Below are 57,671 nucleotides of genomic sequence, written 5' to 3'. Positions count from 1 at the left end.
CAAATATTTTGCGCTTCAGTAAAGTTACCTTTAAAAGCAATTTGATAAGCTAGTAGGTATTGAAACAAATCATCTTGTTCTTGGGTAAAGTTCTCTTTTTCAAGTTTTAATATTTCAATAAGTTCATTAAACTTTATTGCATCACTACTTCTAACTGCATCAGCTTGAGCTAAAACAGATTCCACATCAGTAACTTCATCAGCCCAAATTGGGCTAATGAAGAATAACTGTGAAATCAAAAACACTCTTACAAAAAAAATCATGCTAACAAGTAGCCTTTTAAGCCGCAATTTCAGTTTTGTCTTCTGCAGGTTTCTCTTCTGCTTCTTCTTCATCTGCAGGAAACAGTAAACAATATATATCTGGGCAAACATCTAACTGATTCACGATTGCCTGCACATCTTTATTGATTAATGCTTGTTTCAACTCATTGTTGATATCAGCTTTATTAATTGCTTTTTCAGAGCTTTCCTTTGAGTCTGTTAAAGTTGAGTCCTGTCCCATACGTTCTAACAGTTTTATAATACTTGACATCTTGTCTCCTTAAGGTTTATTTCTTGCCATCTTTATGGCTCTTTATTTACCATACAAAATAGTAATTATGCATACATAGTTTTTACGCTAACTCCTGCTGCGTAATCGCTTTTTCAACTTCAGCTAAACGAGCTAAAATTTTTTCATTCGGTTTCATTTCTTGACTGGGTGGAATAACTAAAGTGGTATGCATGTGAATTTCAGCGTCTTTCAATTCTGATATTGATAACCACTCCTCCCGAACACTATCAATTGGCAGTACTGCAGCCTCATATAAAATAACTTGATGCTCCAAAGGATATTTTTCTGCCAGCAATTCAATTAAGACCTGACGATGCGCAGCGCCTGTTGAGAATTTAGCCAATGACTTATCACCGGCTAACCCTATTTGCCATAAAATCAGGTAGCAAGATGGATCATATTCGCGCTTATAAAACATAAACTGACTGGCTTCAAACTGCTGACAACCGAAACGACCGGGATCAACCCCTAAATCAGCAATTAAACAATCTTCTGCTGAAATACCAGGGATCATACGAGCTTGATAGCCTTCAGCTTTCGCCATAGCAATTGACTTATGCGACGCTTGGGCAAATACCCCAGGGTGACCATAAAAAGCACCGACTACCTTTTGGCCTGCTCTAACCTCGGTCATCATCGCATCCACCATTTCTCGATAAGTAATTTGGCGATTTTTACCTTCTTGGTAATACTGCTGTAAACTGCGCACATCCGGATGCATTTCTTGTAACCAAAGTTCAGTGATACCATGAGATACAGCTGAAAACACAACATCAGCCTGTTCTATATAGCTCTTACTCAAAGGACAGATGTGCGCCCCTAACGTCATACCAATACCAACACAAGCCAAACTACCCGACATTTAATAGCTCTTTTTATAATTTAATAATCAACTGATTTGTTGCAAATAAGATAGCAGTTATTAATTTGTAATGGAATTGTACAAATCAAGTTTCAAGGTAAAATTCAATCTCAGTCTATCTTGCTGATTCTACTTTAAAACTTAATTTATCTTCAGCTATATCGAATTCTGTAAAACCCGCTTTAACTACAACACGTTTACTTGCTCTATTTTTCTGAGACGCATATGCAAAAATGGTTTTTAATCCTAGTTTTGTAAAACCATATTCAATCATCCCTGTTAATGCTTCTTCAGGATAAAATCGCCCTTGAACATTCCTAGCCAATATTAAACCAGCTTCGGCACTTCTTTTATCTTCATAGTGCATGGATAAATTTTGAATCCCACATGCTTCATTTGAACTTTTATCAACAATTGCCCATATAACTTGTTTGAATGGTGCTTCATTATTTAGCTTTATCGCGGTAAAGAATGATGACTTCGCTTTACTTTCCGTTAACGGTTCAGCAATAAAACGCATAATTTTAGGGTCTGTATATAAACTCACATATAAATCGATATCCTTTTCCTCAAGAAGTCTGATGCTTAACCTTTCTGTCTCAAAGTTATGAATGTTATCAGCCATAATTAAGAGTCACTTTGCTCAGCAAACCGAATCACGCCTGTTTCATGGGCAGAGCGATCAAAAATCACATAATAATCATTAAGCAGCGGTGTGCCTAATAAGCATTGATTTGGCCAGCGAGGTAGCTGACTCAATATTTTAAAACACGCTTTACCAGGACTTGGCGAGTTCAGCTGCCAGTAGTGCTCAGGCTTACAACTGATGGTAATCGCTTTATCGATGACTTCATTTTCTTTATCTGGACATTCGTTGGTGATTTCACCATCAAAAGTGAAATGCAGTGTTGGCCAATGGCTCAAATCATTGGGGTGATGACCCGTCATATCACGGCCTTTAAATAGCTCAGTCATATCAATCCCCTCTTCTTGCAAGCGGATATCTTTAAACGGGGTGACTAACTCCACAAACGCTTCTGATACATTGCTAAAGCCTTGTAACATAGCTTCATACAATAAGTTGGTTAGCAAAATTCCTGACACCCCAGTATCAATAATGGCGTTACTTTTATGGGAAGGAATGTATTTTTCTTGCAAAGCTGGGGCTGCGACAGGCGCTTGGTCGCCGACACTCATGGAGTACAATTTGACGTTGTAATAGCGATTATGAATAACATCAATGGTTTTAAACTTTCCCTGATATAACTCGGTATGCTCTTTGCCACCGCCTAGAATCAACCAGCCTTTGTTCAGTGGATCGGCTGCGATTTGCTCTTGGGTATAGTCATCTTTAGCAATATGAATACTTGAGCGCTTTGAATGAAAAGCAAAACGATTGTTGGTTAAACCGCTATTGTTAAGGCGGGTAAAATACGGCACAACGGTCTGTTGTGGCTGTTTTTTAAGAAACTTTCGAAAGCGTTTTAAATCTTCGCCGCTAAAGCGTTCTTGCTCGTCAGATCCATCACAACTCTTCGCGTCATGATCACTATGTGCAGGGCACACTGAGTTAGGTTCTAAAAATGGCCATGGGAATGTCGATGCAGGCTTAATTTCATGCTCTTCAATATAGGCAGATAAATCATAACTTTTGTTTAAGCCATAATAAGCAAGACCCAGTATTCCATCGGCATCGGCAAAGGTTTTTTGATGTTCTAATGAGGGCACAATTGCTACAGGGCATCCTTCTAAATCAAGCGGCTCATGAGCGAGGTTAAGATGCGGCACATGGGTTGTCGTATTTTTATCTAGTGAATCTTGCGCTAATAAATCATGTTTAAGCCCATCTTGGCTGACACTCACCTTGGTATGTACTAATGGTCCATCCCAGCCGCCTGCACCATAAATCACTTGCTGAGCAAATGGGCCAGATTGCAGTAGCTGATCATCGTGCGGTCTATAGACCTGCTTTTTAACCACTAAAGTACTGCTGCCTGTATCAACGATTAGATTTGCTGGACGACCTTCACTTCCAAGGTGCATTTGCACACAGTAGCCGCCTTTGGCAAACACATTAACTAGAGGTAATTTTACTGTACGTGTTTGAGAGCTAACGGTATCAATTACAGCATCTGAATCTGTAGCAGTATCAGTCGCATGAGCAACTTCAGCTTTAAGTGCTGAATTAACTGTAGAAGCTAGATTCTGTTTTGCATCTTCAAGATGCTGCTGCATTTGATTATGGTGATGACAGTGGCCTAATAGGTGTTGGTGGTGATCGTCTTCAGATGCTTGAATAGCGGCTTGTTGATTGAGCGCTTGCTCTTCTAAGATTGCCTTTTCTTCGGCTAGCGGGGCGCCGTTATTGCCTTGCTCACTCATTAAGCTTTTGCTTCCTTGCTATTGATACATTTTCTGCAGTATCGATAGATTCATAGCCATATTAAAATTTACGGCATGTAATTCATTAAGTTATGCCTTTTACTTTAAATTAACATGGTTACAGTTGTCACGAAATAGTTCTGTAAACTATGATTTTTTATCTGTGATTTTTACCTGTCTGCTGTAAATGTATCGAGCCAAATAAACTGAACCAAATAAACTGAAAACTGCCAAGAGTTAACATTCAGGCATAAAAAAAGCCTTAACAATAAGGCTTATTGGGGGGATTCGCGGGCATATACAAGCGAAAATTTAACGGTGTGTATTCATAGACCAGTACTAAATTGAATTCTGTTTTTTTTCCATATCGAGAAACTCGAAGCCGCGCTTTAAGAATTTGAATTCTTCTTTTTCAGGTAATAGTGTTATCAATGATGTTAACTCAGCAAAAATATGCTCAAGTGCTAATCGGTCTTTGTCTTTTAAATGATTAAAAATCAGCGGTCTTAATACCATACTGAAAATCATTGCAAAGTCTTCAAAACGTTGCTCATTAATGGCTGTGATATTCATTTGAACTTCTTCGATACACAGCGCGGCTAAAATTTCATTTTTATCACGGAAATTTTGGTAACAACAGGCTCTAGATAACCCACAAGCCTTAGGGACATCTGACATTGAAAAGTTAATCACCCCATGCTGTTTGATTAATTCTTTTGCTGCATTCAGGAGTCGTTGCTCTGTTGTCATAGTGGTCTCTGTAACACTTATATTTGTACAGTATATAACAACTGACTTTGCACTTGTATAGCCGCTAGTCTAGTCACTTAAACAGTCCTCTAGAGAACTTGAATTTTATCATATTCAGGTCCTACTAAAAACTAGACTTATCAATATCTAAAGCATACTTGGGAAATTGTGATGAGGTTAAATGTGGCTGAAAATACTGATGTGAAACTTCATTACGCTTAGCAGAATACATCGCAATATCGGCATTTTTCATCAGCGACTTTCTATCCTGCCCATCCTTGGGAAATTGGGCAATCCCAATGCTAGCACCAATAACAATCATGTGCCCAGAGCATGGAATATCAACGAGTAGAGCTTGTTCGATTTGTTTGGCTATTATTGAGATATTGCGATCCTGAGCATCAGGAATAATAATGGCAATCTCATCACCGCCAATTCTTGCAGCAAGTGCGTCTGCTGGTAACACGCTGTCTATACGTTCAGCCACAATCTGTAAAACTCTGTCCCCTTCTGAATGACCAAAAGTATCATTAATCATTTTGAAATTATTAATGTCTAACATCATGCAATAAAACGTCTCAGGTTCTTTTGCAATGAATTGATCAATACTTCGATAATACTGTTGACGGTTAGGTAGCCCTGTAAGCAAATCATGATTAGCTTGATGGTTTTTTTCTTGCAGTAAATTATCCATATTCTCGATTGTTTGCTTGCTCAAACGTGTCACCAAATAAACAAACCAACCTCCGGCAAAAAAGATCCCTGCTACAACCAATTGAATAAAATTAACGGTTTCCTGAGCCTTCAATAATAATGATAAATAACTAAAATAACTCACAATAAACAATGCGATTAGCATCAGCAGGGTTAGCCAACCTTTGCTGCTAAATTGAGAGTAAGCACAAATTTGATATGCAGGCTTTAAGGATAAACTCAGTCCAATTAACCCTAAAAGTACTAATATTGACGCGCTTAACCCCATAACCTCTCCACTTGCCTTTGCTTAATACTGCTTCTCAACTTTTTGTCTAAATCTTTTTTGTTTACACTTTTTGCCTAAACATCATGATTTAAATCAGAATACCGTTATTGTACTTAAATAGTCACTCGCTTGAATATTACACCAGTAACACTAGTAGCAAGTCGTTTAAGACATTTCTAGTGTAGCAGTTATCACGTTAGTTGCTTGCCATTCACCTGCTTAATGAATCTGTCGATTACGCATTAACATGTTTATTTCACTCTCGTTTTTCCACAAAAAAACAGTTAACATAAAATCAACAACAAAAATTAAATATTGTTCAATAGCTAAAAGACAAAACAATAAGAACATGGAACGAATTAGCACATGATAAATACCTACAAAAAGCTGCTTATCACTTGTATCTGTTTAGTCAGTTTCCCCGCGCTCAGCCAGAGTCAATTGATCAGTAACATTCATGGATATACTGTTCAAGATGGCAACCTCATCGAATTTAGAGCCTTGCAATTTGATGGTGACACCATCGAAAAAATATATACCGAACAAGACAACTTACCCTATAAAACCGAAGCTAATATCAATCATATTGATGGTAAAGGGCGCACTCTATTACCGGGCTTAATTGATGCTCACGGGCATGTATTGAGTTACGGTTTGAGCTTGATGCGAGCCCAACTTCGAGACAGTGAATCTGAGCAAGATGCTGTGAGTATCGTTGACAAATTTAGACAGCAACAATCATCACTAAACTGGGTACAAGGCAGAGGTTGGAACCAAGTATTATGGCCAAGCAAGCAATTTCCTACAGCCGCCTCTCTCGATAAGATATTTCCTGACACGCCTGTATGGTTAGTACGAATTGATGGGCACGCTGGCTGGGCAAATTCAGCAGCAATGGCAGTTGCTGGAGTCGATATCAATTCAATCAGTCCAGCAGGCGGCGAGATCCTTCGCCATAAAAATGGTCAGCCTACTGGCGTATTTATTGATAATGCCATGAGCTTAATTACCAACAATATCCCTAAACTGTCGATTGAAGAGCAACAAGCAGTGCTAGAAACAGCTTTAACCTCATTAGCAGAATTAGGGTTAACCAGTGTACATGACGCTGGGATTCAGTCTGATACCATTGCGGCTTATCAAGCTTTGGACTTACGCAGTAAAATGCCTATTCGCGTTTACGGCATGATTGACGCTGAAGATCCTGAATTTGATCAATTAATGGCTGCAGGACCATACCGTATCGATACCGATAAATTCCGTGTTAGCAGTGTTAAAATTTCTGCTGACGGCGCATTAGGCAGTCGCGGCGCTGCGTTAATTGAAGATTATAGTGACTTAAAAGGCCACAAGGGGTTATTGCTATATTCGCCACAAGCCTTAGGCGATAAGATTGAAAAAGCCATGAAAGCAGGGTTTCAGGTTAATACCCACGCAATTGGTGATAATGCCAATCAAATTGTTTTAGATCATTACCAATCATTAATTGCCAACAGTAACAGTCGCCATTTACGTCACCGTATTGAACATGCACAAGTATTGCAGCTCAGTGATATTTCTCGATTTGTTGAGCTCAATGTGATTGCTTCTATGCAGGCAACACATGCCACCAGCGATAAGAATATGGCAGAAGATAGAGTAGGCAACTCGCGAATAAAGGGCGCTTACGCTTGGCGAAAATTAATCAATGCGGGCGCTGTTATTGCAGCAGGTTCTGACTTTCCCATTGAGTCCCCTAACCCTTTTTATGGCCTTCATGCCTCTGTGACCAGACAAGACCATGACAATCAGCCGGTTGATGGTTGGTACCGTAGAGAAAGCATGACACTCACTGAAGCGCTCGCCAGCTTTACCACTAATGCCGCTTTTGCTGGTCATCAAGAAAAAGAGATTGGTCAGCTAAAACCAGGATTGAAAGCAGACTTTATCTTAATCGAAACCGATATATTCTCAGCCCCGGTTGAAGACATTTGGAAAACCAAAGTCAGCGAAACCTGGGTTAATGGACAACGAGTACATTGATACTCCTATGCTCGACTTGTTCAAGTCGTTACATCTAATTGAAATGCTAAGGGCAGATAAACCTTTATCTGTCCTTGTTTTCAACCTCTGTTGTTTCAGTCAATTCAGTGAACCTTTCATAAAGCTAGCAACCTGTTAGCCACCACAATCCATTCAACGTTCTAACAATATTTTTTAAAAAAATAACCCTTTTCTATATTGTCTGCGTTTATAGCAATAACAACGAATTTACTTTCTATTATTGCTGGAGCAATTATGACTCAATTAATCAATGTGAACACACTAAGAAAAACCTTGTTAAGTACATTAATCGCATCTGGGCTCGTTTACGGTTTAACAACCAATACCGCAATAGCCGCTAACTATGATTTCCCTCACTTAGAAACCGTTGGCACCAGCCAAGTTAAAGTAGCCCCTGATATGGCAGAGATTTCAGTACAAGTAAGCTTAACCAAAGATAACGCTAAAGAAGCTAAAACAGCGGTTGATGAAGCGGTCGTTAAGTTTATCAAACGCCTTAAACAGGCTGGTGTCAGTAAACAGGACATTCAAAGTGCAAACTTGCACATTCAACCGCAATATCATTACCCATCAAACCAACCTAAAGAATTAACCGGTTATAGTGCTAGCAGACAGTTGACGGTTAGCGTTAAAGAGTTAGCTAAGTTAAACGACATTCTGGATTCAGCTCTAGAAGAAGGCATTAATCGAGTGCAAAATATTGCTTTAAAATCATCCGATGAAACCCAAGCTATTGAGCAAGCAAGACAAGCAGCCATTAAAGATGCAAAGCAAAAAGCGCACTCTCTAGCGCAAGGTTTTGACCGTGAACTCGATGGCGTATGGGAAATACGTTACTTAACACAGCACCCAGTGCAACCCGTAATGATGAGAATGAGCGCAATGCAAAGTGATATGGCAGAAAGCTATCAATATGGTGAGGTGAGCGTTGAAGAACGTGTAGAAGTTATTTATCGCTTAAAATAACCCCTCATGAACTGGTGACCTAGCCGCTGCAGGTCACTTTGAGTTTCTTGTTTGTTTGCTCTAGTTAACACTATTACAAATTTATTGTCTCTTTTGCTTTTTTCTTGTTTCTAATCAATGTCTATATTGTCTTGCTGAATAAACTATGGCGCAATTTGGCGGTGAATAATTTAAAACCTTTCAAAAACCTTAATCACCTCAAAGCGGTCGTATTGTTTTATCCATACTAATTCAGTCAAGAGGACGCTTCATGAACATCGATTTATCCACTCAAATTGCTGGAACACAGCTAGACAGTTATTTGATGAATGCCTCTGGCCCTAAATGTACCACTTGGGATGAGTTGCACACCATTGCACTATCCAACTCTGCAGCCGTGGTAACCAAGTCTTGTACGATTGAATCGCGCGAAGGAAACCCTGAACCTAGATATCAAAACCTGCCATTAGGATCTATCCAGTCTATGGGGCTCCCCAACCTTGGATACAAAGCGTATTTAGAAATGGTGCCGCAATTAAAAGCCTTGGGGAAACCTGTCATTGTCAGTGTTTCGGGCTTTAGCGTTGAAGATAATATTGAAATGGTCACCGCGTTTCAAAACAGTGACGTCGATTTAATTGAAGTAAACTTTTCTTGCCCTAATATCCCTGGTAAAGCTCAAGTCGCTTATGACTTTGAACAGACAGACCAAGCACTTGCCGCGATTACCGCCTTAGGCAATAAACCTATTGGGATTAAATTAGCGCCGTATTTTGATATGTCACACTTTATTGCAGTGGCCAATATCATCAAGAAATACCCAGTAAAGTTCATTACCTGCATTAACTCTATCGGCAATACCTTAGTGATTGATCCACACACAGAGCAACCTATCATTAAACCTAAAGGCGGCTTTGGCGGTTTATGTGGAGATTACATTAAGCCTATTGGCCTTGCCAATGTGCGCGCATTTCGTGAACTGTTAGATGATGATGTTCAAATCATCGGGGTTGGCGGCATTAAAACCGGTATCGATGCGTTTGAATATTTATTAGCAGGCGCGGACGCGGTACAAATTGCTACTTGTTTTGAAAAAGAAGGCGAAGCTTGTTTCGAACGTATTGAGTCTGAGCTTGCTGAGTTTATGCAATCTAAAAACTATCAATGTATTGCTGATGCAAAAGGCAAACTAAAGCCACTATAAAACCCCTTAGCAAATCCATTTACATCGAATAGCCAGTTCATTTGTTCTGGCTATTTTTATGGCCATAACTAAAGTTAGAGCCAATAGCTATCACCAACATCCCCCAATTTCTCGCCAATTTATTAGCATTTACTAACCTATTTTATCGCTAAAATTTATTCGTTAAAGTCTGACTATTGATTAATAAGACTGTTAATATTGATTTAAATTAACAGCTTCACCACTTAAAACCTGACAATTGATAAACTTTCAGTAACCTACTATGCAATAAATAAAGCGCTTAATGAGCCTTAAGACTCAAACGTCGCAGGCATAACATAATAAATGGATACGACACGTGGTTAAAAAATTACTTTCAATGACCAGTTCAACACAAATGCTGATTGCCATGTTTGTCGGTTTTGCTGTTGGTATTTTCTTTGGCGAATCCGTTGGCTGGCTAAGTACCATAGGTAATGGTGTCATCTTATTAATGCAGATGACGGTTTTACCCTACATTGTTGTATCGCTGATTGGCGGTATTGGGAAACTGCAAAAAAGTACTGCTATCTTAATTTTTAGTCGCGCGGGACTTATCATGTTGCTGTTGTGGTTGGTCGGATTGGTGCTTACTGCATTAATGCCATTGTCATTCCCATTTGTAGAATCCGCCTCCTTTTTCAGTACCAGCATTATTGAACCTGTAGAACCGATTAATTACTTCAAGCTTTACATACCATCAAACCCATTTGAATCCATGGCTGCAGGTTATGTACCTGCTATGGTGGTATTTAGTATTGCGATGGGCTTGGCACTCATCGGCATGGAAGGTGATAATAAAAACCAAGTGCTTTCTTTCATGCACACCATTACCGAAACGTTCTCACGCATTACTCAAGGCTTAGTTAAAGTATTACCTATTGGTATTTTCGCTATGTCCGCAGCGGCTGCAGGAACGATGGGGGTCGATGAATTTGCCAGTATGCAGGTGTATTTAATCAGCTACTTTGTCTTGTGCTTATTGCTCACCTTTGTGATTTTACCTTGGATTGTTTGCTCACTAACACCGATTACATATATGCAAACTGTCAGCATTACTAAGGCAAGCCTAGTAACCGCGTTTGCTACTGGTAATATCTTTATTGTCATTCCCGTGATTATTGAAGAATGTAAGCAGATCATGCGTGAGCATAATAACCTTAGTGAAGACGGCTTAACCCTAATTGAAATTCTTGTACCTATTGCCTTTACCTTCCCAAATATCGGTAAACTCACGGTTATTTTGTTTGTTTATTTTGCTGGCTGGTTTAATGGTACCCCTGTTGATATCAGTGCTATTCCTTCCTTATCGATTAGTGGCCTGTTATCACTATTTGGCAGCGTTTATGTTGCAATCCCCTTTATGCTCGACTTAGTGCATTTACCTTCTGATTTATTCCAATTATTTGTTATGTCAGGCTTTATAACGGGTAAATTTAACTCTATTGCTGCGGTAATGAATTTATTCGCATTAACCTTACTGACAGTTTGTTTATTCCAAGGTTGTCTTAAAATTCGTGCGCCGCAATTAATTAAAATGTCTGGTGGTCTAGTGGCCAGTACCATAGTCACCATATTAGTGTGTCGAATTGGGATGGGGGTATTTATTACTAGCCCTGAAATCACTAGTGGCGTGATTGCCAATATGAAAGTAGCTGACAAAGTGCCTACTAAAGTCACCCGACAGTTCCCTGAAGTTGGCAAAACACCCTCTCAGCCAATAGTCGATGTACAAACGATCAGAAAGCGTGGCGTGCTAAGAGTCGGTTATATTCCAAGTAATGTGCCCTTTAGTTATTACAATAACTCAGGGCAATTGGTGGGCTTTGATTCTGCGATGGCCACTAAACTAGCCGAAGATTTACATGTTGATATCGAATTCATTCCTTTTCATAAAGATAAGCTTGCTGTGTCATTGCAAGCAGGCTTTTTTGATGTGGCTATGTCAGGGCTTGCCATGGATATCAAACAAATGGATCGCTTAAGTTACAGCGATCCAGTATTAGAACTCAATATCGCCATTGCCACTAAAGACCACCGCGTCAATAGCTTTAAAACCAATGAGTCGATTATGGCCATGGAAGATGTCACCGTGGCTTATGTTGAACATGATGACAAAATCAAAGAAGCCAAAAAGCAGTTGCCCCATCTTAAATTTGTCAAAATTGAAGGTTACAAAGATTTCTTCAGGCAGAAAAAAGACAAGTACGATGCTGTGGTTATCAGCGCAGAGGCAGGATCGGCCTGGACCTTATTCTTCCCTGGTTACGGCATTGCCATTTTAGAAGATAAAAACCGTTACCCTGTGGCTTATGCGGTGGCTCAATCGAACCAGTCATTACTGAACTATATTAATAATTGGCAAAAACTGCGTAAGGTCGATGGTCATCAACAAGAGTTTTATGACTATTGGATGTTAGGTAAAGGTGCCACTACACCTCAGCCTCGCTGGTCTATTATTCGAGACGTTTTACATTGGGTTGATTAACTTCTCAATCAACATTTGAACCCAAATAGTTTGCCTTAAAGCCTAATGTAACAATATACATTAGGCTTTTTAGTCTCTTAAAAGTGCTTATTTTCCCTTACCTTAAATTGTCATATTGTCGAATTACAGTATAAAGCGAAGGTTTTTTATTTATGCATAGTGCATTGTCATTATCTCGCTGAACAGATGCCCCATACAGTTAGATAGAAAAATATTGCAATATTCAAAAAGTTAACCTAAAAATAACATTACGATTATTATTCATAATTGCCATTTCATTGCGCTGAGCACGCTAGTAAGGATACGAGTGAAAAATGATGAATAAGTTACGCATAGGTATTGTCTGTCACCCAAGCATTGGTGGTTCTGGGTTAGTGGCCACTCAGTTGGGTATTGGCTTAGCAAAATTAGGTCATGAAGTGCATTTTATTGCCCATAAACGACCATTTAAGCTTATCCAAAATTATAGTAATGTTTACTTTCATGAAGTAGACGAAGTAAATTATCCTTTATTTGAAGGTCCACTACATACCTATTCGTTAACCGCCAAAATTGTCGAAGTCGTCGAACAATATCAATTACATTTGATCCACGCTCATTATTCTATTCCTCACTCTTTATGTGCATTTCTAGCCAGTAATATCTGCCAATATTCATTCCCGATTGTTACCACTATTCACGGAACTGATGTCACGATTGTCGGTCAAGATAATGCGATAAAGCGTTTAAATACCTTCAGCATGAATCAAAGTACCTTATTAACGACAGTATCCAATTTCCAGCGCCAATATATTCAGCAAGAGTTTGAAATAAACCAACCCATTAATGTGGTGCATAACTTTATTGATGCCAACGATTTTACCCCAGAGTTAGTTGACCAAAACCTAAGACGAACATTGGCAAATGATGACGAAAAAATCTTAATGCACGTTTCAAATTTCAGGCCGCTAAAAAACACCCAAACCGTCGTTAATGCTTTTAGTCAATTACACTGCGATGAAAAAGTCAGGCTAGTGCTGGTTGGTAGCGGTCCGGATATCGAAAAAATTAAACAGCAATGTAGTCAACTCAACATCTTAGATAGAGTCCGTTTTACTGGTTCAGTGAACAAGGTAGAACGCTATATTGCTAATGCAGACTGTTTAATTCAGCCAAGTTACCGCGAGTCTTTCTGTATGGTTATTCTAGAGGCAATGTCCTGTGGGGTGCCAACGGTTAGTAGCAATGTTGATGGCATTCCTGAGGTCGTCGAAGAAGGTGTAACTGGCTTTATGCATCCACCTGAAGATGCGCAAAGTATGGCTAGCACCATTAGCAAGATTTTTGCTGATAACCAGTACCAACAGCAACTTGGAAAAGCTGGGCGTGCAAGAGCGATTCAGCACTTTAATACTGAAATTAAAGTTAATCAGTATGTCGATTGCTACCACCAAACACTCGCGATTCATGGCCAAGCGCAACAGCTTGTTAGTTGCAGCTAACTCATTCAGTTAGTGTATTAGTCGCAAGCAATAGCAATATCACCATTCGCGAAATAGAGCATATAAAAGGATTCATATGGCAACGGCCACACCAGACAATGATAAAACAGATCCCACTAATAATACTGCACAAAGCCCAGAGCAAACACAGGCGGTTTCGCCCGCCACTAAAGAACCTAAAAAGAACAAACTCAGCATGTCGAGCTGGGTGTTACTCTCCTTTGCTGGCGGCATCATTGCAGGGCTATTTTTTGGCGAAATGCTCGCGTGGATGTCTGTAATTGGTGATGCTTTTATCAAGCTTCTACAAATGACCATCATCCCTTATATTATCGTGTCGCTTATTTCGAGTTTAGGCAGTTTAACCTTAGAGCAAGCAAAATCTCTGGGCGTTAAAGTGGGTAAATTGATGCTAGTCATTTGGCTATTGGGTTTGCTCAGTATGTATTTGATCAAATACACATTTCCTGAGTGGCAAGCGGGAGAGTTCTTTAGCTTAACTGCGCTCCAAGACCCTAATTCAGTCAATTTATTAGACTTATATATCCCATCTAACCCATTTTTTTCATTATCGAATAGTTACATCCCAGCCATTGTATTATTTTGTGTCGCCACAGGCATCGCGCTTATTTCGATTAAAGACAAAGAGTCTTTGATGCGTCCTTTGCAATTATTAGGTGAGTCTTTTAATAAGGTCACACAAAGCATTGTGATGCTCATGCCCATTGGCATTTTCGCCATGACAGCGGCCACCGCTGGCACCATGGATTTTGACGAGTTTCAAAAATTGCAGGTGTACTTTGTCGCTCATGTGGTAATGACGGTGATTTTGACCTATTGGGTGTTGCCGGCAATCATTATGGTGATCACCCCATTTTCCTACCGAGACATTACAGGTATTGCTAAAGACGCGATGATCACTGCATTTGCGGCAGGTAATATTTTCATTATTTTACCTTTACTCATTCAACGCACTAAAGAGCTATTCCATAAGTACAATATCGGTGATGAGCAAACCGATGATTACGCCAATATCATTATCCCTGTGGTCTTTAGCTTTCCTAATTTAGGTAAGCTCCTCACCATTGTATTTGTGTTATTTGCTGCTTGGTTTTCAGGTAAAGAACTCGATTTCCTCAGTTATTTTCCTATGTCTGTTAACGGGCTGATTAGCTTATTTGGTAGTGTCTATCTGACTATTCCGATGCTTCTTGACTCATTAGAATTATCATCTGACCTATTCCAGCTTTATATGGTGTCTAGTTTGTTCACCAGTCGATTTACTTCGCTATTAGCCGCAATGAATATATTTATTCTCGCCATCGGTGGCACAGCCATGCTGGCAGGTATTGCTAAAATCAGCATGAAGCGACTCATTCTTTGTAGTGCCATTACCCCAGTTGTTTTCGGAATCACGCTGCTAGGCACCAGTTGGGTATTGAGTAGTATCGTTGATACTGAATACAACATGGATGAAGTTGTTGCTCAAATGAGCTCTGCTGCAGAAGTGCCTGAAGAAATCACGGCTTTTAACTGGTCAGAAGAACTTGAAGTGAATGGCCCACGAACCATAGAGCAAATAAAACAAAGCGGGCTATTACGCGTTGGCTATAACCCTGTTCAAGTGCCTTTTTCCTACTACAATGCTGGTCAGGATCTTGTGGGGTTTGATATTGAAATGATGCGAAAACTTGCCGCTGAACTTGAAATTAAAGTGGCATTCATTCCTTATAACTCAGCCAATGTGCTGGATGGGATCAACAGTGGCTTATTTGATGTCACCATTTCGGGGCTACAAATGACCACCTTCCGTATTGGCTTTGTCGATTTCACTAATCCCGTACTCGATTTACACTACGCCTTTGTCGTGAAGGATTACCGAGCTGATGAATTTAAAACTGATCAATTAATCCATGAAGCTGAAAAGGTGAGAGTGGCCTCTGTCGGTGACTACTCCATCATTCCGCACATTCAAGAAAAGTTTGATAATGTTGAGTTTAGCTCTATCGACTCAGACAAGTTATTCTTTGAAGATGATGGTGAAAACTATGATGCCTTATTAATTAGTTTAGAAGCTGGCAAAACATGGACGATTTTATACCCCGAATATACTGCCATGTATAACCGTGAAGAAATTAAATCCTTCCCAGCTTCATACGCTGTAGCTAAAGGTAATCACTCGCTGCATACCTTCTTAAACAGTTGGTTATCCATCCAACAATCCTCAGGTTATGTCGACACACTTTATGGCTATTGGATTTTAGGTGAAAATGCCCAACCTAAAAAGCCTCGTTGGTCTGTCATCAAAGATGTTTTACATTGGGTCGAGTAAGCAACTTGAATCAATTAATGCTAATTGAGCCCTTATTTAGATAACCAAGCCTAACAGAGTTATTAAGACTCAATGAATGACAATGTTAGGCTGGTTGGTTTTTAAAGGTAAAGTGATTAGAGCCAAGCCAATTCACTATCAGCCCCACTAAGACTCCCACTGCAAAACTAATGATTTCAACTTGTATGCCAGTTAGAGTATTCGATGTAAATATTACAAGCTCTAGATCCTCTAACGTTAAAGTTGACGCCAGTAAATGCAAACGCATCAGATGAAAAGCCCCCAGGTTTGCCAGCGCTGATATTGCTGCAATCGTAATGACCCAGCGACATTGCTTAAGAGTGCTTAGTTGACTTCTTTCGCTAAATGTAAATTTTCGATTCCCAAACCAAGTTAACCCTAGCCCAACCATAAATGCTAAAGTTCTGGCTACAAAAGGCTGCCAAGCAGCAAGTTCAATCAAGCTTAAATAAATAGATAAATCAACAATGAAGCTTCCACCACCCACCAGTAAAAATGAAACCAGAGGATTCATTTTTACTGCTGATATGGATAAGCCAGTCATTAATGCTCACCACATAACATGAGTACTTTTTTGCGCGTTTCAGATTCAAGCAAACAACTTTCTAAGACATCTTGTTCTTTTAGTTGCTGTTTGCTCACAACAATGTAATAAGGACGTAGATTTAACTGCTGTAGTTGCTCTTCATCATTCACGACTACCGCTTTGCCCTCACTGTAATAGCGCGAAGAGAATGGTTGTTTGAACCAGTAATATACGGGTAAATCAAATACTCTTTGATTCAACAGCCACTTATCACTTTTCTCTTTGCTCACACCAGAATTAAGTACCACTAGCGCCGTAATTAATAACAATGGAATACTGCTAGAAATCATCACAAATTGGCTAATCTGTTGATTACGCCAGGCATAAGCAATAAGCAAAGCCAGTGCTGGTGTAGCAGGTAAAACATACGCAGGTAAAATATTGCCTGCAAAGGTAAATAAAATCAGTGGTGCTGCCATCCAACACAGTAAAAACTTAGTAAAGTCATCAAAACCTTTTTGCTGATACTCTTCAGTTGCTTGACTAGCTTCATGCCCAGTTTCTTGTCTAGCCTTTTGTTCAATTAACACATTCGCCTTCTGGTAGAGTCGATATAAACCGCGAGGTATAAATAACGACCAAGGCACACAAGCAGCTACAAAGTAAATCCAAATGGTACCGCGGACTTCATCATGTGCGCTGCCGTATAAGTCTCCTTTCCACCCACTGTCCACGAATCGAGACCAATGCTCGCCAACAATAAAGTATTGAATAAATCCTGGAGTTGCTTGTTCCGCCATCACATACCAAGGCATGGTCAATGCGAGCAATAACAATAGCCCTGTGAACAATGGAATTCGCAGCCATAATTGAGCCCACATCTTAATTGGACCAAGGGTCCACAACAGCCACAAAAAAGTGGCGATACCAAAAATGGCGATAGCAACCGGCCCTTTGGCCATCAAACCAATGGCCAATCCAATAAAGCCCATATAGCCCCACAAATACTGACCTTGCCAAGCCAAGTAAAAACTGACAAATGCTAGCGTTAGTCCCAGTAATAATCCCATATCGGTCATCACTGTTCCCATACAAACGTAAAATGCCACAGTTGTGGTTAACATAGTCGCTACTTTGAAACCATTAATCGCGAATGTTTTTGCCAGCTTTACCACCAGCAATAAAACAACTAGTCCAACTAAAAAATGCGGTAACCTTAGAAAAAATTCATTGTTACTAAACAATTCTATAAAGCTGGCACTCAACCAATTTTGTAAAGGAGGCTTGCCCCAAAAAGGCACACCATAGTCAAATTGTGGGGTTAACCAATTGCCCGTTTCAGACATTAATCTAGCCATTTCCCCATAACGTGCTTCAGTGGTATCCATCAATGGATATAATGCCAATGACAATAAACGGATCAATAATGCAGCAACCAGCACCACTGCGATCTTGGGGTAATATTGTAGGGCTAACAACTTTGACTTCATTTGACATTTTCCAAGTTAAACTGATATTGATTAAAACTTTTAGGCTGTACAAATTGCTGTTGTCTGCTTAGAACAATATCTTGGAAACCTTGTGTGTTTTGTCTTTTGCTCTCAGCCAATTTAGATGTAGGTGCTAACCTAGACTTTACTAAATTCCCTTTTTTAGGCGTTTGCAAAGCAAACTGATTACCCGGTTTGTTTAACTTACTATTTACGCAAGCATGCTGAAATGGAAAAACAGTATGGGGAATACTCTGCTGATGATAGACATCCTCAACAATAAACACTGGGCGCTGCTTCACTTCCATAAATACTCGACCTAAGTATTCTCCAATTAACCCCAGTGCTAATAACTGAATGCCTGCTAAAAATAACTGAACTGCCATCATTGAAGCATACCCTGCAACGGCTTCACCATAGACTAAAGTTTTTAGTACGATCCAAGCACCATAAACTAAAGAGCTCAGCCCAATAGTCACACCAAACCAAGTAGCTAATCTAAGCGGCTTAAAGCTAAATGAAGTGATCCCATCCATCGCTAACCCCACTAATTTGCCGTAATTCCACTTTGTTTCACCGACACTACGAGGGTCGCGATCAAACTCTATGGTAGTTTGGGTAAACCCTGGCCAACTTAAAATGCCTTTCATAAATCGGTTACGTTCAGGCATGGCATTGATATGATCAATAACCTGCCTACTCAGCAACCTAAAGTCGCCTACATTCTCCGGCACAGGAGAGTCAGACATCCAATTCATTAAGCGGTAAAAACAAGCTGCTGAAAAGCGTTTAAACCAAGTTTCACCCAAGCGCTTTTTACGGCGCATATTGACAACTTCATAGCCAGCTCGCCATGCTTGCAGCATTTGAGGAATAAGCTCTGGTGGGTCTTGTAAATCTGCATCCAGCAAAATGATAGCGAGTCCTCTTGCCTGTGCAAGCCCCGCTGACATCGCAGCTTCCTTGCCAAAGTTACGGCTTAGTTTTATACATTGATGTTCACAATCACTTAAGCGCAGTTGTTGAAGTAATGCCCATGTCTCATCAGTGCTGCCATCATCAATAAAGACTAATTCACAGCGGTCGTTTATTTGTGATAGCACGCTATTAAGGCGTGTCATCAATACATCAAGACTTTTTGACTCGTTAAACATGGGAATGATGATCGAAACACAGATTTCAGATGGGTTTTTATCATAATTTGAATGATGCATGCGCTATTCCTACAGAACAAAATATGCCAACATCTTGAAGTAGTGATAGTGTAAAAAATGTCATTGACATTTTTTCGACAAAAAATTTGTAACAATAGCGCTGATTTATTCACTCTTTATTGCCAGTGCCACTCATGATAGACAAGCTCAAGCAGGAACTTAGCCGCCAATGAAACTACTTATCATTGAAGACAACCACGATGTCGCAGGTATTTTAGGCGATTTTTTTGAAGCTCAAGATGCTGACCTTGATTACGCGACTAATGGTGAACTTGGGCTCAGTCTCGCACTTGAGGATGATTTTGACGCCATCATTTTAGATTTAATGCTCCCTAAAATGGATGGACTAACCTTATGTCGTTCGCTGCGAGAGCAAGGCTGCACGACGCCAGTACTTATGCTTACTGCACTGGATAATAAAACTGACCTCATGACCGGCTTTGATAGCGGCGCTGATGATTACTTGGGTAAACCTTTCGATTTAGATGAACTTGATGTACGCATAAAAGCATTGATTAAAAGACATAGAGGTAAAGTGGCTCAAGCAACGCTTAGGTTTGGTGAGCTTGAACTCAACATTGCCCAGCATCAGGTTAAGCGCCGAGGCATGAAATTGGCGTTAACGCCAACGACGTACCAAATTTTATTATTACTCATCAAAAATGCCCCTAATGTCGTGACTCGCGAGCAGCTTATCGATGAAATCTGGGGACAGCACCCACCGGGAAATGACATTTTACGAAGTCATGTTTATCAATTAAGAAATCAACTCGATAAACCATTTGAGCAGCCCATGCTAATGACCGTACCCAAAGTCGGTTTACGGTTAAGCCAAGGAGAATGACCTTGAATTCAAGAAGCATATCAAGTGCCCATGCAACCACTAGTAATAGTTCAACTCAATCTTTTGTTGGTCGTCTGTCAGTCTATTTTGTATTAATCGGTCTGTTAGCATCTGGGATGATTTACCTGATGATGATATATATGCTGCAGTGGGTTGAAGATGAGGTCAGTCTTAATAATTTACGTGACAGTGCTCCTTTCGTTATTAAACAATTTCAAAAAGGCGTCCCAGAGCCTTTAGTATTACCGCCCAATATTACTGCTTTTTACAGCAGCGACTTTATTCCTTCTCACTACGGGGAGTTGCAAAATTATCCGTTGGGCTTTAATGGTGAAATTAATGATGACCTTTCAGAGTTATTTTTATACCGTTCTGAGTTTGTATTAAATGGCCAAATGTCCCAGCTTTATATCACTATGCCTGCTGAAAACATTGAGCTCAGCAGCGCCCAATGGACAGGTATCAATACCTTTGTTATTGGTTTTACTATTGGGTTAATACTGCTATTTAGTTACGCGATCATAAAATTGTTTAAACGACTCATTGAGCCCATCAACCAATTGAGCCTGCAGTTAGGTAATAGCATTACTCCTGAAGCTTTCAGTGTCAGTCAAAGTGCTGCCAAAGAGTTTGGTATTTTGACTGACAGTCTCAATCGTTACCGTCAGCAAAATGAAACTTTAATAAAACAAGAACAAGCTTTTGCAAGGTATGCCAGTCATGAGCTACGAACCCCTCTTAGTATTGTTCTAGGTTCGGCCAAATTACTTGCTCAAAAACCTGATGAAGACTTTCAACTTCGACAGCGGGAACGTATTACCCGTGCGGCTCAAGATATGCAGAATACCGTAGAAGCTTTATTGAATATTGTTAAACAAGAAAAGTCTTCCCATGAAAACTCGCCGCGACTATTAACAGAACAAGAGTTTACTCAAACACTTGAAACCACCGTCAATCAGGCAAAAAAATTAGCCATTAAAATCTCTGTTGAGTGGCACAGTTCGCCTACTGTTCAGCCAAATTCAGCGGTAATAAAGATGCTGTTAACCAATTTAGTCAACAATGCGATAAATGCCCGTTGCGAGCAGTTACCAGAGGGAGAAAAAAGTTGGATTAACATTGCTGTCTTCGATAAAGAAATTATTATTGAAGATAATGGCCAAGGCTTATCGGATAGTGAAAAAGGTCATCAAAGAAGTGATTCTGGAGGCCACGGACTAGGGCTGACAATAATCGATACTTTATGCCAGCGCTACAATTGGCAGTTTACACTTGCTTCAAACCAACCTAGGGGTTGTATCGCAACGTTAGTCTTACCGAAGCTGGCAGTGTAAGTGAGAGTGTAATTGAGAATGAGAGTTAGAGTTAATGCTGACTTAGGGTTAAGTCAGCATTACCTCTACGTCATCTACACTGATTTATTGTTTATGAATGTCGCCAGACTTCATCACAAACTGCACATTAAGTAATGCATCGATTTGGGTTAATGGACTCACTTTCATCGCGATAACATCAGCTTGTTTACCTTGCTCTAAGGTGCCGATTGATTCTGACATCCCCACTAAGTCAGCGCCATTAATGGTGGCAGAAATTAAAATATCTTTGTTCGACATACCTGCTTGAGACATCAGTACCGCTTCTTTAGCGCTATCACCATGACGAGACACACCACTGTCAGTTCCAAAAGCAATCTTTACGCCTTTTTTATACGCATTGCCGAAGTTATTTTGCATGTCATTACCCACACGAATCGCTTTCGCTTTAATCGCATCAGACATAAAGTTGCCTTTCGAGTTCGCCATTTGCACTACAGTATCACCAGCCAATAAAGTCGGAACTAAATAAGCTCCAGACTTTTTAAATAATTTAATTGACTCTTTATTGGCATAACTGCCGTGTTCAATGCTATCAACACCCGCCCGTAGAGCAGCATTAATACCTTCAGCAGCATGGGCATGACTGGCAACCTTGCGACCTAATGCGTGAGCGGCATCAATCACTTCTTTTAATTCATCATTGGCCATTTGCTGACCTGTACCAGTATTGGTATCAGACAACACCCCACCTGTTGAGGTTATTTTAATGACATCTGCACCATATTTAATTGCACGGCGAGTCGCGCGGCGACAATCAAAAGGGCCATCACAAATGGTTTTAGAGGTCAGCATATCCAATAAATCTGGGCTTTTACCGTCCACATCTCCATGACCACCTGTGACCGACACACCGCCTGATGCAACAATTCTTGGACCAGGCAACCAGCCCTTATTGATTGCGTCACGCAGTGCATAAATTTGTTCTGGTTTGGCGCCTAAATCACGTACTGTAGTAAAGCCTGCCTGTAAGGTCTTATTTGCAAAATATGCACTTCTCATTGCCACATCGGCATCTGACATCCGGAGCGCTTCACTGTCATTTTTAGGCCCTATTTCACCTTGTAAATGCACATGCATATCCATCAAGCCTGACATGACAAAACTGTCTTTTAAATCTATATATTCAACGGTATCAGTCGCTATTACCTTATCTTTTGATAAAGTGACATAGCCCTTTTTTACTTCAGTAATTTTGTCATCTCTAATGATCAATGAGTATTGCTGCAATGGTTTTTTACTGGCAACGGTTAACAGCTCACCGGCATGAATAACCTTATAATCAGCTGCGTTTACAAAGGGAGATATTGCGCAAACTAGTATCGCTATTGATGAATAGCCTAGGCGCTTTGTTAAACTGTCATGTCTCGTATCGTGTAGTGTTCTTGTCAACATTTGATTCCCTTATGCCCATTGCCAAAGCTGTCATTTTTAACCAAGTCTTAACATGCCTAATTAAAACAACAATTACAATAACCCTTTCATTTACCTAACCATTAAAACATTGAATATAAAAATAAATTTCATATTCAATGTACAAATCTCAATTTCAATACTCGCTGAAAAGCCACACTCGAGCACCTTAACGATAAGATCTGAGACACATTCTTAAGTTAAATTTAACATTTGTAATTGATTAAGCTAACTCTTTGCTATATAAAAGATTTAAGATTTTCATCAAGGAGGTTGAAAGTGACTGAATCAGTCAAGTCTGATAAAAAATACGCTACTGCGGTTATTTTATCGGGTATTTTTGGCGTTTTAGGAATTCACCATTTTTATTGTGGCAGAGTTTTACATGGTTTTTTCGATTTAACGTTAGCCATTGTTGGCATTATCCTAATACAGTTTGGAGATGTTACGCTCACCCTCATCGGTGCAGGTCTTATTCTTATTGATGTTATACACACTGTTGTAGTGACATTTATGCTTCTTGTTGGAAGCTACAGAGACGGGAAAGGTAAATTAATTACCTATCCAGGACAAAAAATATAATTAAAGGATTTATTATGTCAGAAGTTCAAACAGCAGAAACACCTGTTCAAATAAGCGAAAAAGGTTTCGTACCAACACTACTTTTATGCTTCTTTTTGGGCTCTTTAGGTGTACACCGCTTTTACACAGGTAAAATCGGTACTGGTATCTTAATGCTACTTACTTTAGGTGGTTTAGGTATTTGGACATTAATCGACTTCATCATGATTGCAGTCGGTAGTTTTAAAGATTCTGAAGGTAACGCGATTAAAGCATCTTAATTGCTAATAAATCACATTACTATTATTAGGCTGTCCGACATATTCGTGGCAGCCTTTTATATTTCTTAAGATACATTGATACTTTTAATCCTTCTCAAAAGCTCAAATCGACTCCCCAATACACTTGCTCCGCATCATTTACAGACTGAGAAACCGCCCCTAGGTTTTGAACTGAAGAAGTATCATTATGCTTCAAATAGCGAAATCCCAATTCAGATGTAAATGCATTACCAAAATCAAACATTAATCCTGTCTGAGCGCCAAATACATAGCAACTACTTGAATCATAGTAAGTTTGGTCTATATCCGTCATTTGAAACTCATGACCGCTTAGCCCTACTGATGCACCAATAAACCAACTCACTTGATTCGATGGCTCTAGAAAAAATAATTTATCATAAGAAATAAGCACACCTTCATGATACGTCATGTCATCAGAGTTAAAAGAATACGTTCCGTATAAGCGACTCGCATCACCAATGTCGACACTATTTCTTATTTGATAATTAATCCCCCGTTCTTCACTGCTAGATAAACCTGAATAAGATGAAGTACTGTGAGTTTGATAACCCACAGTTCCACCAATAATGATATCTGCAGCGTGTGAAAACCCAGGAAGTAAACACATCACAATTACGTTTGTCATCAAAGATAATCGTGCCATTTTGCCTCCTAGCTCAGGGCCTGTTGATCTTTGCCGGTTAAGTTTTGTTCGAAATAAAAGCGTTTTAATCAAGGCGGATGAATTGATGCCTAGTCATCTAAGCACCTTTTATTTACAAAGATGCATTCAACAAAGAGTAAAACGCTTTTAGTCGACCCCTTCGGGCAGCGTTTGTTGGTCATTTTTACTGCGTTATCGACTTTTTATGTAGAATAACTACACCACAAAGTCTCTGCCTTGTATAAATGACCAACAATTCGCTGCAAAAACAACCTTGAAAGTTCAACAGGCCCTAGTAATAAGTACTTTATTATTTACCAAACTAAGCTAAGAAAAATGCTGCCAAGCTCAAATTTTCACCTAATGAAATACCTATAAGGTAAAATTTTGTTCAATCTGTGATCTGCTTAAAATTCGAACTAATTATTGTTTTGTTATTTCCATTTCTTTTTAAATACAAAAAGGCCGCTTAATAGCGGCCTTTTAAATTGGTTTACTTAAACAGTAAGCGTCTTAAACAGTAAGAGACTTAAATTTATCTTTAGTTAGCGATTTTTAAGTTTGCTTTGTCTGAGATTAGATTCAAATCAAAATCAAACTCATCAACTCGAATCGCTCGCTCACGTTTTAGATTATAGTCTTGTAATTGCTTGTGCTCATCCACTGTAATGACATTAGCTTGAAGTGCATTATCAAGCGTAATTGAGAAGCGAACACCTGCTTTAAATACTCGCTGTTTAAGTGATTTTTTCACTTTTGACAACAGTGGTAAACAAGCCATTTTAGCGAGATAAGCTTGCTCATTAATGTAATTTCCATCACCAGCAACCGGTTTAATCAAGTGTGTTAATTGCTTTTTAAATGCAGTATCAAGCTGAGCTTGCTCTGCTAATTCACGCACCAAATCATCATTCACTTTTACCATTTTACCTGAGTAAGTCATGGTGATTAAACGCATAAACTGACGCGTAGGCTTAGACGGGAAGTTCTCTAAAAATGCCAATATGGCTTCTTCAGCTTTACATAAAGACCAACGAGTCGCGTACTCAAAATACGGTTTTGCTTGGCTACGCTCACCAGCTGACACTTTCTGCTCGTAAAAACGAATCGATGCCATTGCTGCATATAGGTAGCTCATTACGTCACCTAAACGAGCTGACAGCATTTCTGCTTGCTTTAGTTTTCCGCCTAGTACAAGTAGTGAGAAATCAGCATAAACGGCTAATTTTGATGCCAATTTATGTACAGATTTTTCGTAACCTATGACTTCAGGTAATGATGATTGCGCAGGTGCGGTAAAGGGTAAAAGACCCAATTTAAATGCACGCAAGCTATTACCAACACTGTAACCAATTGTTTGTCTAAAGATACGATTAAAGGTTTTATCAGCATCACTGGCGTCACTATGAATAGACTCAACCATGCTTTGTAAATGTGGATGACAACGCATCACACCTTGACCAAATATCATTAGGTTACGGGTAAGGATGTTGGCACCTTCAACTGTAATCGCAATTGGCTGAGCCACATAACCTGACGCTAAGGTATTTTGTGGACCGCGCTGAATCGCTTTACCCGCTTGAATATCCATAGCTGAATCAAGAATATCACGACCTAACTCTGTCATATGGTATTTGGCAATCGCCGTTACCACTGATGGCTTTAAGCCAAGACCTAAGCCTTCAGTAGTCAATACGCGCATGGCTTCTTGTAGGTAAGTTTTACCTGCGATATCAGCCAGCTTCTCCTGAATACCTTCAAACTTACCAATTGATAAACCAAACTGCTCACGCACTGCTGCATATTCCGCAGAAGACTTAAATGAACACTGACTGACTGATACACCTAATGCAGGTAATGAAATACCACGGCCTGCACCTAAACAGCTAACCAGCATCTGCCAGCCGCGGCCAATTTTCTCTTGACCGCCAATGATGAAGTCCATAGGGATAAACACGTTTTCACCACGAGTCGTACCGTTATAGAAACGACAGCCCATAGGATCATGACGGTTACCAAGTTGTACACCAGGATGTGATTTTGGAATAAGCGCACAAGTAATACCCAGTTGCTCTTTTCCGCCCAACAAGCCTTGTGGATCTTCGACTTTAAATGCAAGCCCAAGTACCGTCGCAATAGGCGCTAGAGTGATATAACGTTTGTCCCATGTCACTGAAAGGCCAAGCACTTCTTTACCTTCGTATTCTCCCATAGTGACGGTACCGATATCAGGAATACCACCAGCATCACTACCAGCTTCTGGGCTAGTCAGTGCAAAACATGGAATTTCTAAACCGTTAGCTAAACGAGGTAACCAGAAGTTACGTTGGTTCTCTAAACCGTAATGCATTAACAATTCGCCAGGACCTAGCGAGTTAGGCACCATTACAGTAACTGCCACTGCAGAACTTTTAGCAGCAATAGTCGCAACGATGGTTGAGTTAGCATAAGGACTAAACTCTAATCCACCGTAAGACTTTGGAATAATCAGCGAGAAAAACTTATTCTCTTTTAGAAAAGTCAGTACATCGTCTGGCAAGTGCTTACCATTTTGAATATCAAAATCATCGACCATTTCAATCAATGTCTGCACAGGGCCATCTAAGAAAGCTTGCTCATCAAGCGATAAGGTTGCATTGGGAATATCACGTAATGCAGCAAAATCAGGAATACCTTGATAAATTGAGCCTTCTAACCAAACATCGCCTGCATCTAATGCTTCTTGTTCAGTCGTTGAAATACTCGGCAATACTTTCTTAAATGTTGTTCTTATGCTCATAGTTCTACACTCATCAGACCAGAATAATAGTGTGCATTACGTCACAAAAATTAAATTAGATCAAATATTCTAATTGGCAAATAAAGCTAATATTTACAGTAACAAAGCCATCGTTAAAAATAATTATTGCCAATTCATGAACTTACACGTGTACGCTGAAGATAAAAATAATTTAAAAATTTATACGCTCGTTTGAATTTTTATAAAAATTGACCAATTAACGAGACTTTTTTATGAAAACAATCTCAAAAAATAGTTTTATAATGCTAACGTTAACGGGACAATATTGTTCAATAACTTAATTGGAAGAGACAAATTATGTGTGGCAGATTGGAGGTCTTACTTGATGGCATGAAAGGACTACTCGATCCACTATTTGACCAGCCATTGAGTATTCAAACAAATCTTGATTTAAGGCCGACAGATCCAGTTACAGTGCTGAGTTCTACAAATGGTGAGCTTATTGCTACTCAGCAAAGTTGGGGGATACAACCTGAATGGTCCAAAAAACTCATCATTAATGCCCAAGCTGAAACTGTCGCAGACAAACCCACATTTGCCGAGGCTTTTAATCAACATCGATGCCTGATCCCATGTAGTGGCTGGTTTGAATGGCGCGATGAAGGCCAAGCGAAAAAGCAAAAGTACCGCTTTTCCCATGCGGCTAATAAACCTTTATTCATGGCTGGTGTCATTTATCCAGATCTCCAACAATTAGTCACTTTAACCATTAAACCTAATGATAAGTGCGCCCAATATCATCACCGCATGCCGCTATTTATCCCCTCAACAGCCATTAGCAGTTGGCTCAACAATACCCCAGAGCAAGTCAGCGATTTGATGCAGCCATTACCAAACGAGTGGATCAAAGTGTCAGCAGCATGAACTCCTGCGTCAACTATATAGTGGTTATGGATTTCATAACCAAGAGTTTCAATGTCTGTGATTTCATGCCTGTAAATTCAAAAGCCCGTAAATTCAAAAGTCTGGAATTTCTAAGCCTGTAATTTCATTGTCTGTAATTTCAACAATAACAATTCGTTCATCTTGGGTTCATCTTAGTGACAATATACTGCACATAAACTGATAATTGATGCTTAGATACAAGCCTCAAAACACATTTTAAAGTTTGAGAATTTTATTAAGCAGATCACAACCTTGAAAATTAACTATGCTAGAAGATGTAAAAAAGTGGCTTTAAGCGCTCTTTTAAGTTTTAATTAACATAAATCAATAAGATGGTATCGTAGGTAAAGTAATTTAAGTTTAAGAGCTCACTCTTCTGCTTAACATTACATTACGAATACTAAATTAAAATGTGCTAACCAATATTCAGTGTCCTTAGTTATAAAGTAACGGATTTATTTGCATTAAGAGATGCGGTCATTGAGTCAGCGCGAATTGCTCAGGTTTAACACCTAGCATGGGCGATAACGCCCCTTAACTGATGATGGAGTTACTATGAAATATTTAGCTATGATTGCTGCACTTATGTTTGCAAGTTCTGCTTTTGCTGTAGATTGTGTTGATTGTCATGAAGCAATCAATGTTGAAGAACATGCTGAAATGGAAGCAAACATCGAAACGTGTAATGATTGTCACAGCTTTGCTGATGCGCACGAATTAGATGCTGATCTACATACACCAGATTTAACAATCACTGAATGTGCTGATTGTCACGGTGTAGACTAATACCCTTGGGTATTTAAGTCCTTTAACCTTGATTTAAGCACTGCTTAATGCAGATTGACCATTTACCAGATTTGGCCAAGCTAGTTCACTAAATCAAGCGTTAACCTCTCTGAAAGAGAATAAAAACCAGTTGATCGCTCAGCTGGTTTTTTTATATCTGTAATTTGTTAATACCCTAAAGTCCATATAAAGACCAACACAGTTGGTATTCTTGAGTTAGCTAATCTTTTTATTCATTATAAGGCCTTAGTTATCGCATCTATCGTCGTTTGGGGATCATGGTAATCCAAGGGTAACCCGATATTTTGTCCATTCACTTGCAATACCAATGATGGAAAACCTCTAATCGGTAATTGATGCACAAAATCCAATTCTTTCATAAATGCTTGTGCTATTTCTGCTGACGATAAACGTTCAACAAAAACCGTTTTATCAATACCTACACTTTCTGCTGCTTCAATAAGCGTATCAAGATCTGATGGGTTCTTTGCCTGTAAGTAATAAGCCTGTTGAATCGCAAGCATCATTTCTGACTCAAGAGCAAATTCTCTAGCAACTATACACGCTCGACAAGCTGGATAAGTTGAACGCCTTGGTTGACACTCTTGCCAAAAAGCATGATTAAACTCCGTACCGAGTTGCTGGGCAATTTTATGCCATGTTTGAGCTAAAAACTGCTGCATTTCTGCTGGCATCGGCATATCTGAATCAGGCGCTAAACCACCCACTTTATAGTCAATTGCAAGGGTTGGGAACAGTTCGATTAACTGGGTTTTTAATGCAAGTAAGGTAGGTTTATAGCCCCAACACCAACTGCACATAGGATCATAAACATAAATCAATCTTGCGGAGGCTGTCATCATCAGGTTCTCTCAATCAGCGGGCTTAATTAGGGCTCTTAAACGAGCATATTAACGTGCTAGTTTGCAAAAATTCATCCTTCATATTAACCCATATCACGCTGTTATAACGAATACGTAAGCTATATAAACTCAGATTAATCACAAAAAATCATTATCGCCCCCGACTGCCACTCTGGCTTGCAAGTTATGATTCACGTTATAATTAGCGGCTATATTATTGGAGAGTATCAACATGGCCAGAACTGCGGCTGCATTGCACATTTTAGTTAAACATAGACAGCAAGCTGAAGATTTAATCAAGCAACTAGAAAAAGGCGCTAAGTTTGACGTACTTGCCAAAAAGCACTCTTCATGCCCTTCTGGTAAAAGTGGCGGTAACCTCGGTGAGTTCAAAAAAGGCCAAATGGTGCCTCCGTTCGACAAAGTTTGTTTTACAGGTGAACTCATCACCCCACACCTTGTTAAAACTAAATTCGGTTGGCATGTGATTAAAGTCTTATACCGCACTTAAATTGCACAAATTATTTAAAAGAAATAGTTGAATCTAAGCACTCACACCAATTTAAGGCTGTATCTAGCTTCTATGAATAAAGTTTTTATTATCGGCCTTCCAAGAACAGGTACCACCAGCGTCAGTGTCGCCTTGTTAGAGCATGGTTTTAAGGTTGCACATATTGGGCTAACTAAAAAAGCCTTTGAAGTGGCTGATGTGGTTTCTGATGTGCCTTGTTTTTGTGATTACCCGCAATTAGATAAGATTTTCCCTGGAGCCAAATTCATCTATATCGATCGTCCTATACAGCCTTGGATTAATTCAATTCAAATGCTGCTGACAAAGATGGCGCCTAATCTGGCCGATAAAACAGGTACCTTTCACCCCATTTTGAAGCGGTGTTTTAAGCAGACTTTCGGCGACTTAAGTGCCGACGACTTACTGGACGAGGCTCGCTTAAAGCAATGTTATTTGTCTCATCAGCAAGCTGTATACCGTTACTTTGCTGACAGAGATGATTTACTGACGATTAAGCTTAATGAACCAAATAGCTTACACACTTTATTGCGCTTTATTGGTGTCAGTGACAACGTCATTGCTGACAATAACACTACAGATTTCCCTGTATTAAATGTCGGCAGCCATGTGGCAAGCTGGGGCGAGTATAAACACCCAAACAAAGTAAATACCAATTTAGCAGGTGTTGAACACCGTAAGTTCTTTGATTATCAAAAGTTAGGCTTAATGGGTTAGCAACAAGGCTTGATCAATTAAAAACAAGTCCTCTGCATTATGTAACTCTTGTTAGGTTTGCTATAACTTAATCTTGCATACTTGGCTGTTCGTGAATGCAGGTAATCCCATAAACATCAAAGTCGCAGCAATCAGTGTTATGAAGCGGCCCTTAGCTCTAATGAGAATAAAATGAACTCAAAATCCTTATTTTTTAGCCTATTACTATTAACCCTTACTCCATTAGCATATGCTGCCAGCGTGTTAGAGCTCCCAACAAGTGTCGAAGTTAAAGTGCTCAATGGCCAAGTTTATAGCGGTGATAGAGATATAAAGCTTACTGAAGGTGAAAACCAAATTGTATTTAATTATGTGGTCAACTATCGCGATAATGGCATGCAAACCCAATTTAACTCCAATGCTGTAGTGTTAACGTTTAATGCTCAGAATGACCAATATGAGTTAACGTTGCCAACAATTCGCAATAAAAACGCAGCCAACAAGTTCAATAAAACCCCCAGTATGACTCTCACCAACAAGCAAGGAAGTACTGTTGCTTTTCAAAGTGAAGCTTTGATTAAAGCTGGCTTACAAATTGGTCGTGATTACCCAGAAGAAATGATTGCCTACAATCAAGCTGGCCACATTGCTTCAGTGCCACGTTTCGCACCTGTCGCCCAGGTAGCAGTAGCACCTATTGCCGCAACGGCGGCCTCAGCTCCACCTATCAATCATCCAGCTGAACCTGTCACACCAAACCTTGCCGTTAAACCTAAAACCATTGCTGAAGATCAAGCCGAAATCGGCGAAATGCTTGATTACTGGTATAACAAAGCTAATGATGACACCAAGGCGAAATTTAAAGCCAAAATCAATCAATAAACCTAATTTAAGCCAACTCAAAACAAGTGCAGTTAGCTCAAACTCAGCGATGCAGAGCTAACTGATTCATTTTTATTTGCTTTTATCTGTAAAATTCCAAAAACTACTTTTAACATTTCAATAACCTTGGTTATGATAGGCAGGTCACTCCAATGGGTAATTAAACATGTCAGTCAGCCTTAATAAGGTTTTACAATCCAAGATAACCAAATACACACTTGCCTCGCTGCTTTTGTTTTCTTCAGCCATTATTTTAGCCGTATACTGCGTGTTAAGGCTGAGTATGCCAAGTCTATCCAACACTATTATCAGTGAAGATATTTCAGCACCTGTCACCATTGAGCGTGATACCTTAGGTACAGCAATTATAACGGCTAATAGTCGCATCGATGCCTCTTACGCCATCGGCTACGCCCATAGCCAAGACCGCTTTTTTCAAATGGATTTACTGCGTAGAAACTCAGCGGGCGAACTTTCTGAAATCTTCGGTAAAGCTGCATTAGACCTAGATAAGAGTCGCCGTTTTCATCAACTTAGAAAACGTGCCCAACATATTTTTGAACAACTTCCAGAGCAAGATAAAGCCTCTTTAACGGCATACACAAAAGGCGTTAACCAAGCGCTTGCCGACCAAACGGTATTGTCATTTGAATATCTTTTAACAAATTCATCTCCCCGTGAGTGGCATGAAACAGACAGTTTGTTAGTGATTTACAGCATGTACCTAGATTTGCAAGGCAACACGATCAAACGCGATATGGCATTAACCCAATTACAGCAAGCTTTTGGCAATGATATGCTCGCATTTTTAATCCAGCCTAGTCATCATCAAGCAGCATTAGATAATAGCCAAATAGCGCTTTACCAAGGCAGTATTCCACAACTTGAAGAACAAATTCTCATTAGCGCGATAGATCAAGATATTGAAGAGCCAGTAGAAGTGGGCAGTAATAACTGGGCAGTGACTAGCCAATTAACAGGTACTGGTCGCGCCATGTTATCTGATGACATGCACTTATCTTTTGCTGTGCCGATTATTTGGTATCGCGCTCAACTCAACTACCCTAACACTCATCGCTCAGATGCAGATAAATCAAATAACATAAAGCAAATAACAGGGGTATCTCTGCCTGGCGCACCCGCCATTGTTGTTGGCTCTAACGGAAAGTTAGCTTGGGGCTTTACCAACAGTTATATCGATACTGCAGATTGGATAGAGATCAGCTCAGACACTGAAATAGAACTTGAGTACGAACCCATTGATTTACCCGAAGGCCAAGTTAATTATACCGTTCAAGTATCCAAATATGGCCCTGTCAAAACTGTTGCCGGTATCGACTATGCCTTATCTTGGGTCGGACATACAGATTATGCCGTTAACATGGCATTGTTATCTTTAGAGAATGCACAAAGTGTTGAGCAAGCAACGGAGTTGGCTACACAAATCGGCATTCCTGCGCAAAATATGCTGTTAGCAGATGCTCAAGGGAACGCCGGCTGGAAAATCGCAGGAGCAGTTCCTGCACGTGATAATCCTTCCGATACCGCCCAATCCACTAATGGTTATCAACAAGATAATTGGCAGCAACAACAAGCGGTAATGCCTGAAATGATTAATCCTGACAATAATCGTATCTGGACTGCTAATTCAAGAGTTTTATCCGCTGAAGCGCAATTAAGATATGGCGATGGCGGTTATGCCCTTGGCGCTCGCGCCGCGCAAATCCGCGACAAATTACTGGCTAATAATAACTTTACTGAAGATGATTTTTATCAGTTACAACTGGATAATGAAGCGCGATTTTTAGCGCCTTGGCAGCAATATTTACTTTCGGTGCTCAGTGAGCAACCTGTGTTATTTGCTGAAGATATTAAACACATTTCCAGTTGGGGCGAGTGTGCCTGTGCAGACTCTGTGGGTTATACCCTCGTTAGAAAATTTAGAACTGCGTTAATCGATCAAACCTTTGCCCCTATTGAAACTGAGCTGAAACAGCGTAGTAGTGGCTTATCGGCTATCAAGCGTTATTTAGAAACACCTATGTGGCAAATATTGAACCAGCAACCAGCAACATGGCTACCTAAAAATCATGCTAATTGGCAATCCTTTGCTGTCTCGGCTTATCAAGATTCCACTGCAGCTTTACTTAAAAAACATAGTCCAAAGAAAAAACTAACCGATTTACGCTGGGGCAAGGTCAACCAACTGACCATTCAACATCCCTTTTCGAAACAATTGCCGCAATTAAGTCGTTGGCTAGATATGCCTACAATTGAAGGTTTTGGTGATAGCTTTATGCCTGCTGTACAAGGTAAATCTTTTGGCGCTTCACAACGCTTTATTGTGCAACCTGGGGCTGAGCAAGATGCCATTATGTCGATACCTGGCGGTCAATCAGGTCATCCCTTGTCCCCCTATTACCGCAATGGTTATGAGCAATATGCCAAGCAAAAGCATACGCCTTTATTACCAACTGAAATTGAACATAAATTAGTGATAAACCCTTTCGTGGAAAGTCATTAAAGCAAGTGGCGCTAAACCAACAAGCGCTAAAGTAAATGACAGCAAAGCCAATGACTCATTTTGATTGGCTTTGCTACACCTGCCTTAAACGTTTTTTAAACACTAACCTTTGTCCCACCTTGGTAGAAATGAGCATATCGAAAAGCCACATATGCAACGACCACCGTGGCTATAGTTAACTCTACACCTGCCAGTAACCTAACTTGTTGAACATACTCATCTGCCATGCCAATGCTTTCCATCCAGGTCACCATTTTAAATAATGCAGTGGCACCAATCACCATAGGGAACGTGAAAGCGGCATAACCAGGGCTAAATGGTAATTGCAGTAATTTAAAAAATGCCAGGTAGATTATCGCGGTCATTAACACTGCAATGCCGAACAATAACGCGATAATCACTGGAGAAGGATCCGCAGTCACCGTTAAGTAACCGGCCAAGGATAAACTGGCTGGTGCGGCAAGAATAGCCACTGTCGGTTTAGCAGCATCTGGAATTTCATGGGTAAACATAAGACGATAAATCATCATTGGTAACATAATCGCGTAAGCAAACATACCAAACACTAATGCGAGATGCGCTAAAAAAGCTAAATGAGGGTTACCTGAAAATGAAACGTCAGCAACGATAATCCCAACAGGTGGTACAAACCAACTTGGTACCATGTGATGTAATTCAAAATCCTTAGCGCGGTGATATAAGAAGCTGACTAAAAACACAATATGGAGCACTAAACCTAAGAGCCATAATGCATCGCCAGCGATAGCTGAAAATTGGCCTAACGAGTTAGACACCACCATGGTTGCCATCGCAAAAGTGGGCATGACACTCCCCACCACAGGGTGCGCTAAATCTTGCTTTAAGGTATGAGAATGGATTAGAAATTTAAACGTCAGTACCAATAATAATACGCTAGCTATCGCTGCACTGAGCCATTGACCTACCCCATGTAAATTGGCCAAACTTTCCCAGCTCCAACCTAGGCTTGCGATACCTAACGCCAGCCCTGCCATAGGTGTAGGCGCCATTAATAACCTAAGTTTTGCTTTCTGAATCATAATAACCTCAAGCTAATTATTGCGATTGCTTAGCCTGATATTGCGCTATCAACCGCGAGGAATTGTTTAATTAAGGCCATAATACGCTTGCTATTTGTTTATATATATCCAACAATTTAAAACATGGGTTAATTTAAATTGAACGTATTTGTTATTACTAACCTAATACGGCCCTCAGTACGAATCTCAATACCAACCTCAATAAAAGCCTCAATCCGGATCCAATTAAAATGAGACAACCATGAACCCGCATATTTCTTTTAAACAGTTGAATGTCTTTAGCGCGATCACCCAACATAAGACTCTTACCGCAGCGGCTGAACATTTGTGTCTCTCAAAAGCTGCCGTCAGCATGGGGTTAGCTGAACTTGAAAAGCAGTTAGGACATCCGCTCTTTGATCGAGTGAATAATCGTTTAATACTCAATCAGGAAGGTCATAAACTACTGCCGCTTGCCGATGAGTTAATCAACCGACTTGGCGATATCAGTCTGATGTTTAACGATAAGCAAGTCATGTCTGGGCAGCTGCGTATTGGCAGTAGTGACACTGTAGGTAATCATTTAACCCCCATAATACTCAGTGCTTTCAGGCAGCAATATCACCATGAATCACAAAGTTTGTTCGTATCAAACTCAGCACATATCTGCCAAAAACTGGTGGATTTTGAGCTAGACATTGCCCTGATTGAAGGTGAGCACCATCACCCAGATATTATCGCCATCCCTTTTAGCCAAGATGAGATGTGTGTGATTAGCTCGCCTAATCATCCTTTAGCAGCAAAAAGCATGATTGAGTTAAGCTCATTAGATAACAGTCACTGGGTATTAAGGGAACAAGGTTCTGGCTCAAGGGACTGTTTTATGCAAAATCTGGCGCCTCATATAGGGAATTGGCATACGAGTGTTGAGCTAAATACTACAGAAGCACTGATTAATTCAGTCGCTGCAGGCTTGGGGTTTGGTTGCTTATCTAATATTGCAGCGCAATATGCTTTAGAGAGCCTGCGAGTAAGTAAAATAAATGTACCTGTAGACATGCAAAGAGAGTTTTGGATATTGATCCACAAAGATAAATACCAAAATCCGCTATTAAAGCATTTTATTGAGTTTTGTGTGAAATGGGGAAATACTCAAAAGTAGATTCAATAGAGAAACACATACAACAGGGTGCTTAGGGAAAATGAAGACACAACACATTATTATCTTTGATGGCGTGTGTAACCTATGCAATGGCGCAGTCAACTTCATCATTAAACGTGATCACAAAGATGTGTTTGCTTTTACGCCAATGCAAAGTGAAACCGCGCGAGCGTTAATGACTGAGTATCAATTGGAAAATATTGGATTTGATTCGTTTATTTTAATAAAAGATGGAAAATATTTACTAAGAAGTGATGCCGCGTTAGAGATAACTAAAGATCTGTCAGGGCTTTGGTTTTTATGTAGGGTATTTAAGGTGTTGCCCACTGGGTTTCAGGATTACTTTTACCGTGTTTTAGCTCACAATCGTTACCGTATCTTTGGAAAAAAAGAGACTTGTATGCTTCCTACACCTGAGCTGAAAAGTAAATTTTTAAAATAGTGGCTTTATTAATACTAAGCGACTAAATCTCAAATACTAAATCTCAAATACTAAATCTCAACTACTAAATCTCAACTACTAAATCTCAACTACTAAATCTCAACTACTAAATCTCAGCTAAGTAAACCAAGTTAAATCGCTTACTGAGTTTCAGCGGCTTTAACGGTTACTCGCTCCTGATTCGATAAACGAATTTGAATACCATCAACAGTGGTAATTCGCTGGGCTTCAATGTCTTTTTTACGTACTTGGTAGCTTGCCGACATGGCTTCGATTGGAGAAGATATAGTGACCTCAACAACGGTATTGTCATCATACCAAGTCCAGCCCCAGTAACTTGCAGACGCTAGCATTGACACTGCAATCATGGCGTAAATAACAATACGGCTAAAAAATGGTGAAGCATCAGCTGCAATGTATTTCTCACTGCGAGCCACTTTACTGCTTCTTCCACTGCGTAAATACGCAAAAGCACCGGCTATTACTAAAAGCGTCACTAAAATTTGTGTCAGCACAACATCTTCCACCCGTCATTGATTAAACTCGATTATAACTAATCTAAATTAATTTAACGTTATCTAGCCCACATGACCAGTGCATGATTGAGTTGATAAGCGAATATGCATTGTGCTGGATAACAAAACCTATGATGCCGATTCAGAAATCGTATCTTGAATCAATTGTCTTATTTGATCTGGGTGGTCAAGTGTAGCGTCATGACCGCACTGTTCCACTTGCAGTAACGGGGTATGATAAAACTCCGCTAATGCTTTACTGCATTTAGGGTTCGCCAATTTGTCTTGATTAGCTCCGATAACGCTCACACGGCAATGACCAAACCAAGTGCATTGATAACGTGCGGCGGCGTAAATTTGTCTCGCACCATTAATTATACTGGTGTGCAGTTGACTGCGCATATTGCCCCAGTCGCTAATAACACTTTCGTCATCAGCTTTTGTTACTGTGGTGTAATTGAGAACACAAGACTCAATAAAGCTTAGATTGGCAGCTTTATGTCGATGCCAAATAGAATTGATTAGTGGTCTTAATTGAAAACGCTGATACCAAGGTGACAAGTTACCGGCACTGGAGTTAATCAAAGCCACATGACGTACTTGTTTATGGCGTTGTCTAGCCATCTCTAGAGCAATCATGCCACCCATCGACACGCCAATGATCACTAACTCTCGGCTAAACTCTGGATTATCGTTAAGCCCTTTATCAATTTGCTGCCAAATGTCATCGCTGTAATTACCAATCGTTAAATGACTTGGCTTCGAAGCTAAAGTCCCATTGCCAGTTGCATCAGGGGTTAATACGTCTATTCCTTCATCACGCAGCTGAGCGTCAAAACCATACCAATGACGACTATCTCGCATTAATCCACGTAATAACACCCAAGTTGCCATCAGAATACTCCTTTGCTACGCCTGTGAATTAAGCTGTTGCTATCAAGATGCTTAAGGCTTTTTAGCCCAGTATCGCTCAGCGTCAGCTTGTAAACGCTCAAATTGTGCTTGGTTAATGTTTTCAAGCACATTAGCGTAAGCAGCTTCAATTAAGAACTGCATTAATACCACGTGTCGGCGTAATATTCGATGGTGTCGATGTGTTTTTTGCGGATTAAAATAACCAGAGAAATTAAAAATTTGCCGAGGATTCTTCTTTACCCATGCCCAAGAGCCCATCTCAAGCGTTAATGGAATAAAGGGGTTACTACTGGGGTTTGTTTGAGCAAGATAGTCCCAAATATCACCATGAGTTTGATAAAAATGACTTTGAGGGGCCAGTTTGTAATGACCATGATGTGGGTAACCGCGATCAAATAATTGCTTTAAGTGATAAATATAGCCCATTCCTTCAAAGGGTTTACGCGTATGGGCATACGGAAACCAAATATGGTCTGACAAACCAAAACCTGAATGAGCATCTAAGGCAATAACGCTGGTACTTGAGTCTTGCAATTGGTGAACATAATCCACCAGAACTTGTGTTTCAGCTTCCATTCCCTTCTTGCCCCGATACCACGGCAACTTGTTAGTGAGCCGATGCCCCCCAACTAAAAAGGTCACTTTTTCTTCTGCATCAATAGGGGCATTACGCATTAAGTCAACATAATTACCATTGCTGCGTGAGCCTTGTAAAAAGCCCACAGGGTTTGCGACAGGGACAAATGCTAAACGCACTTCTTTTAGTAATGCTTGTAAATGGCTATCCCAAGAAAGACGATTCAACAAACTGCCTAAAAAAGCTAATACGACTTGAGCACCAATGCGCTCAACCCCATGTACACCTCCGACAAACAACACCGTTGGGCAAGGTGCATCTTGCTTACCAAGTTCAATAGCTGTGACAGATAATGGTTCACCGCGATAATGTAAATCCAATAATGACTGGTGCCGAAATAGACCTTGATACTGAGCAATCAATCTTTTGAGAGTATCAATTTCAAAACTGTGCTCGAAGGAAAACTTTGCCATTCACCTCGTCCATTTCTAACAAATAATGATTAGGCCAGGATATAAATCTAACCCACAAATGAGACAGATTAATGACATAAACAAGCACAGCTTTGATTGACTAAATATTACGTAGGCGCTCGATATTATTGAGTATCAAGCGCTACCGTGTTGCGATTAAGCATGACACGAGCACGAATATGATCGTATGCATAGTTATAAACATAGGCGTAAACAGTGATGAAAACTGTCACACTGATGTCTAGCCAGAATGCCTCTATCAATGAAATCCCTAAAATATAAGCCATTACGGGGATAGTGAGCATTAATAAGCCTGCTTCGAAAAAACCAATATAAATCATTCGCTGAATGACAGTTCTTTGCTCTCGAGGTTCGGTGTAAAACTTATCGAAAATAATATTAAAGATGAAATTCCATCCCATGGCTATTGTCGCAATAGCTATCATAGTTCCTGAAAGGGAGGCTAACGCATAATCAGTAAATATCATCAAACCAATAACTGAACCAATAATGGCAAGAAACTCAAACAACACAGCATGAAATATGCGCTCTACTGTAGACATAACAACCTCAACTTACTTTACACATAGGATTCTGAATTAAATCGAGTTGGATTATGACTTGCATATTCACCTAACAAAAGTTAACAACCATCACTAAAAGTGATAGCTTAATATGACTGTTCCGAAGCGATGCTATACAATGAGGCGATTATTGAATGTACAGTTTAGAGCAACTAAAAATATTCATTACAGTTTGCGATACCGGTTCTTTCTCTGCAGCGGCAAGGAAACTGCAGCGAGCGCAATCAGGCATTAGCCAAGCAATTTCCAATTTAGAAGTGAGTATTAATCAAACCTTATTTGATCGTAGTGGTAATACGCCATCACTGACCAAAGAAGGTGAAGCTTTACTCCCAGCAGTGAAAGCCCTCATGCTGCAACAACTGCATTTTGATCAAAAGATAGCCTCTTTAGAATTACAACATGAACACGAATTGATCATTGCTATCGAAGAAAGCTTAATCAGCCCTGCATTACTGAGCCAATTAGCTAAATTGGCTGATGAGTTCCCGATTACTAATATCGAGATCATCGCAGAATCAACACTGGATATTGGCCAGCTCGTCAGTAACGGTAGTGCTCATATGGGAATAGTTTATGCAGACGGGAAAATCCAAGATCAAGTTGATTTCAGCACCATTGGTTACACTCGATTCATTACACTTGCTGCCCCGAGTCACCCTTTAACCCAAATGCGCCGTATTAAAGACATTGATTTACGTCAGCACAGGCAGGTCGTACTTCGCGCCAACACAGGGCAAGAGCTGTGGTTTAGTTATGGGATAAGCTCACAGCGATGGCATGCCAATAGTCATTATCTTATGAATGAACTGACTCAACAAGGAGTCGGTTGGTCGATTCTACCTGAGGAAATGGTTACACCAGCCATAGAGGAAGGCAAACTCGTCAAGTTAGATGTTGAATACGAGCCCAATGGTTGGATTAATACAATTGACTGTTTAACGAGTCGAAGATTACATCTTGGGCCTGTATTTCTTCGAGCGAGGGCCATTATTGAGCAATATATGCAAACCCAAAATGACAACAACATTTTTATTATGAAAAAGTAATGAGCTAATTAATGCACTGCCCCAAACTTCTGTTGGTTACATTAAAGTGGAATAAAGCTGAATGGCCCTGCGACATCTTGTCGCAGTTTAGGATATTCTAATTGTGTCACCACTAAATAACACAGAGCATTAACATACGATTCTTCAATAAAAACATAATATGAAGCTAAATTTATCTGAGTACTCTTTGTTATCTGCTTTACCTGTTGCCGCGCTAAGTACCCTCTTCCACTGTAACGCTCAAGCTGATGAGATCATTGAAGTGATTAACATCAGCGGTTCAGTGGCCACGCCTATCATGCTTGTTAGCCCCAAAGATATCTCGCCAACTGTTGATATTGCGCAAGCGGTTAAAGCATTACCAGGAGCTGCAGTGAATGCTAATGGGCCTTTAACCGGTATGGTTCAATATCGTGGCCTGTCTGGCGATCGTGTTAATAGTAAAATTGATGGTGCCAGTCTTGCTAGCGCAGGGCCTAATGCCATGGATACACCGCTAAGTTATCCCAGTATTAGCATGACTGAGCGAGTTGAGCTTTATCGTGGTATTGCACCTGTATCATCGGGTATTGATACATTAGGTGGCAGTGTAAACGTGATTCAAACTCAGGTTCAATTTGAGCAACACTCAGCGGAACTAGCAGGTCAATATCAAACCAATGGTGCTCGCACAGCCATTAGCGGTAAAGCTAATCTCGCTAATGATAGTCACGGTATTCTCGTCTTTGCAGATGATATGCACGGCAATGACAATAGCGAAACCGGTAATGGCAATGAAATTTCACCCACCACTTATGACAAGCAAGTTTTTGGCGGTCAATATCGATTTAACCTTGCGGATAATACCCGTCAAAATGAGTCCATAGGCATTAACTATCTGCATAGTGAAACCACAGATGCAGGCACACCCGCATTACCAATGGACATTGATTTCATTCGTACTGATAGAGTTAAATTCGATGGTATACACACACTCAATGATTGGGAAATTAACTGGCATCTGGCATACAGCGACGCCCGTCATGGTATGGATAACTTTTCTGAACGCAATTTAATGCCATCTATGGGCGCACGTTACAACAACGCTGATAGCACTAGTTATGATGCCCACTTTTCAATAAGTAACGAGCAATGGCAATGGGGAGTAGACAGCCAGTTAAGTGAACATGACTCTGTGATTACCAATCCTGAAAATCCAATGTTTTTAGTCGATAATTTTTCTGGCGTCAGTGATGATAAATACAGCGCCTTTGTGCAGTGGCAGCAGGCCTTTAATGCTTGGCATTGGGAGCTTGGAGCTCGGGTTAAATATTACCAATCCGATGCAGAGCAAGTCAGTCACTCTATGGCGATGATAATGCCTGCAGTTAATCTGTTGATGCAAAGGTTTAATAACGCCGATCGCGCGCAATCAGAAACCGGCATTGATGCAGTAATTAATGGCCGTTATCAAGTGAGTCCTGAGCTTAGTTGGATTATGGGTTTTGCACATAAGCAGTCACCTGCCAGTTATCAGCAACGCTATTTGTGGGTCCCCATGCAGTCAACGGGTGGTTTAGCTGATGGGCGCACTTATGTCGGTGATGTGTCATTAGCATTAGAAACCGCTTATCAGTTTGAACTTGGTGCTGATTATCACGCAGATAAACTCACGATTAGCCCACGGGTTTTCTATCATCAAATTGATGATTACATTCAAGGCATTCCTTCCACTGATCCTGCGGTGATTATGGCTGCGGCAATGATGGGCGACAGTAACCCAATGCAATTTGCCAACGTTGATGCAGCCCTAATGGGCATAGATATCAACGCCAATTATCAACTCAATGATGAATTTTCTTTTGATATGTTAGCGAACTACATCAGCGGCGAACGTAAAGACATTGATGATAATCTCTACCGTATTGCGCCACCTAAAATATTGCTAGGCATAAACTATCAACACAATGGCTGGCGTGCACGCATGGAAGCTGTGGGATTCAGTGCACAAAACAATGTCTCAAGCACCCAGTTAGAGCAAACGACATCAGGCTATGGCTTGTTCAATGCTTCAGTGGGTTATGACGCTGATACTTGGGGGCTTCAAGCGGGTGTAGATAATCTATTTGATACTGAATATGAGGATCACTTAGCGGGATATAACCGTGTTATGGGAGGCGATTTAATGCCAGGCGAGCGTATGCCTGGTGTCGGGCTACAAGCTTGGGTAACGGGCGAGTATCGTTTTTAAGCACAGGGTTATTAGCTTAGGGTTATTAGCACAGTGTTATTAGCTTAGGGTTATTAGCTTAGGGTTATTAGCACAGTGTTATTAGCTTAGGGTTATTAGCACAGTGTTATTAGCTTAGTGTTATTAGCTTAGGGTTATTAGCTTAGGGTTAAGCTCCTGCTAACTCAAGGTATCATGAACATTAAGGCCTCATTGAATGAGGCTTTAATGTTGGATGAGAGCGTAGATATGAGTTTTGGCGCGATTTAGGCTGGACGATTATCTGCTATCGGTTTTTTAAGTAACTTACGTTGTAGCGTGCGTCGATGCATACCTAATAACCTCGCGGTTTCTGACACATTGCCATTATTGTTAGCAAGCACTTGTTGGATGTGTTCCCACTCCAGACGTTTTGGGCTAATAGGCTGTTCTGTAAACGCTACAGAAAGGTCTTCATCTTCTATTTCAATGCTCAACGCATTGAGTAAGGTTTGCGTATCCACAGGTTTAGCTAAATAGTTATCTGCACCGAGCCTTATCGCCTCTACTGCGGTTGCGATGCTGGCATAACCTGTCAGCAGTACCAACTTAACCTTGGGTAATAACCCCCTCAATGGCTTAATCAACGTAAGGCCATTTTGCTCAGCAATCTTCATATCCAATAAAATATGACTAGGATTAAACTGTCTGGCCATTAATAAGCCTTCACTAGCATCATTACACTGCGCGCATTCAAACCCTTGCTTAGTCAATCGCCTTGCTAACGCTGCTGACAGCGCTAAGTCATCTTCTATGATTAACAATTTATTCATCATAATTTGCTGGCAACATCACAGATGCGATAGTGCCTCCTTGGTTATGGCGTGACAAACTTAATTGACCACCTAAACGTTCAAAACTTGCATGACTAAGTAACACACCTATGCCCATGCCTTTTGGATTAGTAACCACATTATTACCCAGTTCAGACAACTCTTTTGCATTCATGCCTTTGCCGAAATCACGAATATTGAAACATAATTGTCCAGAGTCACCTGAAGTCACTGATAAAGTCACCTGCGCTTTTTGGATGTTTTCTAAACTGGCTCTCGCGCCATTTTCAATTAAGGCCAGTAACGCTGGCAACAAGCTGGTATCAGCATTCACTGCGGGATAAGCAGTTAAAGTATCGATTTCAATGGTGAGCTCAGTTTCAGGCATAAGTAATTGCACTTGCTCATGTAAGTTACTCACTAGTTTATCGACTTTTTGAGGGTAAGCTTTTTGCTGACGAATGGATTCGGTGGCCAATCTTAAATCGGCTAAAGTGGTTTCGCATCGAGTTAAAGCTTGTTGCATTTCAGGCTCGATGTCTTTTGCTGTGCCATCTTCAACAAGTTCATCGACTAGCAACCTTAAGGTGGATAAAGGCGTCGCCATTTGGTGTGCCATTTGCGCAGAGACGGTGCCTAAAGCTAACAGTTTTTCTTGACGTAATTGCGCTTCACGTAAATAGCTTAGTTGGGCATTTTTTTGTCTCACCCGCTTTGCAATATAACCAACCGTAATCGTGAGTACCAAGGCCGAAATAACAAAGTTAAACCACATACCAAGGTAGTGTGAACTCATATCCATGCCATGATGACGAATCCGATTTTCTGGCATAGTCAACATCATCAGGGTGTATAAACTGGTCGAAAGAAAGGTCAGTATCCACGGTGCCCAGCGCGGAAGTGTTACCGCACCAATAGCGACAGGTAATAACAGCAGTGATACAAAGGCGTTAGTTGCCCCACCGGTGTAAAAAAGCCAAGTAGACCAAAACAGAATATCAACGATCAGTGTTATTAATAAAATAGATGGGGTATTAATACATTGAAACCGATAGCGATAACAAAAAGCCACATACACAGCTTCAAGGAACAAGACATAACTCAGTTCATTGGGCGGACGAGTTAAATCGAATAACTCTATACCAAATAAAATCAGCCCGAGTTTTAATAGCAGGTTGAGTAGCCTTAGGAATGCCAATTGCTCTTTATTGCTGTTCAAACTTCCTACTATATGACCTGTTTTTGACAACATGGATTAGAAATGCCCTTTTCAACTTTCTTAGTTTGAGTCATACATTTAATCATGAACTCTATTAGAAAAACGCTACACCCAACACTTATTTAAAACTAAAATGATAAAAGTATAAACTGTAACTTAAATAACATACTTCAAGTTTAAAACTATTTACACTGCGAACAACTTAAAATACAACATTAATTCAACATTCACTAAACGTTCCTTGCGTAACTAAGTTCGGTTTGTAAAAACAAATAATCTCTATTACAGCAGCACATATGTTATGAAGTTATGTATCAAGTTGTATCAACTGTGTAACACAGATAACTTAACCATTTATATTTATTAGACTTTATATTTATGACTAATATTGCAATTATTGTATTCGTAGATATTTAGATTTATAATTTCGCACCAGGTGAAACAAGGTTTAAACCTAGCTGTAACATCACAGCGATGCATTAAGATATTTTATGACCAAAATTTCAAAACTAATTTTTACCTTTTTCAGCTTCTTTTTGATGCTGTACGTGTTACTTGTAATTAGTTTTAATCAGGGTTTACAGGCTATTCATAGCAATAACTTTCATCATAAAATAATCGATGTAAATAATTCTGATGTTGTCAACGTCAATGCCAGCTGGGAAAAGTTTCTTTTTCTTGAAAACGATATTGTAAAATCTGAGCAATATTATTTCGCTGTATTAAATAGGGCTGAATCAAGCCTCAGTGTGATAAAAATAAAAGATGTGTTCAGCGAAATGATCATGTTCAGTAATATCCCACTTTTACTCATGGTGCTACTCGCCTACGCAATCCCTTTTTATATAAGATCAAAATCTCAAAAAAAGAATAGCGCTTCATTAGATTTTATTCGTAGTGAAACCGATAAGTTACTCGCTAATTTTAATATCGATTTACCTCAAGGTAAGCAAGCTAATACACTCTCCCAGATCAGCATCGCCCTTAATGAGCTCAATAAGCACGTAAAAGAACATAACATTCAAACTCAATTAAGCATTTACCAAGATAAACTGACAGGTCTGATTGATCGTCATGCCTATTTAGAACACCTTGAATCGCAACTGCAAAAAGCTGAACAGACAGGTTGCAAACAAGCCTTACTCTTCATCGATTTAGATGGTTTCAAACAAGTTAATGACTCTTTCGGACATAGTTTTGGTGATGAAATACTGATTCAAGTGGCTGAACGACTCACTACTGTTGTGCGTAACAATGGACTCAGTAAACTGAGCGAATCATTTGCCCTAGAACTTAATTTATCTCGCTTAGGTGGTGATGAGTTTTCTATTTTTATCGACAACATCGAAGATAACTTGCGAGCCGTAGAGGTGTCTAAAAACGTCTTACAAGAAATTGAACGCGATTTCGTACTTGGCAATAAAGTGATTAAAATTGGTGCCAGTATTGGTATTGCAACCTACCCAGACAGCGCTTCAAATCCGAATGCATTATTACAAATGGCCGACGTTGCCATGTACCGTGCTAAGACTGATGGCCGCGGTATTTTCAGAGTTTACTCGCCTGAAATGGGCAGTAAAATTCGCCGTTATCATTACCTGCTCGAAGAGATTCGCTTAGCAATAGCCAGTCAAAACTTCACTTTGTCTTTTCAACCTATCGTAAATGTTGACGATTGCAGCATTGATTACTTCGAATCGCTGGTACGCTGGAACCACCCGGTGGAAGGCCCTATTTCACCCGCTGAATTTATTCCTATTGCCGAAGACTCAAACCTCATCATTGAACTAGGAAATTGGATACTATTTGAAGCCTGTCGCCAAATGTCAGCTTGGCATAACGCAGGAATGAACAAAGTCAGAATGTCAGTCAATATCTCTGGCGTACAATTAAAGTACTTACCTATTTATGACTGGGTTATGGACACCTTAACTAAAACAGGTTTACCACCAAGTGCCTTATTACTTGAGATAACTGAGTCTTGCCTTTTCCATGCTTCCGAAAAGATTATTCAAGATTTGGAAAACCTACGTAAAGAAGGGGTATTAATTGCCATTGATGATTTTGGTACGGGTTTCAGCTCATTATCCACCCTTGCTAACTTACCTGTGGATGTGATTAAAATTGATAAGTTGTTTATCGACCAAGCCACAATTAACCCTAAGTACGAAAAGATATTAAATTCAATCAGTGGCTTAGGAAAAACATTAAACCTCAAAGTCGTGGCTGAAGGGGTTGAAGTTGCCTCGCAGTTTGAATTGATCAAAAACCTTGGTATTCACTGCGTCCAAGGTTATTTAATTAGTCGCCCTGAATCTTCCTATGACGTCGGTAATAAGGTGATTAAGAACAATTTAAATCATATTGCGTTGACTGGCACAGGCGTCTGCTCACCATCTAAGTCATGATACATGGGTGACAACCTCACCCTGCCTCTTTAATCAATGCTCAATGCTCAATGCTCAAATTTAAATTATTATCCTTTATAGGCAAGAATGTAGTAAGTTGCTCGCTTTTGCCGTTCAAGCCCACTTGTCCGCCAAGTTGTTCCCTAAAAGCCGAATTAATTCCCAGACTACGCAATCACTCGTTAAAGAGTATTGTTTAATCTCTAACTCATCAGTGATTCAATCGCTTTTTATTGATTCACAACTAACTGCAGCTGATTGCGACTAACGGTTCATTCTTATCTCGATTTTACTTGTTGTAAATATCAGCAACAAAAAAGGACTGCTAATGCAGTCCTTTTTGATTATAGCTAACGCTTATTGAGTCACAGCTTTTCGCTTGTTATGGGCGATGATAAGCCCAATTAAGCAGACAATACCGGTTGCGATACCAACAGGCTGACTTAACGACTGGGGCAAGCCTAAACCAATACCTGCAGTCATAATGTAAGACACGGTGACACAGGTACCAATAATCGCCGGCAAACTCACAATCCAATGGAAAGTACCACGGTCAAATAAGTACTTAGTGGCTAACCATAAAACACTGGTTGAAAGCAGCATGTTTGAGAAAGCGAAATAGCGCCAAATCAAAGAGAAATCAATTTTAGTCATAAAGTAAGCAATGATTAAAATTGGAATCGCAACTAATAGACGGTTACGCATGCTTTGAGGAATATTAAACGCATCGATAATTGTTAGACGCAGTGAACGGAAAGCGGTATCACCTGACGTAATAGGGAAAATAGCTACGGCGATAATCGCCATAATGCCACCCGCAACACCTAGGTAAGTACTGGCAACTTGGTTAACGACCAAACCTGGACCACCAGCATCAAGAATACTTTTCAGCTCAACATAACCACCAGGGAAAGCAGCAATACCCGCTAGTGCCCATACACATGCCACAATACCTTCAGACATCATTGCACCGTAATACACAGGGCGCACGTATTTCTCGTTCGTCAAACAACGCGCCATAATTGGCGCCTGAGTAGAATGAAAACCACTAATTGCACCACAGGTAATAGTTACAAATAGTAATGGCCAAACAGGTAGCCCATCAGGGTTTGGCGCTAATAAATCATTGTTGTAATGGCTGTGGTCGAAGTAAGCAAATATATCGCCAACTTCTGGTAACTGTGGCGCACTAATTAATAAAGCAACTGCGATAGAGGTTGTCATCACAATCATCAATAAACCAAAAATAGGATAAAGCTTGGTAATGATTTTATCGATAGGCAATAACGTTGCTAAGAAGTAGTAAGCTAAGATTAATACAACCCAAAATACGTTATTAGCAAAAATGGTCCCTTCAAAGTATTCAAGATTACTCAGAAGACCTGCTGGACTCATAATGAAAACAACACCGACGAAGAATAGTAACATCGCAGTGAAAATCAGCATCACACCTTTAAAGTAGATATTAAAATAGTGACCTGCGATTTCAGGCAAACTTTTACCATCTTCTTTGATACTTAGCACACCAGAGAAGTAATCGTGAACAGCACCGCCAATAATATTACCAAGCACAATCCATACTAATGCGATTGGGCCATATAACGCACCAAGAATTGGACCAAAAATTGGACCGACACCTGCAACATTAAGGAATTGAATCAGATACGCTTTAACTGGATGAACTTCGACATAATCGACACCGTCCTCAAAACGTTTTTGTGGTGTTTTTGCGTTGGGGTCAATGCCTGCTTGACGCTCTACAAAAGGACTGTAGAACTTGTAAGCGAGGATTAACAACGCAATACAAATAAAGAAAATTAACATTTTTTATAGTCATCCATACTTGGTAGGGTATTTGAATAGCATTGAGTGTCATTCACTTAGTGTCATTGGTCAAGCAACTGCCTATTATACCAAAGTAGGGGTTGCCAGCCTCAAAGCACTACTGCAGGTGAAATGTTGATGGGGTGTAAACATCTCTGCCCTGCGATATTTCAATTAAAGGATAAAAAGGAGCGGCTTACGCTAGTATTCAGGTTTTACCCAGCGAATTGAGTCGCTTGGTGAGTTTTTGTACAAAATAAAAGCCAGTCATTGTTAACAAAAATTTCTTGCAAAACAGTTAATTCTAGCCCGCTGATACAAATATTTAATCCTGTTAATTAATATTAAAAAGTTAGAGCAAGCTCTAATTTCTCTCACACGAATGCCCTTTGTTATCACTTTAAATGAATTTATATATCCGCTATGGGTTTAAGCTTGAATTCATAAGGCAATGCATATGAATTCACCTAAAACTAGCACTAGCACTAGCACTAGCACTAACACTAGCACTAACACTAACACTAACACTGCAGCATTTACCTCAACAAAACGATAAAACACTTCTTTGAATATATTTAAGCACGTAACCTCACCACAGCTCAAAATGATTGATAGGCGTAACCAATCAAGCAAGTAAATATTTCTTACATACTGGGGGGCGTGTTGATCTTTCAGGGCTGTGTTGGCAGCTTAGATTGCTAGGCGGCAATTCAATCGCTGCACCTAACCCGTTTTTATCTCGAATATAATTCAAGCAGCAAAGCACAACACGTCCTGAATATCAGACTATTAAAAAAATAATTTAAGAGGGGGTTTTAAAGCTGATTAACAGCAAAAAGCGCACAAGTTCAATCTTTAGTATACACTTACTTGTAACCTGCCCGTAACAGGTGTAACGTCATTTGTTGGTTAGAACTTTTAGATTAATCAATCATTTAATAGCAAATAAAACTGGTTATCATTCTTGTTCTTAACTTGCGAACTTCAAGACCTTCGATAAACAGTCGATAGCGTTACAGTAATATAAAGCAACCAATTATCTTCTTCGTCACAAGGGTGCATAAAAAGAATTAACGCAAACAGCAATGTCAACATGGTGAGCTTGTATATAAAACAAAGGCAAAGCGCGATGTATTGAGTAAATGCGTATTTATACTGTCGGAGAGCAAACATTGAAAAAAAACATTAACTTATTATTTGTCCTATTAGTTACTTCTCCTATAGCTCAAGCGGTTGACTCACTTGAAGATTTAGATTTAGAGTCTTTAATGGCAATGGATGTCCAAGTGACTTCTGCAATGAAACGTTCTCAATCAGCCTTCGATACCGCCAGTTCAATTTATGTCCTCACTAAAGAACGCATTACTCATTCGGGTGCATCTTCTGTTCCTGAAGCCTTAAAAATGGTCCCAGGACTCGTCGTTCGCCAACTTGATAACAACCAATGGGCAATATCAGCTCGAGGAGTCGCTTCAAGATTCTCCAGTAAAATGTTGGTCATGATTGACGGTCAAAGTCTTTATACCCCGCAGTTTTCAGCAGTGTATTGGGAAACCCTCAACGTGCCTCTTTATGATATTGAGCGCATCGAAGTGATCCGTGGTCAGGGTGGACAACTATGGAGCAGTAATGCCAATAATGGCGTGATCAATATTATTACTAAAAACAGCATTGATACTCGCGGCCTGTTTGTGGACGCAGCTAGCGGTAGTCAAGTTAATATTGATGCTAATATTCGCTATGGTGCTGATATAGGCAGCAGTGGAAGCTACCGTGTTTATGGCCACGTGAAAGATGGTAATGCTTCTAAAAAAGGCCTAACTGTTGAACCCAATGACACCACAGAGCAATACTCCTTAGGTGGTCGACTGGATTTTTCTCTCAATGATGACTGGTCTGGTTTTATTCAAGGCGATATGACGGAATCAACACTTGGACAAAACTATCGCGGTGTTGTGGATGATACTAATGAAAATGTGACCTTTTCTGGTGAGCTAGAACGCACTGACTCACGATTAATGGCTCGGCTTGAAAATAGAATATCTGACTCAGCAAATCAAATGATCCAAGTATCGTGGCTGGATCAATCAGGTACCCAAACCTACCTTCAAGAAGAATTTGAATCCTTTGATATTGATTATCAAATGAACTTTATTTATCAAGCTTTACAGCTCGATTGGGGATTAAATTACCGCTATAGCACGATTTCATTTGAAGACAGTTTATTTCTTCATAGTGATAAAGACTTCGATAACTTACAACAATTCGGCGGCTTTGTTCAGGCACAATTTGCCCTTATTCCAGAACAGCTTGATTTTGTTATTGGTACCAGAGCTGAGCATAATGACTTAACTGATTGGGAGTATCAGCCTTTAGCAAGGTTGCTATGGAAACCCGAAGACAATCAAGTACTATGGACATCAGTATCCCAAAGTGTTCGTATCCCCTCACTTATTGAGTTTAATGATAATTATGCCATTAATGGTCAGAAAGTTAGCGATGTTCTGCCTTTATCAACAGGCATTGAGGCAATAGACGATTACCACATAAAAACCTATCTCAATGGCAATGATCAAGTCGAAGCAGAAACGTCTTTATCCTATGAGTTAGGTTATCGTTTATCGCAGGATGCCTGGAATATTGATGTATCTGTGTATCATACGGAAGCTGAAAACGTTGCTGTTATTGATATTGACCCTAACATGGAGCAGTTTTTACCTGTTCTAGCCCTTTTCCAAGCAGGTCAAATACAACTGGCTTCACAAGCCTTAACTCAAACAACCATCCAATTTGATATCGTTTCTACCGCTGATGTAACCACTCAAGGCGGCGATATTGTGTTGTCTTGGGTACCTGCTGAAATGTTTAACGCTGAGCTAGGTTATAGCTATAACACCTTCGATTATGATCTTCCTGAGAATACTTTTCCAGCCATTGGACGCGACTCTACAACTCGACAAATTTTTGCCAAAGCAGATATTCACGTATTTGATAACCATAATATTTTTGCCTCGGTAAGAGTAGAAAACAGTGATGCTTATCAATCAGAAAACTACACCTTGCTTGATTTAACATGGAGCTGGGCACTGACTCCTGACTGGGCTGTCTCGGTCACTGGAAAAAATTTATTTGCAGGTAGTCATCTTGAATATGCAAATCGACAAGAAACATACACTATCCCCAATTACATTGATGAAAGTGTATTGTTCAAAGTAACGGCGAACTTCTAATTAACTTAATGCGCAATATCACTTCGTTTTTACAGGTTTTACTATTCTCATTCTTGCTACTCAGTAGCCCGAATGCAAATGCGGCTGAGCAAGAACACGCACTCAAAGCAGGTTTCCTATATAACTTCGCCCGCTACGGAAATTGGCAAGATAATACCACCAATGATGAATACTTTAATTTGTGCAGCGCTGACGCCGCTTTTGTCGATACCGCACAATCAACACTTAAGCAGCGCAGTGTCGATGACAAACCTATTCTGATTAAACAAATTCAATTTGAGGGAGAGCAATTCAACCATTGCCAATTGTTATTCATTACTTCTGAAACATTCATCCAATGGGTCAACTGGCACAATGTTCACCCCAAAGCTTTAGCCAACACTATGATTGTCGGCGAATCAAAAGGCACCATTGAAGCTGGCGGTCATATTCGTTTTTTCATTGCCAGTGGTAAAGTAAGGTTCGAGATATCACCGCAACAATTACAGCAATCTGGTATCACCATGAGTTCAAAAGTACTGCGACTTGGTCGCGTGCTGGATAGGTGATGCCATGACTAGATTCTTCTCGATGAACACCATCAGCAAAAAGTTACTCATGATTTTAATGGGGGTCTCTTTTGCGTCCATTATCACCGTTACTTTTGTATTCAGCGCCTACGAACTTACCACTGCAAAACGTGAGCAAGTTGATGGCTTACAAACCATCGCTAAAATGCTATCTCCCAATATTACAGCCGCAGTTCTATTTGATGATCAAGACGCAATACAAGAACTGATCGAGCCTATTCTACTTCGCGGCGATATTGTGTCAGTCACAATTACTGATAACCAAGGCAAGGTACTGGCATTTGTCAGTAAAACGCCCCGTGAGCCAGACAATATTTTAAACCCACCGATAAATGTAACCCAAATTAATAACCCTCTGACATTAGATGAACAAGAGTATGGTCAAATTCACATCTTAGCCGATGAAAGTTATATCACTACTCGCGTTAAATTCTACGGCCAGTTCATTATCATATTGTTAATATTTGCCCTAGGGATCAGTTTTTCACTGTCGCTCATCTTACGGCGCCGTTTTTTAAGCCCAATATTGCATTTAGCGACTATTGCAGAACGAGTATCTGACTCCAATGACTATAGTTTGCGCGCCAAAGAGTTATCTCATGATGAAGTTGGCAAGTTAAGCGCTCACTTTAATGACATGCTTGAAACCATTGAGCAACGTGATAAGCGCTTAGAAAGCCAGGTAAAAAGTAGAACCGAAGAGCTTGAAAGCGCTAATGAGAAATTACATCAATTCGCTTATCAAGATGGCTTGACCGACCTGCCGAACAGACGTTATTTCTATGAAAAATTGCAATCATTGATAGATACTGAAGGAATGATTTTCGCCCTTATATTTATTGACTTAGACGGGTTTAAAGAGATTAATGACACCCTTGGTCATGATTACGGTGATTTGTTGTTACAACAGGTCGCTAAACGCCTGAAAAACTGCGTTCGAGGTCATGATACAGTGGCTCGTTTAGGTGGCGATGAATTTACCTTAATCGTTGAAGGCATTAATGATCAACGTCGTGCCAGCGAAATTGCCGAGGTCATTAAAAGCAGTTTAGTGCAACCGATTACCATTAAAAATGAGCAAGTTTATATTACCAGCAGTATCGGTTTAACCTTCTTCCCTAGCGAAGGCAAGACCATTGAAGATGTGGTCAAACACGCAGATCAAGCAATGTATTTATCCAAAAGTAAGGGACGTAACCGTTATGAATTTTTCTCTTTTTCAATGGAAGAACAAGCATTGGGTAAAAGACGCCTTACAGAAGAATTAAGGCAAGCGATTAAGTCTGAACAGTTCCAATTATTCTATCAACCGATTGTTAATATTGACGGCAACCAATTAAAGAAAGTAGAAGCATTAATCCGTTGGAATCATCCTAAATGGGGTTTAATTGAACCTAACGACTTTATTCCAGTAGCCGAAGAAAGCGGGCTTATAGTGGAAATAGGTAATTGGGTTCGTCAGCAAGTTATTGCTGATGCAATTGAGTTTTATCAATTACAGGGCACTGTAATACAAATTAGTGTAAATACATCCCCAACCGAAATAGATCGCTCTGGAAAGTGGATCGATCAATGGATATTAGATTGTAATAAGTCAAAGCTACCACATGGTGCTTTTTTAATTGAAGTAACAGAAAATACTTTGATGACACCAGACTCGTCTATTAAGCAACAATTAAAGCTACTTAATAACAACGGAATTAAAGTTGCCATTGATGACTTTGGCGTGGGTTATTCATCTTTAGCTTATCTGCAAGAGCTTGATATCGACATCATCAAAATCGATCGTTCATTTATAACCAATATTACAACTAACGAAAGCAGCGTCGCATTAGTAAAAGCAATTATTACTATGGCCCATAATATCGGCGTACAAGTTGTTGCGGAAGGAATTGAATCTCGCGCCCAGCAGCTGTTGCTTAAACAGCTATCATGCGATTACCTACAAGGCTTTATGTTTTCCACACCGCTAACCAAAGCAGACTTTTGTCGTCAATACCTGCAGAGCAATATTGAACCTAAACAATCTAAAGGTCATTAGGGCGTGTTGCTCGCTTGGCTGAGTTAGGTGTAACACATTCCAGCCTCAAAATTTGTTAGCAGCTTTAGTCAGCTAATAATTACTAGATTTGAATAAAATCAAAATCTAAATCAAGTTCTTAATCAAGGTCGTGGCGCTTCGCCCACACCAGACGAAAGGGAAACAACAGCATTTCCCTTTTCGATATCCCTTGCCGCTCCGACGAAATTTAAACAGCAAAATTTCCAACGGAGAATGATCCAGCTTTAAACTTCATTTTGAGTCCGCTTCGGCAAGCTACAAAATCACTAACGCTTACGATGGGGCGTCCCTTCCCCTCGAAAGCTAGCCAGACATCCATGTCTGGACTCACGCGATTTTCTTACTTTCCTCAATTCAAATTGAATCTTCTAACTAATTTAGAACTAGATATTTTAGTTTTTTAAATTGACACAAATACAGTTAATTCGAAGAGATGAAAATTCGGGTGTAAGCACAGCGGTGACCGTCCATGACTTGGTCGTCATGGCCTAGTTTTCAGGGACGAGCTTGCTGCGTGTCACAGTCGTGCTTGCACAAAAGGCCGCTTTTTCACATCCATGTGATCGCGACATTCCGTTCATCCTGAACATCCCAGCGGCAGGCAATGGGTTAAATTGTAGTAATGGACTACTGAAAAAGAGCCAATATAAATTAAGTATAAAGTTGGTGCTGGTAAAACGTTTTTGCCCAAAGTTTGTTAGCTTTTATATGACTGTATGGATATACAGTTATAATTAAAAAGCAGCAATTGACAGCACTTGCTTCTCGTTATGTAAAAGCAAAAATTCTCGGATTTACCATCCGAACAAATATATACCATTGAAAAATAACTATTTTATCACAGAGGAAGTTTACATAACGACCCAAGTTAATTCTCGGTTATCTCAATTCTCGGTTTTATCCACTATTTAGTCGATTGATTTAAATTATACTGGCTGTTAAGTTATTAAAATTATTAATAAATTAAGCTAAAAAGTGGTTGAATTTTGGTAAGTGGCCTAGGGTGTTTATCGGAATTCTCGCTAATAAGCTGTTAGGTGTTTATGAAGCTGGTTGCAATATTCTATATTCTAATTTTTTTATCTATACCGAATGCGTTCAGTACAGAGTTGTACTCCAAAGAAGAGGCTAAAGCTAAAATTGAACCAATCTTAGCCAAACTCAAAATTGGTGTAGATAAAAAAGATGTATCAATTTTCGAAGAAATAATTTCATTTCCATTAAATATTAGCTCAAGTGAAACCTATGTGTCTTCAGATGGTTATGTGAAAATTAAAGCGCGAACAATAAATAATATTAAAGAGTTACAAGAGCAGTTTGACACTATTTTCGTTCCTTCTTTGGTTAGCCTTATAAACTGCATCACTCCGGACAATATGATTTATAATTCTCGAAAGGGGTTTTCTGCAGCTTATGGTTCTATTTGGTTTTTTGACATAATAGAAGATGAAACAGGTATTCGTAGGTTTGCTTTATGGAGTTTATCTACAAATAAAGATGCTACTAATAAATGGCTTGGTCAAGAGTGTAAAAACACCTAACAAGAAATTCAACAAGGACAAAAAACAGTTGGTTTTTGCTCCTGCGTCGCTTATTTTAACCAACTATTTTTTGCCTGTTAATTGGGCGTTATATAACCAACGAGGTTCGGTGAAAAAAGTTAGTTTTAAGTTTGCTTTAGATGCAACGATAGCAACACTATTTGTCACGTTAGGAGTGATTTACATATTGATCGTGCGAGTAGATAAAAATATTGAATCAATTAATTTAACTAATAGTGAATTAAGCTGTAAAGCCAGTTCAAGAGGTAAATATAGAGGTTTGTTCACCCTAAACGGGAATGAGTATTTCTCATCAGGAACCTATAGAACTTGTGACGAATTCTTAAACTTAATGAAAGGGAAAGAAATTAAAGGGAAGCATCAGAAGAACAAACGTTTATTAGTCGAGCTACGCGCAGGTAAAAGCTTATATTCCGAAAACTCAGTCGGAATGCGAATTTTAACAGGTATATTTATTGGTTTAGTTTGTTTCGCATTTTTACGCAATCCTATACATTGGATCGCTAAAAAGGTTATATAACAAGAGACTATGGCGTCAATAGTTAATTTTAAGCTTTTGGCGCTTCCCACAAAACACCGTCTCTTAGCATCGAATTTAAGATCACAACCATCTTCCTAATGCAGGCAA

48 protein-coding genes (1 of these 48 running past the window's edge) are annotated in these 57,671 nt (G+C 39.8%); 26 read left to right on the top strand and 22 right to left on the bottom strand.

The genetic code is table 11. From position 1 onward, the window contains the following. From L2737_RS00240 to L2737_RS00210, 7 genes are all read right to left on the bottom strand, one after another. Nucleotides 1-263, bottom strand: partial view of a GGDEF domain-containing protein gene (locus L2737_RS00240; protein WP_248954394.1) — the 5' end (the start) only. Its footprint begins 1,504 nt before the window's first position; only the first 263 of its 1,767 coding nucleotides appear in the window; it begins with the start codon at nt 261-263; the stop codon falls past the left edge of the window. A 16-nt stretch (nt 264-279) separates the two neighbouring features. After that, on the bottom strand, nt 280-534 hold the full coding sequence (locus L2737_RS00235; RefSeq protein ID WP_248954393.1) for a hypothetical protein: 255 nt from the start codon (nt 532-534) through the stop codon (nt 280-282). A gap of 82 nt (nt 535-616) precedes the next feature. Further along, nucleotides 617-1,417, bottom strand: a complete 801-nt coding sequence (locus tag L2737_RS00230) for an SAM-dependent methyltransferase (protein ID WP_248954392.1) — start codon at nt 1,415-1,417, stop codon at nt 617-619. A 115-nt stretch (nt 1,418-1,532) separates the two neighbouring features. Continuing rightward, nucleotides 1,533-2,042 carry a GNAT family N-acetyltransferase gene (locus L2737_RS00225; RefSeq protein WP_248954391.1) on the bottom strand — a complete coding sequence of 170 codons (510 nt, stop codon included), beginning with the start codon at nt 2,040-2,042 and terminating at the stop codon, nt 1,533-1,535. Nucleotides 2,043-2,044: 2 nt separating this feature from the next. Further along, entirely contained in the window at nt 2,045-3,799 is a 1,755-nt protein-coding gene (locus tag L2737_RS00220; RefSeq protein WP_248954390.1) for a pepsin-like aspartyl protease, read from the bottom strand. Nucleotides 3,800-4,138: 339 nt separating this feature from the next. Then, complete coding sequence (locus L2737_RS00215) at nt 4,139-4,549, bottom strand: TetR/AcrR family transcriptional regulator (RefSeq protein WP_248954389.1); 411 nt, start codon at nt 4,547-4,549, stop codon at nt 4,139-4,141. 124 nt (nt 4,550-4,673) lie between these two features. After that, nucleotides 4,674-5,531: a GGDEF domain-containing protein gene (locus L2737_RS00210; RefSeq protein ID WP_102528105.1), complete on the bottom strand. Its 858-nt coding sequence runs from the start codon at nt 5,529-5,531 to the stop codon at nt 4,674-4,676. 366 nt (nt 5,532-5,897) lie between these two features. On the opposite strand from L2737_RS00210, the gene L2737_RS00205 reads away from it, so the two are divergent. The 6 genes from L2737_RS00205 to L2737_RS00180 all read left to right on the top strand — a co-directional run bounded on the left by L2737_RS00205 (nt 5,898) and on the right by L2737_RS00180 (nt 16,042). Next, nucleotides 5,898-7,553, top strand: coding sequence for an amidohydrolase (locus tag L2737_RS00205; protein WP_248954388.1), 1,656 nt, complete (start codon nt 5,898-5,900; stop codon nt 7,551-7,553). Nucleotides 7,554-7,808: 255 nt separating this feature from the next. After that, a complete protein-coding gene (locus L2737_RS00200) occupies nt 7,809-8,540 on the top strand; it encodes an oxidative stress defense protein (RefSeq protein ID WP_248954387.1) in 732 nt (243 codons plus the stop codon). A 250-nt stretch (nt 8,541-8,790) separates the two neighbouring features. Beyond that, nucleotides 8,791-9,723 (top strand): dihydroorotate oxidase, encoded by a 933-nt coding sequence (locus L2737_RS00195; RefSeq protein WP_102528108.1) that lies wholly within the window; start codon nt 8,791-8,793, stop codon nt 9,721-9,723. A gap of 337 nt (nt 9,724-10,060) precedes the next feature. Next, a complete protein-coding gene (locus L2737_RS00190; RefSeq protein WP_248954386.1) occupies nt 10,061-12,229 on the top strand; it encodes a cation:dicarboxylate symporter family transporter in 2,169 nt (722 codons plus the stop codon). A gap of 314 nt (nt 12,230-12,543) precedes the next feature. Further along, entirely contained in the window at nt 12,544-13,710 is a 1,167-nt protein-coding gene (gene bshA / locus L2737_RS00185; protein ID WP_229370655.1) for an N-acetyl-alpha-D-glucosaminyl L-malate synthase BshA, read from the top strand. Between the two features lie 76 nt (nt 13,711-13,786). Then, the gene (locus tag L2737_RS00180) at nt 13,787-16,042 is read left to right on the top strand and encodes a cation:dicarboxylate symporter family transporter (RefSeq protein ID WP_248954385.1); all 2,256 of its coding nucleotides are present in this window, start codon (nt 13,787-13,789) and stop codon (nt 16,040-16,042) included. Nucleotides 16,043-16,127: 85 nt separating this feature from the next. On the opposite strand, the gene L2737_RS00175 is transcribed toward L2737_RS00180, so the two are convergent. From L2737_RS00175 to L2737_RS00165, 3 genes are read right to left on the bottom strand one after another with little or no spacing between them, the layout of a single operon-like run. Next, the gene (locus L2737_RS00175; protein WP_248954384.1) at nt 16,128-16,607 is read right to left on the bottom strand and encodes a GtrA family protein; all 480 of its coding nucleotides are present in this window, start codon (nt 16,605-16,607) and stop codon (nt 16,128-16,130) included. After that, nucleotides 16,607-18,079 (bottom strand): ArnT family glycosyltransferase, encoded by a 1,473-nt coding sequence (locus L2737_RS00170; protein ID WP_248954383.1) that lies wholly within the window; start codon nt 18,077-18,079, stop codon nt 16,607-16,609. The genes L2737_RS00175 and L2737_RS00170 overlap by 1 nt, the downstream gene beginning before the upstream one ends. Further along, nucleotides 18,076-19,293: a glycosyltransferase family 2 protein gene (locus tag L2737_RS00165; RefSeq protein ID WP_248954382.1), complete on the bottom strand. Its 1,218-nt coding sequence runs from the start codon at nt 19,291-19,293 to the stop codon at nt 18,076-18,078. The genes L2737_RS00170 and L2737_RS00165 overlap by 4 nt, the downstream gene beginning before the upstream one ends. A gap of 169 nt (nt 19,294-19,462) precedes the next feature. Here L2737_RS00165 and L2737_RS00160 point away from each other — a divergent pair, with 169 nt between their 5' ends. Together L2737_RS00160 and L2737_RS00155 are read left to right on the top strand one after the other, a co-directional pair. After that, the gene (locus L2737_RS00160; RefSeq protein ID WP_248954381.1) at nt 19,463-20,137 is read left to right on the top strand and encodes a response regulator transcription factor; all 675 of its coding nucleotides are present in this window, start codon (nt 19,463-19,465) and stop codon (nt 20,135-20,137) included. Nucleotides 20,138-20,139: 2 nt separating this feature from the next. Then, nucleotides 20,140-21,471 (top strand): sensor histidine kinase, encoded by a 1,332-nt coding sequence (locus L2737_RS00155; RefSeq protein ID WP_248954380.1) that lies wholly within the window; start codon nt 20,140-20,142, stop codon nt 21,469-21,471. An 84-nt stretch (nt 21,472-21,555) separates the two neighbouring features. Here L2737_RS00155 and L2737_RS00150 read toward each other — a convergent pair whose 3' ends face one another. Beyond that, nucleotides 21,556-22,905: a metal-dependent hydrolase family protein gene (locus L2737_RS00150; protein WP_248954379.1), complete on the bottom strand. Its 1,350-nt coding sequence runs from the start codon at nt 22,903-22,905 to the stop codon at nt 21,556-21,558. A 297-nt stretch (nt 22,906-23,202) separates the two neighbouring features. Here L2737_RS00150 and L2737_RS00145 point away from each other — a divergent pair, with 297 nt between their 5' ends. Next, a complete protein-coding gene (locus L2737_RS00145) occupies nt 23,203-23,505 on the top strand; it encodes an NINE protein (protein WP_102528112.1) in 303 nt (100 codons plus the stop codon). A 14-nt stretch (nt 23,506-23,519) separates the two neighbouring features. Beyond that, nucleotides 23,520-23,765: a TM2 domain-containing protein gene (locus L2737_RS00140; protein WP_248954378.1), complete on the top strand. Its 246-nt coding sequence runs from the start codon at nt 23,520-23,522 to the stop codon at nt 23,763-23,765. A 94-nt stretch (nt 23,766-23,859) separates the two neighbouring features. On the opposite strand, the gene L2737_RS00135 is transcribed toward L2737_RS00140, so the two are convergent. Together L2737_RS00135 and L2737_RS00130 are read right to left on the bottom strand one after the other, a co-directional pair. After that, nucleotides 23,860-24,429, bottom strand: a complete 570-nt coding sequence (locus L2737_RS00135; RefSeq protein WP_248954377.1) for a hypothetical protein — start codon at nt 24,427-24,429, stop codon at nt 23,860-23,862. 541 nt (nt 24,430-24,970) lie between these two features. Then, a complete protein-coding gene (locus L2737_RS00130; RefSeq protein WP_248954376.1) occupies nt 24,971-27,208 on the bottom strand; it encodes an acyl-CoA dehydrogenase in 2,238 nt (745 codons plus the stop codon). A gap of 318 nt (nt 27,209-27,526) precedes the next feature. Here L2737_RS00130 and L2737_RS00125 point away from each other — a divergent pair, with 318 nt between their 5' ends. Further along, nucleotides 27,527-28,093 carry an SOS response-associated peptidase gene (locus tag L2737_RS00125; protein WP_248954375.1) on the top strand — a complete coding sequence of 189 codons (567 nt, stop codon included), beginning with the start codon at nt 27,527-27,529 and terminating at the stop codon, nt 28,091-28,093. Nucleotides 28,094-28,669: 576 nt separating this feature from the next. Beyond that, complete coding sequence (locus L2737_RS00120) at nt 28,670-28,900, top strand: cytochrome c3 family protein (protein ID WP_102528117.1); 231 nt, start codon at nt 28,670-28,672, stop codon at nt 28,898-28,900. A gap of 236 nt (nt 28,901-29,136) precedes the next feature. Here the strand turns inward: L2737_RS00120 and L2737_RS00115 are convergent, their stop codons facing one another. Beyond that, nucleotides 29,137-29,763, bottom strand: coding sequence for a DsbA family protein (locus L2737_RS00115; protein ID WP_248954374.1), 627 nt, complete (start codon nt 29,761-29,763; stop codon nt 29,137-29,139). Between the two features lie 232 nt (nt 29,764-29,995). Between L2737_RS00115 and L2737_RS00110 the strand changes: the two genes are divergently transcribed. The 4 genes from L2737_RS00110 (at nt 29,996) to L2737_RS00095 (ending at nt 34,394) form a co-directional block, all read left to right on the top strand. Continuing rightward, nucleotides 29,996-30,274, top strand: a complete 279-nt coding sequence (locus tag L2737_RS00110; protein WP_102528118.1) for a peptidylprolyl isomerase — start codon at nt 29,996-29,998, stop codon at nt 30,272-30,274. Nucleotides 30,275-30,346: 72 nt separating this feature from the next. Beyond that, nucleotides 30,347-31,009: a sulfotransferase family protein gene (locus L2737_RS00105; protein WP_248954373.1), complete on the top strand. Its 663-nt coding sequence runs from the start codon at nt 30,347-30,349 to the stop codon at nt 31,007-31,009. Between the two features lie 171 nt (nt 31,010-31,180). After that, nucleotides 31,181-31,870, top strand: a complete 690-nt coding sequence (locus L2737_RS00100) for a YccT family protein (RefSeq protein WP_248954372.1) — start codon at nt 31,181-31,183, stop codon at nt 31,868-31,870. A gap of 283 nt (nt 31,871-32,153) precedes the next feature. Beyond that, nucleotides 32,154-34,394 carry a penicillin acylase family protein gene (locus L2737_RS00095; protein WP_346349181.1) on the top strand — a complete coding sequence of 747 codons (2,241 nt, stop codon included), beginning with the start codon at nt 32,154-32,156 and terminating at the stop codon, nt 34,392-34,394. A 95-nt stretch (nt 34,395-34,489) separates the two neighbouring features. On the opposite strand, the gene L2737_RS00090 is transcribed toward L2737_RS00095, so the two are convergent. After that, nucleotides 34,490-35,452: a TDT family transporter gene (locus L2737_RS00090; protein WP_248954370.1), complete on the bottom strand. Its 963-nt coding sequence runs from the start codon at nt 35,450-35,452 to the stop codon at nt 34,490-34,492. A gap of 241 nt (nt 35,453-35,693) precedes the next feature. Between L2737_RS00090 and L2737_RS00085 the strand changes: the two genes are divergently transcribed. Next, the gene (locus L2737_RS00085) at nt 35,694-36,593 is read left to right on the top strand and encodes a LysR substrate-binding domain-containing protein (protein ID WP_229370676.1); all 900 of its coding nucleotides are present in this window, start codon (nt 35,694-35,696) and stop codon (nt 36,591-36,593) included. Nucleotides 36,594-36,633: 40 nt separating this feature from the next. After that, a complete protein-coding gene (locus L2737_RS00080; protein WP_248954369.1) occupies nt 36,634-37,035 on the top strand; it encodes a thiol-disulfide oxidoreductase DCC family protein in 402 nt (133 codons plus the stop codon). A gap of 140 nt (nt 37,036-37,175) precedes the next feature. Here the strand turns inward: L2737_RS00080 and L2737_RS00075 are convergent, their stop codons facing one another. The 4 genes from L2737_RS00075 to L2737_RS00060 all read right to left on the bottom strand — a co-directional run bounded on the left by L2737_RS00075 (nt 37,176) and on the right by L2737_RS00060 (nt 40,078). Beyond that, nucleotides 37,176-37,550, bottom strand: coding sequence for a hypothetical protein (locus L2737_RS00075; RefSeq protein ID WP_248954368.1), 375 nt, complete (start codon nt 37,548-37,550; stop codon nt 37,176-37,178). 129 nt (nt 37,551-37,679) lie between these two features. Beyond that, nucleotides 37,680-38,444 carry an alpha/beta fold hydrolase gene (locus tag L2737_RS00070; protein WP_248954367.1) on the bottom strand — a complete coding sequence of 255 codons (765 nt, stop codon included), beginning with the start codon at nt 38,442-38,444 and terminating at the stop codon, nt 37,680-37,682. A gap of 51 nt (nt 38,445-38,495) precedes the next feature. Further along, nucleotides 38,496-39,515, bottom strand: coding sequence for a M14 family zinc carboxypeptidase (locus L2737_RS00065; protein ID WP_248954366.1), 1,020 nt, complete (start codon nt 39,513-39,515; stop codon nt 38,496-38,498). 125 nt (nt 39,516-39,640) lie between these two features. Beyond that, entirely contained in the window at nt 39,641-40,078 is a 438-nt protein-coding gene (locus L2737_RS00060) for a PACE efflux transporter (RefSeq protein WP_248954365.1), read from the bottom strand. 155 nt (nt 40,079-40,233) lie between these two features. Here L2737_RS00060 and L2737_RS00055 point away from each other — a divergent pair, with 155 nt between their 5' ends. Together L2737_RS00055 and L2737_RS00050 are read left to right on the top strand one after the other, a co-directional pair. After that, nucleotides 40,234-41,148 (top strand): LysR family transcriptional regulator, encoded by a 915-nt coding sequence (locus L2737_RS00055; protein WP_248954364.1) that lies wholly within the window; start codon nt 40,234-40,236, stop codon nt 41,146-41,148. A gap of 160 nt (nt 41,149-41,308) precedes the next feature. Next, complete coding sequence (locus L2737_RS00050; protein WP_248954363.1) at nt 41,309-43,378, top strand: TonB-dependent receptor; 2,070 nt, start codon at nt 41,309-41,311, stop codon at nt 43,376-43,378. Nucleotides 43,379-43,623: 245 nt separating this feature from the next. On the opposite strand, the gene L2737_RS00045 is transcribed toward L2737_RS00050, so the two are convergent. Both L2737_RS00045 and L2737_RS00040 read right to left on the bottom strand, forming a co-directional pair. Next, entirely contained in the window at nt 43,624-44,169 is a 546-nt protein-coding gene (locus L2737_RS00045) for a response regulator transcription factor (RefSeq protein WP_102528145.1), read from the bottom strand. After that, nucleotides 44,162-45,421: a sensor histidine kinase gene (locus L2737_RS00040; protein WP_248954362.1), complete on the bottom strand. Its 1,260-nt coding sequence runs from the start codon at nt 45,419-45,421 to the stop codon at nt 44,162-44,164. Before L2737_RS00040 ends, L2737_RS00045 begins: the two co-directional genes overlap by 8 nt. A gap of 458 nt (nt 45,422-45,879) precedes the next feature. Here L2737_RS00040 and L2737_RS00035 point away from each other — a divergent pair, with 458 nt between their 5' ends. Then, a complete protein-coding gene (locus L2737_RS00035; RefSeq protein WP_248954361.1) occupies nt 45,880-47,796 on the top strand; it encodes a putative bifunctional diguanylate cyclase/phosphodiesterase in 1,917 nt (638 codons plus the stop codon). A gap of 357 nt (nt 47,797-48,153) precedes the next feature. On the opposite strand, the gene L2737_RS00030 is transcribed toward L2737_RS00035, so the two are convergent. Further along, complete coding sequence (locus L2737_RS00030; RefSeq protein WP_229370688.1) at nt 48,154-49,620, bottom strand: carbon starvation CstA family protein; 1,467 nt, start codon at nt 49,618-49,620, stop codon at nt 48,154-48,156. Between the two features lie 1,172 nt (nt 49,621-50,792). Here L2737_RS00030 and L2737_RS00025 point away from each other — a divergent pair. From L2737_RS00025 to L2737_RS00005, 5 genes are all read left to right on the top strand, one after another. Next, nucleotides 50,793-52,850, top strand: a complete 2,058-nt coding sequence (locus tag L2737_RS00025) for a TonB-dependent receptor plug domain-containing protein (RefSeq protein WP_283108198.1) — start codon at nt 50,793-50,795, stop codon at nt 52,848-52,850. 8 nt (nt 52,851-52,858) lie between these two features. Next, nucleotides 52,859-53,398: a YfiR family protein gene (locus L2737_RS00020; protein ID WP_248954360.1), complete on the top strand. Its 540-nt coding sequence runs from the start codon at nt 52,859-52,861 to the stop codon at nt 53,396-53,398. A 4-nt stretch (nt 53,399-53,402) separates the two neighbouring features. Then, nucleotides 53,403-55,460 (top strand): bifunctional diguanylate cyclase/phosphodiesterase, encoded by a 2,058-nt coding sequence (locus L2737_RS00015; protein ID WP_102528136.1) that lies wholly within the window; start codon nt 53,403-53,405, stop codon nt 55,458-55,460. A gap of 1,064 nt (nt 55,461-56,524) precedes the next feature. Next, the gene (locus tag L2737_RS00010) at nt 56,525-57,022 is read left to right on the top strand and encodes a hypothetical protein (protein WP_248954359.1); all 498 of its coding nucleotides are present in this window, start codon (nt 56,525-56,527) and stop codon (nt 57,020-57,022) included. Between the two features lie 109 nt (nt 57,023-57,131). Continuing rightward, complete coding sequence (locus L2737_RS00005) at nt 57,132-57,563, top strand: hypothetical protein (RefSeq protein WP_248954358.1); 432 nt, start codon at nt 57,132-57,134, stop codon at nt 57,561-57,563. The last annotated feature ends 108 nt before the right edge of the window (nt 57,564-57,671 follow it).

The organism is Shewanella electrodiphila (assembly GCF_023283985.1).
In the GTDB taxonomy this organism is placed as follows: domain Bacteria; phylum Pseudomonadota; class Gammaproteobacteria; order Enterobacterales; family Shewanellaceae; genus Shewanella; species Shewanella electrodiphila.
This window is presented reverse-complemented; position numbering and strand designations above follow the sequence as displayed.

What these genes read in the sequence shown, in the direction of transcription:
- L2737_RS00175 (WP_248954384.1), bottom strand. Translation starts at nt 16,607, where the DNA reads ATGACTGGCTTATCCATATCAGCAGTAAAAATGAATCCTCTGGTTTCA.
- L2737_RS00170 (WP_248954383.1), bottom strand. Translation starts at nt 18,079, where the DNA reads ATGAAGTCAAAGTTGTTAGCCCTACAATATTACCCCAAGATCGCAGTG.
- L2737_RS00230 (WP_248954392.1), bottom strand. Translation starts at nt 1,417, where the DNA reads ATGTCGGGTAGTTTGGCTTGTGTTGGTATTGGTATGACGTTAGGGGCG.
- L2737_RS00015 (WP_102528136.1), top strand. Translation starts at nt 53,403, where the DNA reads ATGACTAGATTCTTCTCGATGAACACCATCAGCAAAAAGTTACTCATG.
- L2737_RS00165 (WP_248954382.1), bottom strand. Translation starts at nt 19,293, where the DNA reads ATGCATCATTCAAATTATGATAAAAACCCATCTGAAATCTGTGTTTCG.
- L2737_RS00010 (WP_248954359.1), top strand. Translation starts at nt 56,525, where the DNA reads ATGAAGCTGGTTGCAATATTCTATATTCTAATTTTTTTATCTATACCG.
- L2737_RS00060 (WP_248954365.1), bottom strand. Translation starts at nt 40,078, where the DNA reads ATGTCTACAGTAGAGCGCATATTTCATGCTGTGTTGTTTGAGTTTCTT.
- L2737_RS00195 (WP_102528108.1), top strand. Translation starts at nt 8,791, where the DNA reads ATGAACATCGATTTATCCACTCAAATTGCTGGAACACAGCTAGACAGT.
- L2737_RS00055 (WP_248954364.1), top strand. Translation starts at nt 40,234, where the DNA reads ATGTACAGTTTAGAGCAACTAAAAATATTCATTACAGTTTGCGATACC.
- L2737_RS00090 (WP_248954370.1), bottom strand. Translation starts at nt 35,452, where the DNA reads ATGATTCAGAAAGCAAAACTTAGGTTATTAATGGCGCCTACACCTATG.
- L2737_RS00120 (WP_102528117.1), top strand. Translation starts at nt 28,670, where the DNA reads ATGAAATATTTAGCTATGATTGCTGCACTTATGTTTGCAAGTTCTGCT.
- L2737_RS00160 (WP_248954381.1), top strand. Translation starts at nt 19,463, where the DNA reads ATGAAACTACTTATCATTGAAGACAACCACGATGTCGCAGGTATTTTA.
- L2737_RS00095 (WP_346349181.1), top strand. Translation starts at nt 32,154, where the DNA reads ATGCCAAGTCTATCCAACACTATTATCAGTGAAGATATTTCAGCACCT.
- L2737_RS00110 (WP_102528118.1), top strand. Translation starts at nt 29,996, where the DNA reads ATGGCCAGAACTGCGGCTGCATTGCACATTTTAGTTAAACATAGACAG.
- L2737_RS00220 (WP_248954390.1), bottom strand. Translation starts at nt 3,799, where the DNA reads ATGAGTGAGCAAGGCAATAACGGCGCCCCGCTAGCCGAAGAAAAGGCA.
- L2737_RS00130 (WP_248954376.1), bottom strand. Translation starts at nt 27,208, where the DNA reads ATGAGCATAAGAACAACATTTAAGAAAGTATTGCCGAGTATTTCAACG.
- L2737_RS00080 (WP_248954369.1), top strand. Translation starts at nt 36,634, where the DNA reads ATGAAGACACAACACATTATTATCTTTGATGGCGTGTGTAACCTATGC.
- L2737_RS00070 (WP_248954367.1), bottom strand. Translation starts at nt 38,444, where the DNA reads ATGGCAACTTGGGTGTTATTACGTGGATTAATGCGAGATAGTCGTCAT.
- L2737_RS00180 (WP_248954385.1), top strand. Translation starts at nt 13,787, where the DNA reads ATGGCAACGGCCACACCAGACAATGATAAAACAGATCCCACTAATAAT.
- L2737_RS00105 (WP_248954373.1), top strand. Translation starts at nt 30,347, where the DNA reads ATGAATAAAGTTTTTATTATCGGCCTTCCAAGAACAGGTACCACCAGC.
- L2737_RS00210 (WP_102528105.1), bottom strand. Translation starts at nt 5,531, where the DNA reads ATGGGGTTAAGCGCGTCAATATTAGTACTTTTAGGGTTAATTGGACTG.
- L2737_RS00235 (WP_248954393.1), bottom strand. Translation starts at nt 534, where the DNA reads ATGTCAAGTATTATAAAACTGTTAGAACGTATGGGACAGGACTCAACT.
- L2737_RS00140 (WP_248954378.1), top strand. Translation starts at nt 23,520, where the DNA reads ATGTCAGAAGTTCAAACAGCAGAAACACCTGTTCAAATAAGCGAAAAA.
- L2737_RS00215 (WP_248954389.1), bottom strand. Translation starts at nt 4,549, where the DNA reads ATGACAACAGAGCAACGACTCCTGAATGCAGCAAAAGAATTAATCAAA.
- L2737_RS00115 (WP_248954374.1), bottom strand. Translation starts at nt 29,763, where the DNA reads ATGATGACAGCCTCCGCAAGATTGATTTATGTTTATGATCCTATGTGC.
- bshA (WP_229370655.1), top strand. Translation starts at nt 12,544, where the DNA reads ATGATGAATAAGTTACGCATAGGTATTGTCTGTCACCCAAGCATTGGT.
- L2737_RS00135 (WP_248954377.1), bottom strand. Translation starts at nt 24,429, where the DNA reads ATGGCACGATTATCTTTGATGACAAACGTAATTGTGATGTGTTTACTT.
- L2737_RS00065 (WP_248954366.1), bottom strand. Translation starts at nt 39,515, where the DNA reads ATGGCAAAGTTTTCCTTCGAGCACAGTTTTGAAATTGATACTCTCAAA.
- L2737_RS00100 (WP_248954372.1), top strand. Translation starts at nt 31,181, where the DNA reads ATGAACTCAAAATCCTTATTTTTTAGCCTATTACTATTAACCCTTACT.
- L2737_RS00040 (WP_248954362.1), bottom strand. Translation starts at nt 45,421, where the DNA reads ATGTTGTCAAAAACAGGTCATATAGTAGGAAGTTTGAACAGCAATAAA.
- L2737_RS00225 (WP_248954391.1), bottom strand. Translation starts at nt 2,042, where the DNA reads ATGGCTGATAACATTCATAACTTTGAGACAGAAAGGTTAAGCATCAGA.
- L2737_RS00045 (WP_102528145.1), bottom strand. Translation starts at nt 44,169, where the DNA reads ATGAATAAATTGTTAATCATAGAAGATGACTTAGCGCTGTCAGCAGCG.
- L2737_RS00035 (WP_248954361.1), top strand. Translation starts at nt 45,880, where the DNA reads ATGACCAAAATTTCAAAACTAATTTTTACCTTTTTCAGCTTCTTTTTG.
- L2737_RS00150 (WP_248954379.1), bottom strand. Translation starts at nt 22,905, where the DNA reads ATGTTGACAAGAACACTACACGATACGAGACATGACAGTTTAACAAAG.
- L2737_RS00030 (WP_229370688.1), bottom strand. Translation starts at nt 49,620, where the DNA reads ATGTTAATTTTCTTTATTTGTATTGCGTTGTTAATCCTCGCTTACAAG.
- L2737_RS00200 (WP_248954387.1), top strand. Translation starts at nt 7,809, where the DNA reads ATGACTCAATTAATCAATGTGAACACACTAAGAAAAACCTTGTTAAGT.
- L2737_RS00085 (WP_229370676.1), top strand. Translation starts at nt 35,694, where the DNA reads ATGAACCCGCATATTTCTTTTAAACAGTTGAATGTCTTTAGCGCGATC.
- L2737_RS00205 (WP_248954388.1), top strand. Translation starts at nt 5,898, where the DNA reads ATGATAAATACCTACAAAAAGCTGCTTATCACTTGTATCTGTTTAGTC.
- L2737_RS00125 (WP_248954375.1), top strand. Translation starts at nt 27,527, where the DNA reads ATGTGTGGCAGATTGGAGGTCTTACTTGATGGCATGAAAGGACTACTC.
- L2737_RS00020 (WP_248954360.1), top strand. Translation starts at nt 52,859, where the DNA reads ATGCGCAATATCACTTCGTTTTTACAGGTTTTACTATTCTCATTCTTG.
- L2737_RS00050 (WP_248954363.1), top strand. Translation starts at nt 41,309, where the DNA reads ATGAAGCTAAATTTATCTGAGTACTCTTTGTTATCTGCTTTACCTGTT.